Source organism: Avibacterium sp. 20-129 (genome assembly GCF_026226845.1).
Lineage (GTDB): Bacteria > Pseudomonadota > Gammaproteobacteria > Enterobacterales > Pasteurellaceae > Avibacterium.
The window spans coordinates 57672-115083 of record NZ_JAKKOE010000002.1; the positions used below are offsets into that span (position 1 = coordinate 57672).

General features: G+C 40.3%; 60 protein-coding genes (2 of these 60 only partly in view). 35 read left to right on the forward strand and 25 right to left on the reverse strand.

All coding sequences use genetic code 11. The features are described from left to right. The 5 genes from L5B90_RS07790 to L5B90_RS07810 form a co-directional block, all read left to right on the forward strand. Positions 1-58: the end of a putative transporter gene (locus tag L5B90_RS07790; protein ID WP_250349556.1), read on the forward strand. 1601 nt of this gene lie to the left of the window's left edge; 58 of the gene's 1659 nt are visible here — the last part of the coding sequence; its start codon lies beyond the left edge, outside the window; the stop codon is at positions 56-58. 229 nt (positions 59-287) lie between these two features. Next, positions 288-1667 (forward strand): outer membrane protein transport protein, encoded by a 1380-nt coding sequence (locus L5B90_RS07795; RefSeq protein ID WP_250363533.1) that lies wholly within the window; start codon positions 288-290, stop codon positions 1665-1667. Positions 1668-1757: 90 nt separating this feature from the next. After that, positions 1758-2297, forward strand: a complete 540-nt coding sequence (locus L5B90_RS07800) for a methylated-DNA--[protein]-cysteine S-methyltransferase (protein ID WP_250363532.1) — start codon at positions 1758-1760, stop codon at positions 2295-2297. Between the two features lie 31 nt (positions 2298-2328). After that, complete coding sequence (gene mutH / locus L5B90_RS07805; RefSeq protein WP_250363531.1) at positions 2329-2997, forward strand: DNA mismatch repair endonuclease MutH; 669 nt, start codon at positions 2329-2331, stop codon at positions 2995-2997. A gap of 72 nt (positions 2998-3069) precedes the next feature. Beyond that, positions 3070-3792 (forward strand): TerC family protein, encoded by a 723-nt coding sequence (locus L5B90_RS07810; RefSeq protein WP_250363530.1) that lies wholly within the window; start codon positions 3070-3072, stop codon positions 3790-3792. A 94-nt stretch (positions 3793-3886) separates the two neighbouring features. Here the strand turns inward: L5B90_RS07810 and L5B90_RS07815 are convergent, their stop codons facing one another. After that, on the reverse strand, positions 3887-4354 hold the full coding sequence (locus L5B90_RS07815; protein WP_250363529.1) for a surface-adhesin E family protein: 468 nt from the start codon (positions 4352-4354) through the stop codon (positions 3887-3889). A gap of 233 nt (positions 4355-4587) precedes the next feature. On the opposite strand from L5B90_RS07815, the gene purM reads away from it, so the two are divergent. From purM to holA, 10 genes are all read left to right on the forward strand, one after another. Then, positions 4588-5625, forward strand: a complete 1038-nt coding sequence (purM, locus tag L5B90_RS07820; RefSeq protein WP_250349563.1) for a phosphoribosylformylglycinamidine cyclo-ligase — start codon at positions 4588-4590, stop codon at positions 5623-5625. After that, the gene (purN, locus tag L5B90_RS07825; protein WP_250363528.1) at positions 5625-6263 is read left to right on the forward strand and encodes a phosphoribosylglycinamide formyltransferase; all 639 of its coding nucleotides are present in this window, start codon (positions 5625-5627) and stop codon (positions 6261-6263) included. Before purM ends, purN begins: the two co-directional genes overlap by 1 nt. Positions 6264-6396: 133 nt before the next feature. Further along, positions 6397-6939, forward strand: coding sequence for a bifunctional pyr operon transcriptional regulator/uracil phosphoribosyltransferase PyrR (gene pyrR, locus L5B90_RS07830; protein ID WP_250363527.1), 543 nt, complete (start codon positions 6397-6399; stop codon positions 6937-6939). Positions 6940-7034: 95 nt separating this feature from the next. Then, positions 7035-7979 carry a peptidylprolyl isomerase gene (locus L5B90_RS07835; protein ID WP_265762593.1) on the forward strand — a complete coding sequence of 315 codons (945 nt, stop codon included), beginning with the start codon at positions 7035-7037 and terminating at the stop codon, positions 7977-7979. An 83-nt stretch (positions 7980-8062) separates the two neighbouring features. Continuing rightward, a complete protein-coding gene (rsmA, locus tag L5B90_RS07840) occupies positions 8063-8914 on the forward strand; it encodes a 16S rRNA (adenine(1518)-N(6)/adenine(1519)-N(6))-dimethyltransferase RsmA (RefSeq protein WP_265762594.1) in 852 nt (283 codons plus the stop codon). A gap of 3 nt (positions 8915-8917) precedes the next feature. Next, on the forward strand, positions 8918-9739 hold the full coding sequence (apaH, locus tag L5B90_RS07845; RefSeq protein ID WP_265762595.1) for a bis(5'-nucleosyl)-tetraphosphatase (symmetrical) ApaH: 822 nt from the start codon (positions 8918-8920) through the stop codon (positions 9737-9739). Between the two features lie 15 nt (positions 9740-9754). Beyond that, positions 9755-10375 (forward strand): HI_0552 family protein, encoded by a 621-nt coding sequence (locus L5B90_RS07850; protein WP_265762752.1) that lies wholly within the window; start codon positions 9755-9757, stop codon positions 10373-10375. Positions 10376-10524: 149 nt separating this feature from the next. After that, a complete protein-coding gene (gene leuS / locus L5B90_RS07855; RefSeq protein ID WP_265762596.1) occupies positions 10525-13107 on the forward strand; it encodes a leucine--tRNA ligase in 2583 nt (860 codons plus the stop codon). Between the two features lie 48 nt (positions 13108-13155). Then, the gene (locus L5B90_RS07860) at positions 13156-13656 is read left to right on the forward strand and encodes an LPS-assembly lipoprotein LptE (RefSeq protein WP_250363520.1); all 501 of its coding nucleotides are present in this window, start codon (positions 13156-13158) and stop codon (positions 13654-13656) included. Then, the gene (holA, locus tag L5B90_RS07865; protein WP_250349574.1) at positions 13656-14693 is read left to right on the forward strand and encodes a DNA polymerase III subunit delta; all 1038 of its coding nucleotides are present in this window, start codon (positions 13656-13658) and stop codon (positions 14691-14693) included. Before L5B90_RS07860 ends, holA begins: the two co-directional genes overlap by 1 nt. A 70-nt stretch (positions 14694-14763) precedes the next feature. Here the strand turns inward: holA and menH are convergent, their stop codons facing one another. The 3 genes from menH to L5B90_RS07880 are packed head-to-tail and all read right to left on the reverse strand — an operon-like array spanning position 14764 to position 18547. Next, positions 14764-15513, reverse strand: coding sequence for a 2-succinyl-6-hydroxy-2,4-cyclohexadiene-1-carboxylate synthase (gene menH / locus L5B90_RS07870; protein WP_265762597.1), 750 nt, complete (start codon positions 15511-15513; stop codon positions 14764-14766). A 16-nt stretch (positions 15514-15529) separates the two neighbouring features. Then, a complete protein-coding gene (menD, locus tag L5B90_RS07875) occupies positions 15530-17236 on the reverse strand; it encodes a 2-succinyl-5-enolpyruvyl-6-hydroxy-3-cyclohexene-1-carboxylic-acid synthase (RefSeq protein WP_265762598.1) in 1707 nt (568 codons plus the stop codon). 36 nt (positions 17237-17272) lie between these two features. Next, positions 17273-18547, reverse strand: coding sequence for an isochorismate synthase (locus L5B90_RS07880; protein WP_265762599.1), 1275 nt, complete (start codon positions 18545-18547; stop codon positions 17273-17275). A 209-nt stretch (positions 18548-18756) separates the two neighbouring features. Between L5B90_RS07880 and L5B90_RS07885 the strand changes: the two genes are divergently transcribed. Beyond that, entirely contained in the window at positions 18757-19971 is a 1215-nt protein-coding gene (locus tag L5B90_RS07885; protein ID WP_265762600.1) for a pyridoxal phosphate-dependent aminotransferase, read from the forward strand. Between the two features lie 51 nt (positions 19972-20022). Here L5B90_RS07885 and fadR read toward each other — a convergent pair whose 3' ends face one another. Then, positions 20023-20748 carry a fatty acid metabolism transcriptional regulator FadR gene (gene fadR, locus L5B90_RS07890; protein WP_265762601.1) on the reverse strand — a complete coding sequence of 242 codons (726 nt, stop codon included), beginning with the start codon at positions 20746-20748 and terminating at the stop codon, positions 20023-20025. Positions 20749-20880: 132 nt separating this feature from the next. On the opposite strand from fadR, the gene nhaB reads away from it, so the two are divergent. The 6 genes from nhaB to L5B90_RS07920 all read left to right on the forward strand — a co-directional run bounded on the left by nhaB (position 20881) and on the right by L5B90_RS07920 (position 25613). Beyond that, positions 20881-22422, forward strand: a complete 1542-nt coding sequence (gene nhaB / locus L5B90_RS07895) for a Na(+)/H(+) antiporter NhaB (RefSeq protein ID WP_250349580.1) — start codon at positions 20881-20883, stop codon at positions 22420-22422. 12 nt (positions 22423-22434) lie between these two features. Further along, on the forward strand, positions 22435-22968 hold the full coding sequence (gene dsbB, locus L5B90_RS07900) for a disulfide bond formation protein DsbB (RefSeq protein ID WP_265762602.1): 534 nt from the start codon (positions 22435-22437) through the stop codon (positions 22966-22968). 217 nt (positions 22969-23185) lie between these two features. Continuing rightward, a complete protein-coding gene (locus L5B90_RS07905) occupies positions 23186-23695 on the forward strand; it encodes a SprT family zinc-dependent metalloprotease (protein WP_265762603.1) in 510 nt (169 codons plus the stop codon). A gap of 167 nt (positions 23696-23862) precedes the next feature. After that, positions 23863-24273: a DNA polymerase III subunit psi gene (locus L5B90_RS07910; RefSeq protein ID WP_250349584.1), complete on the forward strand. Its 411-nt coding sequence runs from the start codon at positions 23863-23865 to the stop codon at positions 24271-24273. After that, a complete protein-coding gene (rimI, locus tag L5B90_RS07915) occupies positions 24273-24716 on the forward strand; it encodes a ribosomal protein S18-alanine N-acetyltransferase (protein WP_265762604.1) in 444 nt (147 codons plus the stop codon). The genes L5B90_RS07910 and rimI overlap by 1 nt, the downstream gene beginning before the upstream one ends. Before the next feature lie 9 nt (positions 24717-24725). Continuing rightward, the gene (locus L5B90_RS07920) at positions 24726-25613 is read left to right on the forward strand and encodes a DMT family transporter (protein ID WP_265762605.1); all 888 of its coding nucleotides are present in this window, start codon (positions 24726-24728) and stop codon (positions 25611-25613) included. A 181-nt stretch (positions 25614-25794) separates the two neighbouring features. Here L5B90_RS07920 and L5B90_RS07925 read toward each other — a convergent pair whose 3' ends face one another. From L5B90_RS07925 to focA, 6 genes are all read right to left on the reverse strand, one after another. Beyond that, the gene (locus tag L5B90_RS07925) at positions 25795-26025 is read right to left on the reverse strand and encodes a methyltransferase (RefSeq protein WP_250363511.1); all 231 of its coding nucleotides are present in this window, start codon (positions 26023-26025) and stop codon (positions 25795-25797) included. A gap of 53 nt (positions 26026-26078) precedes the next feature. Beyond that, entirely contained in the window at positions 26079-26819 is a 741-nt protein-coding gene (gene pflA / locus L5B90_RS07930; protein ID WP_250363510.1) for a pyruvate formate lyase 1-activating protein, read from the reverse strand. A 130-nt stretch (positions 26820-26949) separates the two neighbouring features. After that, positions 26950-27765: a 5'-nucleotidase, lipoprotein e(P4) family gene (locus L5B90_RS07935; protein WP_326938216.1), complete on the reverse strand. Its 816-nt coding sequence runs from the start codon at positions 27763-27765 to the stop codon at positions 26950-26952. Positions 27766-27868: 103 nt separating this feature from the next. Beyond that, positions 27869-28240, reverse strand: coding sequence for a hypothetical protein (locus L5B90_RS07940; RefSeq protein WP_250363509.1), 372 nt, complete (start codon positions 28238-28240; stop codon positions 27869-27871). 527 nt (positions 28241-28767) lie between these two features. Further along, on the reverse strand, positions 28768-31080 hold the full coding sequence (pflB, locus tag L5B90_RS07945) for a formate C-acetyltransferase (RefSeq protein ID WP_250349589.1): 2313 nt from the start codon (positions 31078-31080) through the stop codon (positions 28768-28770). Positions 31081-31154: 74 nt separating this feature from the next. Next, on the reverse strand, positions 31155-32009 hold the full coding sequence (gene focA, locus L5B90_RS07950; RefSeq protein WP_265762606.1) for a formate transporter FocA: 855 nt from the start codon (positions 32007-32009) through the stop codon (positions 31155-31157). Positions 32010-32323: 314 nt separating this feature from the next. Here focA and hinT point away from each other — a divergent pair, with 314 nt between their 5' ends. The 4 genes from hinT to rlmC are packed head-to-tail and all read left to right on the forward strand — an operon-like array spanning position 32324 to position 35273. Further along, positions 32324-32674, forward strand: coding sequence for a purine nucleoside phosphoramidase (gene hinT, locus L5B90_RS07955; protein ID WP_250363507.1), 351 nt, complete (start codon positions 32324-32326; stop codon positions 32672-32674). Then, positions 32674-33042, forward strand: coding sequence for a YcfL family protein (locus tag L5B90_RS07960; protein WP_250363506.1), 369 nt, complete (start codon positions 32674-32676; stop codon positions 33040-33042). Before hinT ends, L5B90_RS07960 begins: the two co-directional genes overlap by 1 nt. A gap of 8 nt (positions 33043-33050) precedes the next feature. Next, positions 33051-34094 carry a beta-N-acetylhexosaminidase gene (gene nagZ / locus L5B90_RS07965; protein ID WP_265762607.1) on the forward strand — a complete coding sequence of 348 codons (1044 nt, stop codon included), beginning with the start codon at positions 33051-33053 and terminating at the stop codon, positions 34092-34094. 9 nt (positions 34095-34103) lie between these two features. After that, positions 34104-35273: a 23S rRNA (uracil(747)-C(5))-methyltransferase RlmC gene (gene rlmC / locus L5B90_RS07970; protein WP_265762753.1), complete on the forward strand. Its 1170-nt coding sequence runs from the start codon at positions 34104-34106 to the stop codon at positions 35271-35273. 164 nt (positions 35274-35437) lie between these two features. Here rlmC and argE read toward each other — a convergent pair whose 3' ends face one another. Beyond that, the gene (gene argE, locus L5B90_RS07975; protein ID WP_265762608.1) at positions 35438-36580 is read right to left on the reverse strand and encodes an acetylornithine deacetylase; all 1143 of its coding nucleotides are present in this window, start codon (positions 36578-36580) and stop codon (positions 35438-35440) included. Between the two features lie 111 nt (positions 36581-36691). On the opposite strand from argE, the gene argC reads away from it, so the two are divergent. From argC to argH, 3 genes are all read left to right on the forward strand, one after another. Beyond that, on the forward strand, positions 36692-37699 hold the full coding sequence (gene argC / locus L5B90_RS07980) for an N-acetyl-gamma-glutamyl-phosphate reductase (protein ID WP_250351649.1): 1008 nt from the start codon (positions 36692-36694) through the stop codon (positions 37697-37699). A gap of 11 nt (positions 37700-37710) precedes the next feature. Further along, positions 37711-38484, forward strand: coding sequence for an acetylglutamate kinase (gene argB, locus L5B90_RS07985; RefSeq protein ID WP_265762609.1), 774 nt, complete (start codon positions 37711-37713; stop codon positions 38482-38484). Positions 38485-38567: 83 nt separating this feature from the next. After that, the gene (gene argH / locus L5B90_RS07990; protein WP_250363502.1) at positions 38568-39941 is read left to right on the forward strand and encodes an argininosuccinate lyase; all 1374 of its coding nucleotides are present in this window, start codon (positions 38568-38570) and stop codon (positions 39939-39941) included. 56 nt (positions 39942-39997) lie between these two features. Here the strand turns inward: argH and ispD are convergent, their stop codons facing one another. The 5 genes from ispD to L5B90_RS08015 form a co-directional block, all read right to left on the reverse strand. Continuing rightward, positions 39998-40699, reverse strand: coding sequence for a 2-C-methyl-D-erythritol 4-phosphate cytidylyltransferase (gene ispD, locus L5B90_RS07995; RefSeq protein ID WP_442778773.1), 702 nt, complete (start codon positions 40697-40699; stop codon positions 39998-40000). Further along, positions 40699-40977 carry a cell division protein FtsB gene (gene ftsB / locus L5B90_RS08000; RefSeq protein ID WP_250363500.1) on the reverse strand — a complete coding sequence of 93 codons (279 nt, stop codon included), beginning with the start codon at positions 40975-40977 and terminating at the stop codon, positions 40699-40701. Before ftsB ends, ispD begins: the two co-directional genes overlap by 1 nt. A gap of 150 nt (positions 40978-41127) precedes the next feature. Next, the gene (locus tag L5B90_RS08005) at positions 41128-42273 is read right to left on the reverse strand and encodes an N-acetylneuraminate epimerase (RefSeq protein WP_265762610.1); all 1146 of its coding nucleotides are present in this window, start codon (positions 42271-42273) and stop codon (positions 41128-41130) included. 50 nt (positions 42274-42323) lie between these two features. After that, positions 42324-43307, reverse strand: a complete 984-nt coding sequence (locus L5B90_RS08010; protein WP_250363498.1) for a sialic acid TRAP transporter substrate-binding protein SiaP — start codon at positions 43305-43307, stop codon at positions 42324-42326. A gap of 369 nt (positions 43308-43676) precedes the next feature. Next, positions 43677-45524 (reverse strand): TRAP transporter large permease subunit, encoded by a 1848-nt coding sequence (locus tag L5B90_RS08015; RefSeq protein WP_250363497.1) that lies wholly within the window; start codon positions 45522-45524, stop codon positions 43677-43679. 346 nt (positions 45525-45870) lie between these two features. Here L5B90_RS08015 and L5B90_RS08020 point away from each other — a divergent pair, with 346 nt between their 5' ends. Genes L5B90_RS08020 through nanA form a run of 5 tightly spaced genes read left to right on the forward strand, consistent with a single transcriptional unit; the run spans position 45871 to position 49747 of the window. Continuing rightward, entirely contained in the window at positions 45871-46560 is a 690-nt protein-coding gene (locus L5B90_RS08020; protein ID WP_250363496.1) for an N-acetylmannosamine-6-phosphate 2-epimerase, read from the forward strand. An 18-nt stretch (positions 46561-46578) separates the two neighbouring features. Further along, on the forward strand, positions 46579-47469 hold the full coding sequence (locus L5B90_RS08025) for an N-acetylmannosamine kinase (protein WP_250363495.1): 891 nt from the start codon (positions 46579-46581) through the stop codon (positions 47467-47469). A gap of 15 nt (positions 47470-47484) precedes the next feature. Next, positions 47485-47955 carry an N-acetylneuraminate anomerase gene (gene nanQ, locus L5B90_RS08030; protein ID WP_250363494.1) on the forward strand — a complete coding sequence of 157 codons (471 nt, stop codon included), beginning with the start codon at positions 47485-47487 and terminating at the stop codon, positions 47953-47955. A gap of 21 nt (positions 47956-47976) precedes the next feature. Continuing rightward, positions 47977-48846, forward strand: coding sequence for a MurR/RpiR family transcriptional regulator (locus tag L5B90_RS08035; RefSeq protein ID WP_250349607.1), 870 nt, complete (start codon positions 47977-47979; stop codon positions 48844-48846). Positions 48847-48865: 19 nt separating this feature from the next. Then, the gene (nanA, locus tag L5B90_RS08040) at positions 48866-49747 is read left to right on the forward strand and encodes an N-acetylneuraminate lyase (protein WP_265762611.1); all 882 of its coding nucleotides are present in this window, start codon (positions 48866-48868) and stop codon (positions 49745-49747) included. Positions 49748-49883: 136 nt separating this feature from the next. On the opposite strand, the gene L5B90_RS08045 is transcribed toward nanA, so the two are convergent. The 8 genes from L5B90_RS08045 to lexA form a co-directional block, all read right to left on the reverse strand. Next, positions 49884-50399 (reverse strand): DUF5358 domain-containing protein, encoded by a 516-nt coding sequence (locus tag L5B90_RS08045; protein ID WP_250351650.1) that lies wholly within the window; start codon positions 50397-50399, stop codon positions 49884-49886. Between the two features lie 38 nt (positions 50400-50437). Beyond that, entirely contained in the window at positions 50438-51178 is a 741-nt protein-coding gene (gene rlmB, locus L5B90_RS08050; protein WP_265762612.1) for a 23S rRNA (guanosine(2251)-2'-O)-methyltransferase RlmB, read from the reverse strand. Between the two features lie 85 nt (positions 51179-51263). Beyond that, complete coding sequence (gene rnr / locus L5B90_RS08055; protein WP_265762613.1) at positions 51264-53657, reverse strand: ribonuclease R; 2394 nt, start codon at positions 53655-53657, stop codon at positions 51264-51266. Between the two features lie 191 nt (positions 53658-53848). Further along, positions 53849-54298, reverse strand: a complete 450-nt coding sequence (gene rplI, locus L5B90_RS08060; protein WP_126371816.1) for a 50S ribosomal protein L9 — start codon at positions 54296-54298, stop codon at positions 53849-53851. A 17-nt stretch (positions 54299-54315) separates the two neighbouring features. Continuing rightward, complete coding sequence (gene rpsR / locus L5B90_RS08065; protein ID WP_035687245.1) at positions 54316-54540, reverse strand: 30S ribosomal protein S18; 225 nt, start codon at positions 54538-54540, stop codon at positions 54316-54318. Between the two features lie 12 nt (positions 54541-54552). Next, positions 54553-54879, reverse strand: a complete 327-nt coding sequence (gene priB / locus L5B90_RS08070; RefSeq protein ID WP_265762614.1) for a primosomal replication protein N — start codon at positions 54877-54879, stop codon at positions 54553-54555. After that, positions 54866-55243 (reverse strand): 30S ribosomal protein S6, encoded by a 378-nt coding sequence (gene rpsF, locus L5B90_RS08075; RefSeq protein WP_265762615.1) that lies wholly within the window; start codon positions 55241-55243, stop codon positions 54866-54868. Before rpsF ends, priB begins: the two co-directional genes overlap by 14 nt. 370 nt (positions 55244-55613) lie before the next feature. Further along, complete coding sequence (lexA, locus tag L5B90_RS08080; RefSeq protein ID WP_250363490.1) at positions 55614-56249, reverse strand: transcriptional repressor LexA; 636 nt, start codon at positions 56247-56249, stop codon at positions 55614-55616. Positions 56250-56473: 224 nt separating this feature from the next. Between lexA and plsB the strand changes: the two genes are divergently transcribed. Beyond that, on the forward strand, positions 56474-57412 hold the 5' portion of the coding sequence (plsB, locus tag L5B90_RS08085; RefSeq protein WP_250349613.1) for a glycerol-3-phosphate 1-O-acyltransferase PlsB. 1494 nt of this gene lie beyond the right edge of the window; 939 of the gene's 2433 nt are visible here — the first part of the coding sequence; the start codon lies at positions 56474-56476; its stop codon lies off the right edge, out of view.

Genomic DNA, 57412 nt, shown 5'->3' on the forward strand with positions numbered 1-57412 from the left:
GTTCTTGCGAATACTCTCGCCGCAGTTATTAGCCATTTTGTTGTGGTCTTTTTTCTAATAGTCCGAAATTTCGCAATGCCCAGTTAAACTGGGCATTTTTATTTCTGTTTTCTATACACTCTCAACGTTTATTACGATGTTGTCACTTATCATCCCTTTGTTTTCTTTTTAGATTTCTCAACTGGTCTGAACTCTGATTAGTTTGCCCAAATTTGTTTGCACTAGTGGGGGGCTTTCTTTACAATCCAACGGCTTTTTTTATCAATTTAATCGAAAAAAGGTTACAAATGACTAAAACAACAATTTTTTCAAGAACATTACTTTCTTCTGCATTATTGGCTGTTGCAGGCGGCGCACAAGCAGCAGCATTCCAATTAGCAGAAGTGTCAAGTTCTGGCTTAGGGCGAGCTTATGCGGGTGAAGCCGCGATTGCTGATAATGCTTCTGTGGTAGCGACCAACCCTGCGTTAATGACATTATTTAAAACCAACCAATTTAGTGCTGGTGGCGTTTATGTGGATTCTAAAATTCGTGTTGATGGCACAGTAACAGCCACAGCAGGAGGACGTCCAGTTACTCGTCCACAATCTGCGGATAATAACGATGTAGTGCCAGGTTCATTAGTACCGAATATGTATTTCGTCTCACCAATTAATGATAAGTTCGCAATTGGTGCAGGAATGAATGTAAACTTTGGTTTAAGAAGTGAATATGGTAGCGATTATAGTGCGGGTGTTTTTGGTGGAAAAACTGATTTAAGCGCAATTAACTTAAATTTAAGTGGTGCTTACCGTGTTAGCGAAGGATTTAGTATTGGTGCGGGGTTAAATGCTATTTATGCTAAAGCTGAAGTTGAACGCACAGCAGGGATTTTAGATGATGCACTAAATGCTGTTGCAGCAAGTCCTAGCCCTTATGCGCCAATGGCGGCACAAGTTGGTGCAGGCGTTGAGAAAGGTACAGTTCTCACTCACCTTGAAGATAGAAGCGCTTGGGGCTTTGGTTGGAATGCCGGTCTTGTTTATGAATTTAATGAAAGAAACCGTATTGGTGTGGCATATCATTCAAAAATTGATATTGAGTTTAAAGATCGTAATGCGGTAAGTTATATGCCTTATGGGGTTAAGCCTTATGTTGGTGCAGGATCATTAACATTAAATTTACCAGGATATTGGGAAATTTCAGGTTTCCACCAATTAACAGATGCTTTCGCCGTGCATTATAGTTACAAATATACAGAATGGAGCCGTTTAAAGAATTTACACGCCACCTATGACAGTGTGCCAGCAGGCTCTCGTAATGGGGATCTTGCACTTCATAAGGAAGAAAGATACCGCGATAATACACGCGTAGCTTTAGGGGTAAGTTATCTTGTTAATGACCAATTAACTTTACGCGCAGGGATTGCCTATGATGAAGCCGCTGCACCAACAGAACACGCAAGTGCCTCAATTCCTGATACAGATCGCACTTGGTACAGCTTAGGGGCAACCTATAAATTTACCCCAAATCTTTCTGTGGATTTCGGTTTTGCTCACCTACGTGGTAAGAAAGTAAACTTCACCGAAACACAAAGCCTTGGTGGTGGTTTAGTTGAAGTTAAAGCCGACTATCGTTCAAAATCCAGTGCTAACCTTTACGGTTTAAACGTAAATTACAGCTTCTAATTTGAGAAACTAGGCATTTACGCAAATTTCATTATAATAAGCCTATCCAACTGGATAGGCTTATTTATATCATTTTTAGAGAACTCACCAATGCCTGAAATCTACTATTGTTATTATCATTCCCCGATAGGGCGATTATTAATGATTAGCCAAGATAATAAATTGACCAATTTGGATTTTGAAGCCGAGCAAATTGCCCCAAATCCGAAATGGATTTTGCGAGAAAATCATCCGCTCTTTACTCAGGTTTCAGCGGCGTTAACACGTTATTTCAATGGCGAAAAAGAAACCTTTGCGGATATTCCGCTTAATCCACAAGGTACTCCCTTTCAGCAACGCATTTGGCAACAATTGTGCCAAATTCCTTATGGCGAAACCTCAAGTTATGGCGAGTTAGCCCATCACATTAATAACCCTAAAGCGGTGCGGGCGGTAGGCGGTGCAGTAGGGGGCAACCCAATTAGCATTATCATTCCTTGCCATCGTGTGTTAGGTAAAACACGTCAGCTAACAGGGTTTGGTGGTGGATTACCAGCCAAACGCTATTTATTACAGTTAGAAAATATTGCTTATGTGGATAAAGGCGTGGAATACGTCAAACAAAAATTATTGAAAAAGTATCAAAGCTAAGTAAAAACCAGATAAAAAAGCACCGCACTTTATGAATAGTCCGCACTCCGAACAAGCCCTTCTTTCTCTCGCGCAATCTCTCGCTGGTCTCACCTTTGGTGAAGTTGCCAAAGGGCTGAATATTGCTGTGCCACCCAATTTGAAACGGGATAAAGGCTGGGTAGGTATGTTGCTGGAAAGCGCCTTAGGCGCAACCGCAGGAAGCAAAGCAGAACAAGATTTTGCGCACCTTGGCATTGAACTTAAAACCATTCCCATTGACCGTCAAGGCAAACCTTTAGAAACCACCTTTGTCAGCCTTGCCCCACTAGTGCAAAATAGTGGCATTACGTGGCAATCTTCCCACGTTCGGCATAAATTATCTAAAGTGCTGTGGATACCCATTGAAGGTGAACGCAATATTCCTCTTGCCGATCGTCATATCGGACAGCCTATTTTGTGGCAACCTTCTTATGAACAAGAACAACGCTTACAACAAGATTGGGAAGAATTAATGGAATATATCGTATTTGGTCGCCTTGATGAAATTACCGCACGTCTGGGGGAAGTGCTACAACTTCGCCCTAAAGGCGCAAGTCGGAAATCGCTCACGAAAGGCATTGGGCGAAACGGTGAGATGATTGACACCTTGCCACTCGGTTTTTATTTACGCAAAAATTTCACACACGAAATCTTGCAACAATTTCAGCGAAATAGCTGATTTCCCTTTGCATTAAAGTGAGAAATCTATATTATTGCTCGCCTTATCTCTACTTTCTTTAAGGAACGGATTATGTTTGATTGGATTGCCAGCCCAGAGGCGTGGGTGGCCTTATTTACCCTAACCGCATTAGAAATTGTGTTAGGTATTGATAACATCATTTTTATCAGCATTTTAGTTGGGCGCTTACCCGCACAACAACGCCAATCTGGACGCTTGATTGGGTTAGGCTTAGCAATGGCAACGCGTATTTTATTACTGCTTTCCCTTTCTTGGCTGATGAAATTAACCACCCCATTATTTGAGGTATTTTCACAATCAATTTCAGGACGAGATCTCATTTTAATTTTAGGGGGATTGTTCCTTGTCGCCAAAAGTACCCACGAAATTCACCACGCAATGACGCCAGAAGAGGAAGAAGAACAAAGTGCGGTGAAAAAAGTGAATTTTTTCAGCGTACTCATTCAAATTGCCATTTTAGATATTGTGTTTTCCCTTGATTCCGTGATCACCGCAGTGGGAATGGCAAGCCAAGTTGGCGTAATGATTTTAGCGATCATTATTGCTGTTGGGGTGATGATGCTTGCGGCAAAACCGATTGGCGATTTTGTGGAAGCCCACCCAACGCTAAAAGTGCTAGCGCTTTCATTCTTGATTTTAGTGGGCGTAGCATTAATTGGCGAAGGCTTAGATTTCCATATTCCAAAAGGCTATATCTATTTCGCGATGGGCTTTTCTGTTGTGGTTGAAATGATCAATATAAAAATGCGTAAGCGTTTGATTAAACGCCCGTAATGCTTAAATAAGAAGTGCGGTGCAAAAATGCTGAAAATTTGCACCGCACTTTTTTCTTCTCATTTTTTCTATTTTAGTGATCTTGTTTTTTCATTTACCATTTTCGATACATATTGGCGCACATCACTTGACCCAATACATAAAGGGTGGAATTTTTTTGCAATTTTACCGTATGCCTTTGTTGTTTGCGTAGCGCTGCGCGGATACCATCGCCCCAAAATTCACTGTAATAATCTGTTCTAACTTGTGTCAGACGGTAAGTGTCGCAGTTGAGTATTTTATATTGACGCACGGATCGCGCGTAAAGTTCAGGACGGTTTTTATACACGAATAAGCCTTTGTCTGAATTAATCACGACATCAAAATGAATTAAATGTTTGTCTTCGTTATCTACCCAAACTGATTGGGTATCCACATAATATTCGGCATTTGGTGCTAACTTGAAATAGCCCGCTTTGGTTAAGGTTGGTAGCACGAGTTTGACTTCGGGAGGAGGCGAAGTTGGAGTGGTAGAACAAGCAGCGAGCAACATTACACTCAGTGATAAACCTAATTTTCTCATTTTGACCTCCTTACATTCTGAGGAAGAATGCGTGTTGATTAGGTTAAAATTATTCTTGCATATTTGGGGGGCAATTTCTAACAAAAAAAGCCAATTTTGTGAGCTGTTGCACAAATCAAAATGCGTCTAAAGAATGAAAATAATGAGACAAGAGAAAATTTATCGCAAACGATTGCGTAGGCGTGATACAATACGCGCGATTTTTAGTAACTCAAGTCATATAGGAAAAAATCGTGAGCAAACAATCATTAAGTTACAAAGATGCAGGTGTCGATATTAACGCTGGCAATGCGTTAGTGGAAAAAATTAAAGCCGATGTAAAACGCACTACGCGTCCAGAAGTGATGGGGGGATTGGGTGGCTTTGGCGCTCTTTGTGCATTGCCAAGTAAATATAAAGAGCCAATTTTGGTGTCAGGCACAGATGGTGTTGGGACAAAATTACGCCTTGCCATTGATTTGAATAAACACGATACCATTGGCATTGACTTGGTCGCGATGTGCGTGAATGATTTAGTGGTGCAAGGCGCTGAACCACTATTTTTCCTTGATTATTATGCCACAGGTAAATTAGATGTTGATGTGGCAGCGAGTGTGATTAAAGGTATCGCAAATGGTTGTGAGCAAGCAGGTTGTGCCTTAGTCGGCGGTGAAACTGCTGAAATGCCCGGTATGTATCATCAAGGTGATTATGATTTGGCGGGGTTCTGCGTCGGTGTCGTAGAAAAATCTGAAATTATTGACGGTAGTCGGGTGAAAGTGGGCGATGCCTTAATCGCATTAGGCTCAAGTGGGGCGCATTCCAATGGCTATTCATTAATCCGTAAAGTAATCGAACGTTCAGGCATTGAGCCAGCTACAGCACAATTAGACGGAAAACCTTTCGCCGATCAAGTGTTAGCGCCAACAAAAATTTATGTAAAATCCATTTTGCAATTAATCAAACACGTGTCTGTTCACGCCATTTCTCACTTAACAGGCGGTGGTTTTTGGGAAAATATTCCACGCGTGTTACCACATAATGTGAAAGCGGTGATTGATGAATCAAGCTGGCAATGGCCTGCTATTTTCAACTGGCTACAAGAACAGGGCAACATTGAACGTTATGAAATGTACCGCACTTTCAATTGTGGTGTGGGAATGATCATTGCCTTGCCACAAGATCAAGTGGAAACCGCGTTAGCATTATTACACCAAGCGGGCGAAACGGCGTGGCAGATTGGGCATATTGAAAGCCTAAGTGAAGGTGAACAGCAGGTTATTATTCGTTAATGAAAAAGATCGCTGTATTAATTTCTGGTGAGGGGCAAACCTTGCAAAGCATTATTGATGCCTGCAAGGTTGGCGATATCCCCGCACAAATCTGTGCTGTCATTTCTAATAAAGCAACGGCTTATGGATTACAACGGGCAAAAATGGCTGAAATTCCTACCGCACTTTTTGAGCGAAAAGATTATGCAGATAATAAGCAAATGGATCAGGCTATTGGTGATTATATCGCCATATTAGGGGCGGATTTGATTGTTTTAGCGGGGTATATGAAAATTTTGACTGCTGAATTTACCCAACGTTTTGCGGGAAAAATTCTCAATATTCATCCTTCATTGTTACCGAAATACCCCGGCTTACATACTTATCAGCGAGCTTTAGAGGCGGGCGAACAAGAACACGGCACAACGGTGCATTTTGTCAATGAAGAGGTAGATGGCGGGGCAATTGTGCTACAAGCAAAAGTGCCGATTTTTCCTGATGATGACGTGGTTGATATTGAGCAGCGAGTGAAATATCAAGAGCAACAAATTTATCCTTTGGTGATTAAATGGTTTGTTACCGATCGCTTAACGCTTGAGGCTGGCAAGGCTTATTTAGATGGCAAGCGCTTGCCAAATGCAGGGTATGCCATCGATTAACGATACAAAGCACAAACGCAGGTTTGTGCTTTTTCGTTATGTTGAGCGAGAAAGAATTTTATTAAGTGCGGTCATTTTTGGGTGAGTTTTTGGTATAGTAGCGAAAAAATTTATCACAACCTAGGATTTATAAATGGCAGAAAAAATTCTTATTGATGAAGATCGATTTATGCGAACCATTTCGCGGATTTCACACGAGATCATAGAAAAACATCAACATCTTGATGACTTAGTGATCGTCGGCATTAAACGCCGTGGGGCAGAAATCGCAGAATTAATTAAGCGTAAAATTAATGATTTAACGGGGAAAGAAGTCCCTTCCCTTGATTTGGATATTACTTTTTATCGCGATGATTTAGAATATGTTGAGCCACAAAGTCAATCGCCCGTTTATAGCGGTGCATCGAATTATGTCAGCATTCAAAATAAAATTGTGATTTTGGTCGATGATGTATTATTTACAGGGCGAACCATTCGAGCCGCGTTAGATGCGTTAATTGATTTTGGACGTGCAGCAAAAGTGGAATTAGTTATTTTTGTTGATCGCGGACACCGTGAATTACCCATTCGTGCGGATTATGTGGGCAAAAATGTGCCAACCAGTCGCGCAGAAAAAGTGCAAGTGCGCACAATGAAGTTTGACCAATGTTATGAAGTGGCGCTAGTCTCAAAATAAAAGCAATATAAAACCGCGTTTATCAAACCAAAGGGGGAACCTTTTGGCAAATTGATACTCTAACGTAAAATAATTTGAACAGATAAATGGAAAATATGAAAAGAGTGAATTTTAAAGCAATTTTAATCGGTTTAGTGGGATTCTTTGCCGTTTCAGCAAATGTTTTTGCGGTAGAGCGTGTTGTCGCCACGGTAAATGGTAATCCTATTTTAGAAAGCCAAGTCCGCGCGGCGTTAGGTAAAAAAGCTAATACAGAAGCAAATCGTGAAGCGGCATTAAATACTATCATTGATGATATTCTCGTCAATCAAGCCATTAAAGATTCTGGTGTGAGCGTGAGTAATGCTCAAGTTGATCGTGTTATGGAAGATATTGCGGCACGCAATGGCTTGACTTATGGTCAGTTACTTGATGTGCTAGATTATCAAGGCATTAACTATCATCAATATCGCCAACAAATTGCAAATCAATTATTAATGTCGGAAGTGCGTAATCAGGCAATTGGTAAAAGCATTGATGTAACCCGTGAAGAAGTGCAAGAACTCGGGCAAAAATTACTCGATCAAGCGAAAGCACAAGGTAAAGAGAAAAAAGTAACAGGAACAGAATACCAAGTTCGTCATATTTTGCTGAAACTTAATCCATTACTCAATGATGCACAGGCTAAAGCACAATTAACGCAAATTCGTGCGGATATTCTTGCCAAGAAAACCACTTTTGCTGATGCCGCATTAGCCTATTCTAAAGATTATTTATCTGGCGCAAATGGTGGAAATTTAGGCTTTGCGTTCCCTGAAACCTATGTGCCAACGTTTGCCAAAATGGTGCAAAGTACGAAGAAAGGCACAATTTCAGCGCCTTTTAAAACAGAGTTTGGCTGGCATATTTTAGAAGTCACCGATACACGTCAAGGGGATCGTACTCGTGATGCTTATATGCAAAAAGCCTATCAGCAATTAGTTAATCAACAATTGCACGAAGCCTCGCAGGATTGGGTGAAAGCCTTGCGTAAAACAGCCAATATTAAATATTTCAAGTAATTTGCCGCAATCACGAAATCCCAGCCCCAATGCTGGGATTTTTGTTTTATAATAGTGCGTCTTTTTTAACAGTATCAATCATTATGAATTCAAGAAAACATTTAGGTCATACCGCCCGTAAGCGTTTTGGGCAAAACTTTTTATCCGATGATAATATTATTCAAAGTATTGTGGCAGCTATTTATCCACAGCCAGATCAATATTTGGTGGAAATCGGCCCCGGTTTGGGGGCGCTAACAGAACCTGTGGCGGAGCGAGTTGAGCGTTTAACCGTTGTGGAGTTAGACCGAGATTTGGCTGAACGTTTGCGTCATCACCCATTTTTACATCAAAAGTTGAATGTGATTGAAACAGATGCGATGCAGTTTGATTTTGGGCAACTTTACCGTGATGAGCATTTAGCGGAAAAAAATCAGAAATTACGCATTTTCGGCAATCTTCCTTATAACATTTCAACGCCATTAATGTTCCATTTGTTCAACTATTGCGAACAAATTCAAGATATGCACTTTATGCTACAAAAAGAAGTGGTAAAACGTCTTTGCGCTGCACCGAATAGCAAGGCTTACGGACGCTTAACCATTATGGCGCAATATTTTTGCCAAGTAATGCCTGTATTGGAAGTGCCGCCGACAGCTTTCAAACCAGCACCCAAAGTGGATTCTGCGGTGGTGCGCTTAATTCCACACAGCACGCTTCCGCACCCTGTGAAAGATTTATACTGGCTCAATCGCGTGTGTACGCAAGCCTTTAATCAACGTCGTAAAACCTTGCGTAATGCACTTTCTACGTTATTTTCTGCAGAAAATCTCACCGCACTTGGTATTGATTTGAACGCACGAGCGGAAAATCTCTCCATTGCCGATTATGCAAGATTGGCAAACTGGCTGTGTGATAATCCTGTGCTGGAAAATGAACAGAGTGAAGTGGAATAAACAATGGCAACTTATTTAGTCGGTGATCTGCAAGGCTGTTATGATGAACTGCACGCTTTGCTGGAAAAGGTAAAGTTTGATCCAAGCCAAGATGTCCTTTATTTGGTTGGTGATTTGGTGGCGCGAGGGGATAAATCGCTTGAATGTTTGCGTTTAGTCAAATCGCTTGGCGAGTCGGCTCACACTGTGCTAGGCAATCACGATTTGCATTTAATTTCTACCGCACTTGGAATTAAGCAAGTGAAGCCCAAAGATCGTGTGGATGCCATTTTCAACGCCCCTGATTTTCACGAGTTGATTGACTGGCTTCGCCAGCAGCCTTTACTTATTCATAATGAGCAAGCCAATTTCTTGCTCACTCACGCCGGCATTTCACCTGATTGGGATCTTGATACCGCGAAAGCTTGTGCTAGCGAAGTGGAACAAGTGCTACGCCACGGTGATTATTATGCAATGATCGCGCAAATGTATGATAACCAGCCAGATCGCTGGTCGCCTGATTTGCACGGTATCGACCGTTTACGTTACATTATTAATGTGTTTACCCGTATGCGTTTTTGCTATTATGATCACCGCCTTGACTTTGATTGCAAAGCCCCTGTTGATGAAGCCCCCGCTGAACTGACACCTTGGTTTAGGCTTAATAATCCCTTGTTTAAAACACAAAATATCGTCTTTGGTCATTGGGCAAGTTTAGTGGATACGCCTACGCCAGCTAATATTTATGCCCTTGATACCGGCTGTGTGTGGGGCAATCGAATGACAATGCTACGCTGGGAAGATAAGCGTTATTTTACTCAACCAGCAATGAAACAATATACCTAAAAAATGAAAGCAAAACTGATTACCTCTGCCAGTTGCGATCTGTTTAATCTGCCTTTTTTTCAGTTCGCACAAATGAAAAAATTTTGCCCTGAACAAATTCCACAAATTAAAGCGGATTACAAACGGGACTGGAATTTATGGAAGACCGCCATCTTACGAGTGGCACAACAGCTTGGCGCACCTTTTGCTGAACCTCATATTGAAAAATGGTGTAACGGTTGGCAAGTGCGGGCGCATTTTTTTGCTTATTTTAAATATGAATTTAACAAAAATTCCGCGGCGATTTTATCGGTTATCTTAAATCGTCGCCGTTTACAAGTGAGCCTTGATTGGCATTGCTACCGCGCTGATCGCTCGCAAATCAATGTGCAACAATACAACCAATGGGTTGAACAGTTGGATCAAGCACAGTATGCCGATTTTGATTTTTGGCGTGGTGATGAAAGCGAATACGCTGATTTCCGCAAAGTGTGGTCGCTTTCTGCACAGGATTTTTTACTCAACAATGATGAAGATTTTTTCTGTATAGGAAAAAATATTGAAAAAGCTGAATTAGATCACATTGATGCGGTGGAATTTATCGTACAAACTATTCAAGATTTACTGCCGTTGTATGAAAAATGTCATTGTAAATAAGGGCGTGATTTTCGCAATAGTTCTATCAATTTCCCTTATTTTACGCTATCCTATACCACATTTTCTTATTCATCTATACCGCTAAAATCACCTCTGGTAAAGGGGAAAAAGTGCGGTCAATTTTTTGATAATTTTTTAAAGGTAACATTATGCAAGAACAATATCGCCCTGATTTGATTGAGAGTGAAGTGCAGAAATATTGGGCTGAAAATAAGACGTTTAAAGCGGTGCAAGATCCGAGTAAAGAGAAATATTATTGCCTTTCAATGTTCCCTTATCCATCTGGTCGCTTGCATATGGGGCACGTTCGTAACTATACCATTGGTGATGTCATTTCTCGTTACCAGCGAATGAATGGTAAAAATGTGTTACAGCCAATGGGGTGGGATGCATTTGGTTTACCTGCGGAAGGAGCTGCGGTGAAAAATAAAACCGCGCCTGCCAAATGGACCTACGAAAATATTGAATATATGAAAAATCAGCTCAAAATTTTGGGCTTCGGTTTTGACTGGGATCGTGAAATTGCTACTTGTAAACCTGAATATTATAAATGGGAGCAATGGTTCTTCACGGAGCTTTACCGCAAAGGCTTAGTGTATAAAAAAACCTCTAGCGTAAACTGGTGTCCGAATGATGAAACTGTGCTTGCTAATGAGCAAGTTCACGAAGGGCGTTGCTGGCGTTGTGATACCCCTGTGGAACAAAAAGAGATCCCACAATGGTTTATTAAGATTACTGACTATGCTGAGCAATTATTGGGCGGTTTAGATCAACTGCCAGAATGGCCTGATATGGTGAAAACGATGCAGCGTAACTGGATCGGTCGTTCAGAAGGGGTAGAAATTACCTTTAATATTGAAAATTCTGATGAAACCGTAACGGTTTATACGACACGTCCAGATACGTTCTATGGTGTGTCGTATCTGGCTGTTGCCGCAGCACACCCATTAGCGGAAAAAGCAGCACAAAATAACCCCGCACTTGCCCAATTTATTCAAGAAGCCAAAAACACGAAAGTGGCGGAAGCAGAGCTTGCCACAATGGAGAAAAAAGGAATGGCAACGGGCATTCACGCCATTCACCCGATTACAGGAAAATTAGTGCCTGTTTGGGTCGCGAATTTTGTGTTAATGCACTATGGCACAGGGGCGGTAATGGCCGTACCAGCGCACGATGAGCGTGATTATGAATTTGCTAAAAAATATGATTTACCGCTTTATCCTGTTATCACGCCAGAAGACGGCAGCCCGTTAGATTTATCACAGCAGGCTTATACTGAACACGGTATTTTGATTAATTCAGCAGAATTTGATGGTTTAGGTTTTGATGCTGCATTCAAAGGGATTGCGGATAAATTAGAACAAATGGGTGTGGGCAAGCGTCAAGTGAATTATCGCTTACGCGATTGGGGGGTATCACGCCAACGTTATTGGGGCGCACCAATCCCTATGCTTATCCTTGAAAATGGTGAAGTTGTGCCGGCACCACTTGCAGATTTGCCAATTGTATTACCTGAAGATGTGGTGATGGACGGCGTTCGTAGCCCAATCAAAGCTGATCCAAATTGGGCAAAAACCACTTACAATGGGCAACCTGCATTGAAAGAAACCGATACCTTCGACACCTTTATGGAATCTTCGTGGTATTACGCGCGTTACACTTGCCCAGATTTCCACCAAGCAATGTTGAACCCTGAAGAGGCAAATTACTGGCTGCCAGTGGATCAATATATCGGTGGTATTGAACACGCCACAATGCATCTACTTTACTTCCGTTTCTTCCATAAATTATTGCGTGATGCTGGTTTAGTAAACACAGATGAGCCAGCAAATAAATTATTATGTCAAGGAATGGTCTTAGCTGATGCGTTTTATTACACCAGCGACACCAACGAACGCATTTGGGTCTCGCCAACCAAAGTTACGCTTGAGCGTGATGAAAAAGGACGTATTATCCGTGCCATTGATGATGAAGGACGCGAGTTAGTCCATAGCGGAATGACGAAGATGTCAAAATCGAAAAACAATGGTATTGACCCACAAGAAATGGTGGAAAAATACGGTGCGGATACCGTACGCTTATTTATGATGTTTGCTTCCCCTGCTGAAATGACCTTAGAATGGCAAGAATCTGGCGTGGAAGGGGCAAACCGTTTCTTACGCCGTTTATGGAATTTAGTCTTTGAGTATAGTAAAAATCCTGCAAAAACGGCGCTAAATCCAACCGCACTTTCTAACGCTCAAAAAGCCTTACGCCGTGATGTGCATAAAACTATTGCGAAAGTGAGCGATGATATCGGTCGTCGTCAAACCTTTAACACGGCGATTGCTGCGGTGATGGAGCTAATGAACAAATTAACCAAAGCCCCATTAGAAGATGAACAAGATCGCACGGTAATGGCTGAAGCGTTAAATGCGGTCGTTAAAATGCTTTATCCGATCACTCCGCACATTTGTTTCCAATTATGGAAAGAGCTTGGAAATCAAGAGGCGATTGACTTTGCCCCTTGGGTGAAAGCCGATGAGCAAGCAATGATCGATGACGAAAAACTGGTGGTGGTGCAAGTCAATGGTAAAGTACGCGCTAAAATTACTGTGCCTGCGGATATGGCAGAAGAGGCGATTAAAGACATTGCGCTTGCTGATCCGAATGTACAAAAATTCTTAGATGGTCTAAACATTGTGAAAACCATCTATGTACCCGGTAAGTTATTTAGCTTTGTAGCGAAATAATCCTATGCCCCACGCATTGGGTGGGGCGAATTATTAAGAGAAAATCAAATGTTGAACTTACTTAAAAAATTATCTCTCGTCAGTGTTGTCGCATTACTCACGGCTTGTGGTTTTCATTTCCAAAATGGCGAATTGATTCCGCAAGAACTAAGAACATTGCGTCTAGAAAGCCGTGATCCTTATGATGCGATGACGATTGCAATGCGTAAGCAGTTAAGAGCCAATAATATTCAACTTGTTGAGCAAGGCGATGTGGTAGTGTTCCGCTTAAATAATGTGCGTGAGAACAGTGAAGTGGCATCTATTTTCAAGCAAGGACGTGAGGCTGAAAAAGTATTAGTGTTACAAGTGGAGGCGAACATTCAGCTTAAAAACAAGCAACGTTATCCAATTAATACGCAAGTAACCCGCACTTTCTTTGATAACTCACGTGCAGCATTAGCCAAATCGGCGGAAAAAGAGGTAATTTGGAATGATATGCGTGAGCAAGCAGCGCGCCAACTTATCAGCAAAATGGTGGCGTTAAAACAGCAGGTGAAAAGCCAATAATGCAACGTCTGTTTGCCGATCAGCTCAGTGCCTCGCTAGATAAAAAGTTAGCGTCAATTTATTGTTTAGTGGGGCAAGATCCTTTGCTTTTACAAGAAAGCAAGGATCTCATTTGCACAACGGCAAAACAGCAAGACTTTGATGAAAAAAATGAAATGACTATTGATAATAGCACTGATTGGATCGCCTTAAACGAACAAGTGCAATCAATGGGGCTGTTTTTCAGTCGTCAAATTTTAGTGTTAAATTTTCCTGAAAATCTCACCGCACTTTTGCAAAAGCGTATCGCTGAATTAATAAGTTTGTTAAATCAAGATGTGCTACTCATTTTGCAAATGGCAAAACTCACCAAACCAATGGAAAAACAAGATTGGTTTGTGCAAGCTAGTCAGTTTGATCCGCAATTCTCTCTCGTAAATTGTCAAACACCAAGTATTGAACAATTACCTCGTTGGATTGTTGGGCGTAGTAAAACCTTAGAAATCTTTATTGAGCCAGAGGCAATCCAGCTTTTGTGTTATAGCTATGAAAATAATCTTCTTGCCTTAAAACAGACCTTGCAGCTACTGGCATTGCTTTATCCAAAGGATAAAATCACCTTATCTCGCGTGCAAAATGTGGTGGAACAATCCTCCGTGTTTACCGTATTTCAATGGGTTGATGCCTTACTTGAGGGAAAAAGCCAGCGTGCCAGACGAATTTTAGCGGGGTTGCGTGGTGAGGAAATTCAGCCTGTAATTTTATTGCGTACCTTGCAACGTGAGTTAATAACCCTTTTGACACTCACTCAACCACAACAAGGAATGAGCAATATTGATCAAGGGCTTTCTACGGCGAAATTGCGTGAAAAATTTGATCAACTCAAAATTTGGCAAACACGTCGCCCACTTTTCTTACAAGCGATTCAACGCTTAAACTATCGTAAACTGTATGAAATTATTCAACAGCTCGCTGAATTAGAACGTTTGGTAAAACTTGAATTTAGTGATGATGTATGGGAAAAACTGGCGGATTTATCCATACAAATTTGTCATTAGATTTTCGTATTAGTCAGCATTTTTTCAACCTAGTGCTTACTTAACATCTTATAAATATGCGTTTTTTCACTTAAATAGAATAAATTTTAGCGAGAATGTGTGCCAAACATTGTGAAAAAGCCTGTGGATTTTCTTGATGAGCATTATGTCCTGCATTGGGAATGAAATGTAAGTTGAGTTGGGTTTCTGTCGCCATTTGACGGAATTTGACATCCTTTTCACCGCAAAGATAAAAAATTGGTAAGGAATTTGACCGCACTTGTGAGCGAAAATCAGGTTGTTTGGCAAGAGAAGTGGCTTTGAGCATTTGAGCAATATTTTCACCACAATTAGCTTGGCGAAGTTTAATCAAGGCCTGCCGTTGTTCAGCGGTTAAGTGGCTAAACACGGGTTGTTGATACCAATCTTCTAACACCTGATGAGCTGGCTGAGTGGCAAAACGTTCTGCCCAATCACAATCATTTTGCCAGCGTTGTTGGCGTTCTTGTTCGGAGATTAGCCCTAAATTTGCCCCCTCTAAAATCAACCCTTGTAAATCACCTTTCTCCACTTTGGCTTGTAAGGCATAGTAAAGAGCAAGCCGTCCACCTAGTGAATAACCAATTAAAAAATAAGGCTGATTTTGCACCGCACTTTGAATTTGTTGAGCGAGTATTTTTGCTGCGTTGTCAAAATCTGTCACGTTAATATGTTTGTTCTCCCCGTGTAACGGGAGATCAAGAGCGAGACAGGAAAAGTGCGGTAGTTTTTCGATGATTTTTTGCCAATCCGCCTTTGTTCCAAGTAAACCGTGCAGAAAAACTAAATGGGGTTTTGCCATTACTTAAGCTTCTTATTTAAGCGCCAATGACTGCGTGGCTAATTTGTTCAATCAGACGTTTATAAATATTACTGCCATCGCTATTGTTCACCTTAATTTCGATTAAAGTGGCTTCGCGGCGGAAATAAGCCTGTTTAAGCACGGAGCTGAGATCCGCCCAAGTGTAAGGGCGTGCATATTTGAGATCAAACATTGACGCCGCGTGAGAAAATTCTAAATTATGTGGCATACGATAGAATTTATTTTTCATTTCCGCATCTACAGGCAGCATATCGAAAATTGCGCCGCCATTATTATTGATCACAAAAATAATGGTTGGCTGATTCACCTTTTTGAGTAAGGACAAAGAATTGAGATCATAGAGGGCGGAAGTATCTCCAAGCATTGCTACCACAGGCTGGTTTGAACCTAAACTTAAGCCTGTTGCGGTGGCAAGTAAGCCGTCAATACCACTTGCACCACGGTTGGTGTACACCGGGTAGCCTTCTGGCAATTTAGTTAGGGCATCAACCAAGCGTACAAAGAGGCTGTTGCCCAAAAAGAGCAGCCCATTATTGGGTAATAAACGCTCTAAATGGTGAGCTAAAGAGGCCTCATTCAAATTACCGCCCACTTGCTGTTCCACAAAGCTGGCACAGAACTTAGCCAGTGCGATTGGCTCTAATAACCAAGGTTTCTGGCGTAAAGGGGGATGGGCGCGTAGCCAATGATGAATTTTTCCATTAAAACGGGTGTGTGCGTGATGGTTTGGATCAACCGAATTATCTGAAGGTTCAACGATCCAGTATTCCCCTTTAAAGGCCGCCATAAATTGATTTATACGTTTGCTAATAAAGTGCGAGCCAAATTGCAACACAATATCTGCTTCAAGCAATTTTTTCTTAACGGTTTGATTTGCCAGCCAAATATCCGCATAAGGTAGGGTTGGCTCAACGCCAGATTGAATATCTGTGAGCATAATCCAGCCTTGCGTTTCAGCCCAAGTGCGAATGCCCATAGCTTGCTCTGTGGGGAGTTTTCCAACCAAAATAATCCCACGTTTTGTACGCCAATGATCCCAATGTTCGTGCATTACCACTTCTTTTTGTGGTGCTTGATGGTTATGCCACGGTTTGTTTTGGCTTAACCAACGCTGAATTGGCATAAGCCAAGGATGTTGATCAATTTGCTCTGCATTGGCTTCATATAACGGCTCAGCAAATGGCATATTAATATGTACGACACCAGCGTGCTGGCTTTGTCGATAACAAGCCTGTTCCACAAGCGAAATCAGCCAGTTAGGTGAATAATCTTGGCTAGGACGAGGTAAATTTATTGTTGCGACAGGATAATCAGCAAAAATGTTGTGCTGTAAAATGGCTTGATTTGCTCCGCACTCCAATAATTCAGGCGGGCGATCAGCACTCAATACAATGAGATTTACCCCACTTTGGCGCGCTTCAATCACCGCGGGATAAAGATTTGCCACTGCTGTGCCAGAAGTTACAATAATCGCCACAGGCTTTTTATTTGCTTTAGCTAAACCAAGGGCGAGAAAACCCAAACCACGCTCATCAAAATGGGTATGGCATTTGGCTTTGCCACCTTGTTCAAGGCGAGCGGCTTCTAACGTGAGTGGGGTAGAACGAGAACCGGGCGCAATGCAAAAATGGCTAACCCCTTGACGAATCAGGGTTTCCAAGATCACTTTTGACCAACAACGATTAAATACACTCACTGACATAGGGTTCTCCATTGATTTTGTTCGTTCTTTCTATGTTTATTCTTGTAATAAAGAAATTAATCCTAAGGCTTTACGCTCAATTTCTTGCCATTCTAACAAGGGAATAGAGCCTTCAACAATCCCCGCACCGGCAAAAACGCGAATTTGTTCTTGCTCAATGAACGCTGAGCGAATTGCCACACAGAATTCCGCCCATTCTTTTTGCATTACGCCTAATGTTCCGGCATACCAACGGCGGTCAAAGGTTTCCGTTTGACGTAAAAATGCGATGGCTTCATTTCGTCCCAAGCCTGCTACCGCCGCGGTGGGGTGAATGGCATTTAAGAAAAGGTTATCACCATATTCGGGGGAAATCTGTGCAGAAATTTTACGTCTTAAATGCTGAACTTGGCGCAAGGTCTTCAGACCTAAGGGCGAAACCTCAATATGTTGGCTATAAGGTGCAAGGTGTTGCTTAATGTCATCAACAACGAGTTGATTTTCATAAATATTTTTTTTATCTTGCAGAAGCCATTGGGCTTGTTGTGCGGTTTCTTGTGCATTTTCGCCCACTAAGGCTGTCCCCGCCAATGCTTCGGTTTGCAGTTGTGTGCCTTGCCGTTGATACAGGCGTTCAGGGCTTGAGCCAATAAAAATACATTCTTCTGTTTCAGCAAATAGAAAATGATAGCAACCGAAATTATAGCGTTCACTTTCAGCCAAAAAATCATAGGCGTTCAGTTTTCCTTCTGAGTGGAAAAGTGTTTCATTCGCCAATACAATTTTATTTAGTAAGCCTTGCTTAATCTGCTGTAAACCTTGTTCTACCCATTCACACCATTGTGCTTGTGCTGCCTGTTTTTGCCCAAAATGAATGGATTGTTGAATTGGACAAAGTGCGGTGCTTTTTTCAAAAGTTTCTAATGCGTTTAAGCAGGCTTGGTATTCTTGTGCAAAATCTTTTGTTTGAACGATGAATAGTTGAATTTTTAGCTTATTTTCTTGCTGTTGCAAATACAAACGTGGTAAGAAAAATTGGCTTTCACCATAAAATTGCACACCGCCCACTAAGGGATAATGGTTTTCTTGCATAAAAGCTTGTGCCAGATTTAATTCCAAAAAGCACCGCACTTGTCCGATAGCGGCGACAACTTGCTTGCTATCACGGAAATTAAGGTAAAACTGCGGATAGGTTTTTTGCGCTTTTAGCCAGCTTAATAAATTGAGGTTCGTAACCATTTCTGCCTGCACACAAGCGATCTTCTTATGTTCAAGCAGAGAAGGGCGGAGTTGCGCCAAAAGCTGTTGTTTTATTGTGCGTAAATTATCCATTTAAAAAGCGTTGTTTTTGGCAAAAAAATCAGTTAAAAATAAGGGCTAATTCTACCGCACTTTATGAAAATTTTTTATAAAATCTTTTCATCTTTGTAAAATAAGCGTAAAGTGCGGTAAGAAATAAGCCGATTTTTATCGGCAATTTTTTACCCCAAATGATAACCGCACGCAACATTATTGATATTGCAACCAAAAGGATAATAACAATGACAACCTTTCCTAAATCAAGCAAGTTAGAACACGTTTGTTACGATATTCGTGGGCCAGTTCATAAAGAGGCGCTACGTTTAGAAGAAGATGGACATAAAATCTTAAAATTAAATATCGGCAATCCTGCGCCTTTTGGTTTTGAAGCCCCAGATGAAATTTTGGTGGATATTTTGCGTAATCTGACCTCAGCACAAGGTTATTGTGATTCCAAAGGGTTATATTCTGCACGTAAAGCCATTGTGCAATATTACCAATCAAAAGGCATTCAGGGCGCAAATGTGAATGATGTTTATATCGGTAATGGCGTGTCTGAGCTGATTATGATGTCAATGCAAGCCTTATTGAATAATGATGATGAAGTGTTAATCCCAATGCCTGATTACCCATTATGGACAGCTGCTGCTACGTTAGCGGGCGGAAAAGCGGTGCATTATTTATGTGATGAACAGGCAGATTGGTTTCCTGATTTAGAGGATATTAAAAGCAAAATTACCTCTCGAACTAAGGCTATTGTGATTATCAACCCGAATAATCCAACGGGGGCGGTGTATAGCAAAGACTTATTGCAAGGTATTGTGGATATTGCCCGTGAACATAAATTGATTATTTTTGCCGATGAAATTTATGACAAAATTTTGTATGACGATGCGGTTCATCATCATATTGCCGCACTTGCACCGGATTTATTAACCATTACCTTTAATGGGTTGTCTAAATCTTATCGCGTTGCAGGTTTCCGTCAAGGCTGGATGATTTTAAATGGCCCGAAACAGCACGCAAAAGGTTATATTGAAGGGCTAGATATGCTCGCTTCAATGCGTTTATGTGCAAATCACCCAATGCAACACGCCATTCAAACCGCATTAGGGGGCTATCAAAGCATTAATGAATTTATTCTGCCCGGTGGGCGCTTATTAGAACAACGCAATAAAGCTTATGAACTGATTAATCAAATTCCGGGAGTGAGTTGCGTGAAACCAATGGGCGCGCTTTATATGTTCCCCAAAATTGATGTGAAAAAATTCAATATTTACGATGATGAAAAAATGGTGCTGGATTTGTTGCGTCAAGAGAAAGTGCTATTAGTACACGGCCGCGGTTTTAACTGGCATTCCCCCGATCACTTCCGCATTGTTACCTTGCCTTATGTAAATCAAATTGAAGATGCACTTGGGCGATTAGGACGTTTTTTAGCTAATTATCGTCAGTAATCCATCAATTTAAACGCCAGTTAGTGGCTGGCGTTTTCCCCTTAAATTGTTTTATTCGCCAAAATCCTCGGGTAAGTGGTGTAGCATTGCTTTCCAAATGCTGCTACTACGTTCGCGGTTTTCAGCGAGGCATTGAATAGCCAGTTCAACATTGCCTTGCTCACAACTTTTGCGCAGTGCTTGGTAAAATTGCATCGTGAATTGACGCGATTTTGCTTCAGAAAAGAATAAAGAGGCCACTTGGTGGTAGAGATCTTTAAAGCTATTTAAAATTAAACCATAGACGGGTTTGTTTGCGACAAAGGTAAACGCGCGGTATAAATGATAGTCAAATTCAGCGTACGCCTGTGGCGTGTCTGCCAAGTGCGGTAGATTTTCAAATAATTTTAATGAAGCCACGGGATCGGTCTGAATGGCTTCAGGGATATACTGTTCGCCCATTTTTGTACGTAATGAAACAACATTGGTAATAATCACAGGAATAGTGGATTTATCCAGTTGAATGAGTGTGCTGATGATATTTGGTCCGGCGGTTTCCCATACGTTATTCACGCGGGTTGGTTTGCCGTGCTGAATACTTAGCCAACCATCACGGGCAAGGCGTTGCAACACTTCTCGCAATGTCGTTCTGGTTACCCCGATTTTTTCTGCTAATTCCCGTTCTGCGGGTAGATCAGAACCCGGCGGAAAATGGTTATTCCAAATGCTTTTTACAATATATTCCTCAGCTAATCCCGCTGGGCTTTGGGCTTTAAGAAGCGACTGATGATTATTCATACTTTTGCGCAATTATTTTTTGAAAAATTTGTGACATAGATAACAAAATAGAGATTTGTTATTATCCTTGAAAGGTGGATATATTACAATTGGCACAGTTGTATTTTTTCATTTTAAGGTAAAGGTCGTAATATGAACTATTATCAAGCATTTCTAAAAAATTTTCTTGGTTCAAGTCCTGACTGGTACAAATTAGCCATCGTTGGATTTTTAGTTTTAAATCCAATTTTGTTTTTTTGTGTTAGCCCATTTATTGCAGGCTGGGTGTTAGTGGCTGAATTTATTTTAACCCTTGCAATGGCGTTAAAATGTTATCCGTTACAACCCGGCGGGCTATTAGCCATTGAAGCGGTAATGATTGGAATGACTCGCCCTGAACACGTTAAGGCAGAAATTATGGCAAATTTTGAAGTGATTTTGCTCTTAATGTTTATGGTGGCTGGCATTTATTTTATGAAGCAACTGCTACTTTTTATTTTTACTAAGTTGCTACTCAATATTCGCTCTAAATTGGTTTTGTCTCTTTCATTTAGCTTAAGTGCGGCATTTCTTTCTGCATTTTTGGATGCCTTAACAGTGGTGGCAGTGATTATTAGTGTGGGAATGGGGTTTTATGGTGTTTATCATAAAGTGGCTTCAGGGAAACACTTTGATGATTCTGATGATATTAATGATGATAAACATATTGGTAATCGTAAAGACACGTTGGAAGAATTTCGTGCCTTTTTACGTAGCTTAATGATGCACGCTGCGGTGGGAACGGCGTTAGGCGGTGTAATGACAATGGTGGGAGAACCACAAAATTTAATTATTGCCGAACAAGCGAAATGGGGCTTTGGTGAATTCTTCTTCAGAATGACGCCAGTTACGATCCCAATCTTAATTTGTGGTGTATTAACTTGTATTGCTGTCGAAAAATTTCACTTATTTGGTTACGGTGCAAAACTTCCACGCAAAGTTTGGGGCGTGTTGGCAAAATTTGATCGTAATCGCCAACGTAAAATGAATAATCAAGAACGTATTAAACTTATTATTCAGGCTCTTGTGGGAATTTGGCTTGTCGTTGGGCTGGCTTTCCATCTTGCTGCAGTAGGATTAATAGGCTTAAGTGTCATCATTTTATGTACTTCCGCTTGTGGTATTACGAGTGAACACGCATTGGGTAAGGCATTCCAAGAATCGTTACCTTTTACAGCCTTGCTTGTGGTATTTTTCTCGGTGGTGGCTGTTATTGTTGATCAACACCTTTTCGCACCGATTATTCATTTTGTACTGTCTGCCTCCGAAAATGTTCAGTTAATGCTGTTCTATATTTTTAATGGGGTATTGTCTGCGATTTCAGATAATGTCTTTGTCGCAACGGTCTATATTAATGAAGCAAAAGCTGCGTTGGAACAACATATTATTTCACCACAACAATTTGAATTACTTGCTGTGGCGATTAACACGGGGACAAACTTGCCATCTGTCGCAACACCAAACGGACAAGCCGCATTTTTATTCTTGCTCACTTCCTCGCTTGCGCCGTTAATTCGTTTGTCTTACGGAAGAATGGTTTATATGGCGCTACCTTATACAATTGTGCTATCTTTAGTTGGATTAGCTGCAGTAGAATTTTTATTGCCTACATTAACACAGTTTTTAACTCAATTAGGATTAGTTACTCCAGTATAAGAAGGATTTAAAATGCTGAAATATTTCAAACAGTTATCGCTAAATCGTGGCGGTTGGTTGCTCTTATTGATCTCAACAATCGCCTTAGAAAGCACCGCACTTTATTTTCAACACGGAATGGGATTAGCCCCTTGCGTGATGTGTATTTATGAGCGTGTTGCATTGCTTGGCATTACATTTTCAGCATTAATTGGCTTGCTTTACCCTCGCTCACTCATTTTGCGCGTATTGGCATTATTAGTGGGCTTGGGGAGTGCGGTAAAAGGCTTATTACTGGCAATCAAACACGTTGATTATCAACTTCATCCTGCGCCTTGGAATCAATGTTCTTATATGGCGGAGTTTCCACAGACATTGCCTTTAGATCGCTGGTTGCCTTATATATTTAACCCAACCGGATCTTGTGCAGATATTACATGGTCATTTTTAGGTTTTTCAATGGCGCAATGGATTATCGTAATTTTTTCATTTTATAGTTTATTACTAGCGGTGTTATTAATCAGTCAATTTAAACGTTTAGAGCAAACAAGAAATATCTTTAGATAATTGAATTATAATGAAGATCTCATTTAAAAATTAAATGATTGTAATAAGTCACAGCTAAAAGTTTCAGGTGATTTGGAATAACTGATAGAAAGTAGTTTTAATTAGTATTCATAAAATAAGCTTGCCTAGTCATTACTAGGCATATGAATGAATTACCTAATATAAAAAATATGTCAGTTTAATCTTCTGAATAAGTATAGAATTAGATTTTTGATTTATGTCAGAGACAGATCCTTCATTACGCATACTTAATATGCAAATATTGCGTCAATTACGCCATTATCTATTACTTGCAGAAAGGTATTTTCAACGTGCTTTCCCAATGCCTGAAATAAACTATCAGTTACGAGGTGTGAAAGCAGGCGTGGCATATTTGCAGAAAAACGAAATCCGTTTTAACCGCACGTTACTACTGGAAAATCCCGAATATTTTTTGCAGCAAATTGTCCCTCACGAATTGGCACATTTGATTGTTTATCACGTTTTTGGGCGAGTAGCACCACACGGTAAAGAATGGAAAGCTGTGATGGAAACGGTTTTTCAGCAACCTGCTGAAATTTATCATCATTTAGATATTAAAAACGTGCAAGGTAAAACCTTTGCTTATCACTGCGGTTGCCGCACTCACAATCTCAGCGTACGTCGTCATAACAAAGTGCAAAAGCAAAGTGCGGTGTATTTTTGCCGCGAATGTAAACAGCCCTTAATTTACTTAAAAATCTCTTAGAAGCTTCATTGTCAATTCTTATCCGATATAAATTATTGTAACAATGTATTGCTTTTAAGAGCGTGGTTTTCCACCGCATTTTTTTATGCTGAAATCGTTTAGCTTTATTTGATGAAGCCTTTCTAAATGTTTACAATACAGCAATTTTCTTAATGAACGGTAACATAATGAAACGGCATCAACTTCTGTTACAAGAAATGGGGCTTTCCCAATGGCAACTGGTTCGCCCTGAAAGCTTGCAAGGTGTAGTTAATATTCCTATTGATGAGCGGGTACGGTTGGTGATCATTAGTGAGGCTGAAAATCCCCCTATTGCGTTATTACAGGATATTTTGCGTAGCTTAGATGTGAAGCAAAATGAATATTTAACGATTCATTTTGATTTTATCCCGCATTTGCACGTCAGCCACGAAGTACATTATTGGTTATTAAGCGAAAATTCAGAAAAAATCCACCGCACTTTGCCGTATTGTCAAAAAGCCTTGAGCCAATGGCTATCGCCAAATTGGGAAACCTTGATGGCAAGCCCGCAAGAAAAGCGTCAATTATGGCAGCAAATTCAAGGAATTAATCCATAATGATAAAGATCTCACCGATTCAATCACAAGATTTTGAACGATTATTTTCGATCGAACAGCAAGCGCATCTTATGCCTTGGTCTTTAGGGACATTAAAAAATAATCAAGGTGAACGCTATTTCAATTTAAAATTAGAGAAAGAGCAGCATATTATCGGTTTTGCCATTTGTCAGAATGTGCTTGATGAAGCTACCTTGTTCAACCTTGCCATTGATCCTGCTTATCAAGGGCAAGGCTTAGGAAAGCAATTATTGCATTCTTTAATCGATGAATTGCGCGGGCAGGGAATTTTGACATTATGGTTGGAAGTGCGTCAATCCAATGAAATCGCGCAAAGGCTTTATCGGCAATGCGGCTTTAACGAAGTGGATATTCGCAAAAATTATTATCCGACGTTAGACGGCAGACGAGAAAATGCTGTGGTAATGGCGTGCTATTTATAAGGAACAACAATGCTAGAACGTTATCGTGGGGAAATTATCCTTTTATTTGTAACCATTTCTGCTGCCATTGGCTGGTTCTTTTCAAAATATGCTATTGATGCCTTGCCCTCGGTGGGATTTATCGGCTTGCGATTTTTTCTTGCTGCGTTGGTTTTCTTACCTTTTGCTTATCCTCATTTACGCCGTTTGAGTCATCGGCAGGTGCTTAATGCCTTGCTAATTGGGGGCGTTTTTGCGGTTTTTCTTGGTGTTTGGATTTTGGCAATCACCAATAATACCAATTTTGGTGAAGGGGCGTTTCTCACCAGTTTATCAATGTTAATTGCGCCGTTGCTCGCTTGGCTACTGTTCAAACAAAAGCCGCAATCTCGTTTTTGGCTCAGCTTGCCCATTGCGATTTCAGGCTTGTATTTTCTTGCTTTAGGTGATAATGGGTTTAATCTTTCTTCAGAGAATAGCTTGTATTTACTCACTTCACTGTTAGCTGCGACTTATTTTGTGCTTAATCATCATTATGTTCGCCATATTCCTGTGCTGCCTCTCACCACCATTCAGCTAGCAATGGTTGGTATTTTATGTGGTTTGTATTCGATTTTTATGGAAACTTGGCCAGAGGATATTCCGAATGAAACTTGGGGCTGGCTGGCAGCCAGTGTGCTGATCGCAACCAATTTTCGTTTTTTATTGCAAACCCTTGGTCAGAAGTATTCCAGTGTAGGAAATGCGGCATTAATTATGTTGCTTGAGCCTGTGTGGACACTTTTTTTAAGTATGATGATTTTTCACGAACCGCTTACATCACATAAGGCATTAGGTTGTGGGTTAATTTTTCTGGCGTTAATGTTCTACCGCTTGCCGAAAGAAAAGCTGAAACAATTTTTGCGTAGAAAAAAATAGTAAAAAAACACCGCACTTTCTTTAGTTATATCGAGAGCCTAACTCGTTGGCAATATTGTTGATATGGCTTGCCAAAAAGTGGTAATAATGTTTGTTCTTCTTGCTTAATTTGGAACTGATTTATAATCATAATAAAGCAAATCGGTTCTAAAATTGCTAATTCTTTTCCTAGCCACAAAAACTAGCTTAGCAAGACCAGCCATAAGCTAAGGTGCATTGGGTTAGGGCTGTACGCATAAATGCCTTTTGTGATAAGACGGGAGGTTTTCTCTGTTGCTAGTATGCTTATGGTTGTTTTAGCTTGATGAAATTGCCAAAGGCTACAAATGGCAATAAGGCTTGCCAATATCCTTATGGGGAGAAGAAAGAGAGGCGGGAAAGAGAATAATCCAGCGGGAGGAACAAAATACATTCCGCCCGCATAGGCAAGAAATACAAGGGGAGGAGGAAGGATAATCTTCCCTATTAATAATTCACTTTATGCCCATAACCTTCTAAGATTTGCTTGATGTGTTCAAGCGATTCTTTTGTTGGTGGTTTTACCTCTTCCAGTTCGTATTTTTCCCCCATTGCTTCCCATTTATGCGCTCCTAATCGGTGGTAAGGCAGAAGTTCCACTTTTTCAATATTATCCATATCTTTGATAAAGTTGCCGAGTAGATGGACATCTTCATCGCTATCCGTCCAACCGGGGACAACCACGTAGCGTATCCAAACTTTTTGATTGCGTTTTTGCAAATATTTCGCAAACTCAAGGGTACGTTTATTGGGAACACCGATAAGATTTTGGTGAATGCGATCATTGAGTTCTTTGAGATCTAACAACACTAAATCCGTCACATCAAGTAATTCATCAATAATATGATCATAATGACGAACAAACCCGTTGGTGTCTAAACAAGTGTGAATACCTTCTTTTTTACAGGCGCGAAACCAATCCCGTACAAATTCCGCTTGCAATACAGCTTCTCCTCCTGAGGCAGTAACACCACCACCAGAAGCATTCATAAAATGGCGATAAGTGACCACTTCTTTCATCAGTTCTTCTACGGAAATTTCTTTACCACCGTGTAGATCCCAAGTGTCACGGTTGTGGCAATATTTGCAACGCATTAAGCACCCTTGCAAAAACAGGATGAAACGAATCCCCGGGCCATCAACGGTTCCGCAAGATTCATAAGAATGATAGCGAGCTAAAACTGACATAATGTTCCTTTGTTAGAGAATGTAAAATCGTTAATTTCTATTTAAGGCTTTGAGAAAAGGATTAAATAGAAATTAATCTGCCTCACGATGAGGCAGATTGGGTATTATAGCGTAATATTAAGGAAAAAAGTTATTTTCCGCTCCAAGCTTTTATCGCATCGTGGCGAATTTTTACACGGCTTTGATTATCACCTTTGTAATAATCTTTGGCTAAACCGCCTTCCCAATCACCATAGTTTGGATTTGGTAGCATAATAAATTTTTTACCAAATTGTTTGCTATGTTGTTGTACAAATGCACGGCGTTCTGCATTAGATTTGTGATAAGTGGCATCACCAAAATCATTTAAATTATCACCAACATAAAGTACGATGTCATAACCTAATTTTTCAATTTCAGCAAAGCGTGCTGATTTGCTAGATTTATCTTTTTTCAAATAGAGAACCTCTTCACTCGCACCGATGAAGCCAAGCGTTTTAAGGTCATCTAATGTTGCCGCTTTTTCTGTAGCATCTTTGCGGTTAGAAACGTAGAATACTTTACCGTTGTGGCTATTAACATAGTTATTAAATTCTACCGCTCCCGGTACAGCAGCGGTTTCTCGTGCATTTACCCAACGAGTCCAATCATCACCATTGAAGCCTGTACCTGTTTGTACCTGCCAGCCTGCGTAGGCACTGTTATCCATCATTGTTTCATCAAGATCAACGACAACCGCTTTTTTCTTACCTTTTGCAGCCTTAGCTTGATCAAAGGCAAGTTTCGCCATATTGAAAGCTTGATGAGTCAGTGCTTGATATTCACCTGATTGTTGCACCCAATTCAAGCCTAATACGGCTTGCTCTTGTAGTTGTTGTTCTGCATTTTGTTGCGATGAAGAACAAGCTGTGAGCGCAAGTATGGATGAAAGCGTAAGCATAGAGAGTGTCAATTTCATTGTTTTCATAAGATCTCCTAATGAGTGAGGGATAAATTTTTGCCAAAAAACTACCGCACTTATTATCGCAAATAAATTTTATCTCACAACTATTTTTAGCCATTTAGCCTCATTAGTTATAAGATTTCACTCTTTCACAAAAATCTGTTTTAAATTCATATCGTCCGTTGTTATTGGGGATTGCAACAGAAATAATATGGCTATCAATAATAGCAAACCGAATGTTGTTACCATATTTATGGTATAAGTCTGCATTATTTAAGCAATGTTTATTAAGTATTGCGTTAAAACTGGTTTTTACCAACGCTTGCTCAAAGGTTAAATAATAAAATTGACCGATAATGGGTTTATAGTTGCAAGATACGGCAAAAATAAATTTTATTGCAATCAAACTCATTAGTAACTGGTAGCATAATTTTTGTTTTTTCTGCGCACTTTTATCTAGCCAAATCAGATTTCGCCATAAAGAAATTTGATAGTACACCGCAAGTATCCCCATTAATGCCGATACAATAAATAAAAATAAGATAATGCCACTGATCAGGATAAATAACACCTGAGTAGAGGTGTGAAAGAAGCTAATTGTGAAGCCAGTTCTAACACAAACCTCTTCTGAGACGACACAGTTAATATAAATGAGGTAAGGCGTTGAAATAATAAAAACAAGCGGTTTATTATTAAACGTTGTTTTACATTTATCAACGAATTGCTTATTGTCTAAATAGCAATAAGATAGACAGATCACAATTGCTAGCAGTAATAAACTAAGATCAATAGGCTTTTTAGGTTTGGCGGTTATTAGAAAAATGAATATGCCAAATAAAATAGCTATTCTGAGATAATATTGATATTTAATAGTGAGCCAATTTAGTTCTCTTGGCAGTTCTTTTATTGCAATGCATAAATCGTTATATAAAGAATATAAGTATTGACGCATAGTTTTTGATGAAATAAAACATAAAAATGGTCGGTATATATTGATACCGACCATTTACCCTAGAAAGATTTAAATTACATTGATTGTGTAAATGTACGTGTAATTACATCTTGTTGTTGTTCTTTAGTTAAAGAGTTAAAACGCACAGCATAACCAGAAACACGAATGGTTAATTGCGGATATTTTTCTGGATTTTCCATTGCGTCTAACAACATTTCACGGTTCATTACGTTCACATTTAAATGTTGCCCCCCTTCAACAGTGGCTTCGTGGTGGAAGTAACCATCCATTAAGCCTGCAAGATTACGTTTTTGTGCTTCGTAATCTTTACCTAATGCATTTGGTACGATTGAGAAGGTGTAAGAAATACCATCTTTCGCATAAGCAAATGGAAGTTTCGCCACAGAAGTTAATGATGCTACCGCACCTTTTTGATCGCGTCCGTGCATTGGGTTTGCACCCGGTCCAAATGGCGCACCTGCACGACGACCATCAGGTGTATTACCTGTTTTCTTACCATAAACCACGTTAGACGTAATGGTAAGCACGGATTGTGTTGGAGTTGCATTGCGGTAAGTATGATGCGTTTGAATTTTTTTCATAAAGCGCTCAACAAGATCAACCGCTAAGTCATCAACGCGACTATCGTTGTTACCGAATTGTGGATATTCGCCTTCAATTTCAAAATCAATCGCCACATTAGAGGCAACCACATTACCGTCTTTATCTTTAATATCCCCACGCACAGGTTTCACTTTAGCATATTTAATTGCGGCTAAAGAGTCTGCAGCAACAGAAAGCCCTGCAATACCACAAGCCATTGTACGGAATACATCACGATCGTGGAACGCCATTAAGGCTGCTTCATAAGCATATTTATCGTGCATAAAGTGAATAATGTTCAATGCGGTAACGTATTGCGTTGCTAACCAATCCATAAAGCTGTCCATACGCGCCATTACGGTATCGAAATCTAACACTTCATCTGTAATTGGTGCTGTTTTAGGACCAACTTGCATACCTGATTTTTCGTCAATACCTCCATTGATTGCGTATAATAAAGTTTTTGCAAGATTTGCACGCGCACCAAAGAATTGCATTTGTTTACCAACGACCATTGGGCTTACACAACAAGCAATCGCATAATCATCACTATTGAAGTCTGGACGCATCAGATCATCATTTTCGTATTGGACAGAAGAAGTATCAATAGACACTTTAGCACAATAGCGTTTGAATGCTTCTGGTAATTGTTCAGACCAAAGAATAGTTAAGTTTGGTTCTGGTGAAGGTCCCATTGTGTAAAGTGTGTGCAAGATACGGAAGCTGTTTTTGGTTACTAATGTACGACCATCTAAGCCCATACCAGCCAATGTTTCGGTTGCCCACATTGGGTCGCCAGAGAATAATTGATCGTATTCAGGTGTACGTAAGAAACGCACCATACGTAATTTCATAACAAGATGATCAATTAATTCTTGTGCTTCTTGTTCAGTAATTTTTCCTGCTTTTAGATCACGTTCAATATAAATATCTAAGAAGCTTGATACACGACCAAAAGACATCGCAGCACCATTTTGTGATTTTACTGCAGCAAGGTAGGCAAAATAGGTCCATTGTACGGCTTCTTGTGCATTCGTTGCTGGGTTAGATACATCAAAACCGTAAGACGCCGCCATTTCTTTAATTTTACCTAATGCACGGTGTTGTTCTGCAATTTCTTCACGTAATTGAATAGTAGCTTGAATATCTTCACCACGTTCTAATTTTTCTTGTAATGAATTAAATTGTTTAAATTTATCTTTCATCAAGAAATCAGCACCATAAAGGGCTAAACGACGATAATCCCCGATAATACGACCACGACCATAAGCATCTGGTAATCCAGTGATAACACCTGATTTACGGCAACGTAAAATATCTGGTGTATAAACATCAAATACCCCTTGGTTATGGGTTTTACGATATTCCGTAAAGATATGTTCAATTTCAGGTTTTAATTCGCGACGGTAAACTTGGCAAGAGCCTTTTACCATTTTAATTCCGCCATAAGGCATAATGGCACGTTTTAATGGGGCATCTGTTTGTAAACCCACAATTTTTTCTAAATTTTGATCGATATAACCCGGTTTATGTGAAGTAATTGTTGATGGAGTATCTGTATCAATGTCATAAGGTTCGTGAGTTTTGTTCTCAACCTTAATTTTTTCCATTACTTCATTCCATAATTTGGTTGTTGCTTCAGTTGCACCAGCAAGGAATGATTCATCACCTTCATAAGGGGTATAGTTTTTTTGGATAAAGTCACGTACATTGACTTCTGTTTGCCAATCGCCTGGGGTAAATCCTTCCCACGCTTTTTGTTGCGCTTCAGTTAATTGAGTCATTACTATTTTCCTTTAACGTAAATAAAATTTAATTATGTAAAAACGATGAAAAAAACAACCGCTCTTACGCCAAACTAATGTGAATGTGGTTTATTAGTAAACCACTGCATTAATGCAATACATACCCCGCCACCAACAATATTACCAAGCGTAACAGGGATAAGATTTTTTACGACAAAATGATATACATCTAAATCAGCAAATTGCTCGGCATTCAACCCGATAGCTTGCCAAAATTCCGCAGAACTGCAATGCGCTGTAATGATACCAAGTGGAATCATAAACATATTTGCTACACTATGTTCAAAACCAGAAGAAACAAATAAACCAATTGGCAAAATCATAATAAATGCTTTATCAGTCAAGGTCTTTCCGGCATAGCTCATCCAAACTGCAATACATACCATAATGTTACATAAAATACCTAAACTAAAGGCTTCAAACCAACTATGATGAATCTTATGCTGTGCGGTTTTTAGAATGGTTAACCCCCATTGTCCATTCACAGCCATTGTTTGCCCAGCAAACCAAATGAGTCCAGCGATGACGATAGCACCTAAAAAATTACCGGTATAAACGGCAATCCAGTTGCGTAACATTTGAATCGTATTAATGCGTTGCCCTGCACGTGCAACCAGCGTCATCGTTGATGAAGTAAACAATTCCGAGCCACAGACAACCACCATAATCACCCCAACAGAGAAAACTAAACCACCTACGAGCTTGGCTAAGCCCCAAGACACGTTGGAGAGACCAGTTTGTGTTGTTGTATAAAAAACAAAAGCAAGAGCAATAAATGCGCCTGCAGAAATTGCGGAAAGAAAAGAATAGAATTGATTTTTAGTCGCTTTATAGGTCGCGATATTTTCGGCTAATTGCGCCATTTCTGTTGGCGTTGCCATAAAGCTGACGGAGTTTTCTGTTTTCATCACACACCCTACAAAAATTAACTGTCCCTATTCTAAGGTATAAACCTGTAACTTAAAACTAAAAAAAAGTTTATTTTTTATAAAATTTGTTCAAGATCAAATTTATTTACATTTGTGTAACATATTGAAATAAAAAACAAGTTTGGCATTAACATAAATTTAACAAATGGATTGCAAATTGCTATTTTAGAACTTTTCTGATAAAAATAACCGCACTTTATATACCGCAAAATATCAATCAATATGCGGATAAAAAGCGTACAATAAGGATTGTATTTATCTCTCAATATCCCTTTAAAATATAAGGAATTGCTATGGCAGAAGAAACCATTTTCAGCAAAATTATTCGTAAAGAAATTCCAGCAAATATCCTCTATCAAGATGAGCGAGTAACGGCATTTCGTGATATTTCCCCCCAAGCGCCTACGCATATTTTGATTATTCCAAATAAATTAATTCCAACAGTGAACGAAGTAACTGAGCAAGATGAGCTGATATTAGGGCGTTTATTTACCGTGGCAGCTAAATTGGCGCAGCAAGAAGGCATTGCGGAAGATGGGTATCGCCTTATCGTCAATTGTAACAAACACGGTGGACAAGAAGTGTATCATTTACATATGCACTTACTTGGTGGTGAATCTTTAGGAAAAATGTTGGCAAAATAATGAAAAAACTATTTGTTCTATGCGGATTAAGCCTACTGCTTGCGGCTTGTGGCTCAACACCCTCGCAAAATATTGTAAGCGAGAATGAGCCTATTTTAAATGTAGAAGCAAATTTAGCGCCGTTGATTGAGACAAAGTTGCGCGATAATAATGTTTGGCTAAAGAATACTAGCCCACATCAGCTTGATGTCGCTTATTATTTCTTTTGGTATGACAAAAATGGCGTAACCCAAGGGGAAGAACCGAATTTACATTCGCCTTCTAGCTTGCTTCTACAACCAAGCCAACAAACCAATTTAACCCCTGTTCCACCAACAAAACAAAGCGTTAATTACCGCTTATACCTTCGTTTGAATAAATTGCAATAAGGATTTCAATGTCAGCTTTACTTATCGATCTTACTGGACAAGAAGTTAGCCAAGAAGAATTAGAATTACTTGCACATCCATTGGTTGCTGGCGTGATTTTGTTTACGCGTAATTTTTATGATCGTGAACAAATTCAACATCTTGTCGCCACCTTACGGCAAAAAGTGAAGAAACCCTTATTGATTACGGTAGATCAAGAAGGCGGACGGGTACAACGATTTCGTGAAGGCTTTACCCAACTTCCCGCAATGCAAGCGTTTGCCGAACTTATCAGCCATACCGCACAACAACAAGAATTCGCGCACCAAGCGGGTTGGCAAATGGCAGCAGAAATGACCGCACTGGATATTGACTTAAGTTTTGCCCCAGTGCTGGATTTAGGTCATCAATGCCGTGCTATTGGTGATCGTAGTTTTCACGCTGAAATCGATCCAACACTTCGCCTAGCTACAGCGTTTATTCAAGGTATGAAACAAGCGGGTATGGCAAGCACAGGCAAACATTTCCCCGGTCATGGACACGTGATCGCTGATAGCCATTTAGAAACCCCTTATGATGAACGTCCACAAGCGCAAATTTTTGCGCAAGATATTCAACCCTTTAAACAGCTTATTGCACAAAATTTGCTTGATGCCGTAATGCCAGCACACGTGATTTATAGCCAATGCGATAGTCAGCCTGCAAGTGGTTCAGCTTATTGGTTGCAAACAATTTTACGTCATCAGCTTGGTTTTAACGGTGCGATTTTTTCTGATGATTTAGGTATGAAAGGCGCAGGTTTTATGGGTGATTTTGTTGCACGTTGTCAGCAATCATTGAATGCGGGTTGTGATTTATTACTACTATGTAATGAACGTGAAGGTGTAATCCAAGTTCTTGATCATTTCCAACCGCAAGAAACCACGGAACAATATGCACTTCGCCAACAACGTTTACAAAGTTTATTTAAACGTAGTCAATTAGATTGGAAAACCCTTGAAAACTCAACGCGTTGGAAAGAAAATCAGCAAAAATTGACCGCACTTCAACAAGATTGGTTAGCGAGAGCTTAAATGTCAGTAATGCCTGTTTGTCCGCACTTTATCGCGGGGCAATGCCGTTCTTGCCAATGGCTTGAAATGCCCTATTCAAAGCAGCTTGATGAAAAAAAAGCCCATTTAGTTCAACAACTTGTTGGGCTTGATCTTTCACAGCTTGAATGGCTACCAACTTATCCCTCTGCACAGCAAGGTTTTCGTAATAAAGCCAAAATGGTGGTAAGTGGCTCAGTAGAACGCCCGATTTTAGGCATTCTTAGCAATCCTAATGATCCACAAAGTGCGGTAGATTTATCAGACTGTTTACTCTATCCTTCCCATTTTGCACATATTTTTCATCAATTAAAAATCTTTATCGGACGAGCTGGTTTAGTGCCTTATCACATTACGAAACGTAAAGGGGAGCTAAAATACATCTTACTCACTGAAAGCCAAATTAACGGCACATTAATGTTGCGTTTTGTGTTACGTTCAACGGCAAAACTTGCGTTAATTCAACGAGAATTACCACAGTTATTAGCAAATTTACCGCAAATAAAAGTGGTGAGTTTAAATATTCAACCCAAACACGCGGCAATTTTAGAGGGTGAGGAAGAAATTTTTCTCACAGAACAAAAACAATTAGAAGAAAATTTTAACCAAATTCCCTTATTTATTCGTCCACAAGGCTTTTTCCAAACCAATCCTAAGGTAGCAGAAAGCTTATACGGCACGGCACAGCAATGGATTAAAGATCTTCCCATTAGCAACATCTGGGATCTGTTTTGTGGCGTAGGTGGCTTTGGCTTACATTGTGCGGCGATCTTGCAAGAAAAAGGGCGAAATGTGCAATTAACGGGCATTGAAATCTCTCCATCAGCCATTGCAAGCGCCAGCTCATCAGCAGAAAAATTGGGCTTAACGCAAGTGAAGTTTCAATCCTTAGACGCAGCAAATTTTGCCTTAGTACAAAATGAAAGACCAGATTTGCTGATCGTCAATCCGCCACGCCGTGGCATCGGCAAAGAACTAGCGCAATTTCTCAACAAATTACAACCGCACTTTATTTTGTATTCCAGTTGCAATGCCGTTTCAATGGGCAAAGATTTACATGAATTATCTCGCTATCAAGCTCAAAAAATTCAACTTTTTGATATGTTTCCTCATACTGCGCATTATGAGGTATTGATGTTGTTAGAGCGGTCAAAGGTATGATGGGCGGTCTTTCTCTAGCTATTAATGAAATTGAAGATTACTTTGAATAATGTTGATGATAACCCCATAAAAATCCTTAAACAGAAAAGGAGGAATTTTAATATAATGATGTAAAAAATACGGTGAAAAATCACCGCACTTTTTATTTTAGGGAAATCACTGTTTTAGCAAAAATGCTTAATCAACTTACTCAATAATTCATTCGTTGGTTTAATAAATTCTGCACATAGATATTCATCTGGCTGGTGGGCTTGTTCGATTGAACCCGGTCCAAGCACCAAGGTTGGGCAGAGTTGTTGAATAAAAGGGGCTTCGGTGCAGTAGTTCACCGCTTCGCATTTTTCGCCAAGTAATTTTTCCACCACTTGGACAATTTGGGCGCTGTGTTCGCATTCATAACCTGGGGTGGGTTCATGCAAGGCGCGGAGTGAAATCAGATCGCCCCATTTTTCAAACATTGGGCGAAGTTTTTCTTGTAACATTGCATTGAGATCTTCTAGACGCATTTGTGGTAAGGGGCGGATGTCGAAATGCAATTCGCAGCACGCACAAATACGATTTACTGCATCCCCCCCGTGGATTGCGCCAAAATTCATTGTCGGATAAGGAATGGCAAAGGCGGAATGATGATATTTTTCCTTTAACTCGTTACGCATTTCCATTAAATAGCCTGTTGCTTCGTGCATTAATTCAATGGCGTTAATGCCCTTGTCTGGATCGCTAGAATGCCCTGTTTTACCTGTAATTCTGACTGCTTGTCCAATATGTCCTTTGTGCGCGCGAACGGGTTTTAATGATGTTGGTTCGCCAATAATCGCACAATCTGGGCGGATATTACTGTGTTGGCTGAAGGTTCTTGCCCCAAGTAGGGTAGTTTCTTCATCGGCGGTGGCGAGAATGCGTAATGGTTTGTTTAATTTAGAGAGATCAATATGGCGTAAGGTTTCTAACACGAAAGCGAAGAATCCTTTCATATCAGCTGTGCCTAAGCCGTAAAATTTACCGTCTTTTTCGGTGAGTTTGAAAGGATCAAAATGCCAGCGTCCTTCATCGAAAGGCACGGTGTCTGTATGTCCTGCAAGTAGCAGTCCCCCTTCTCCTTCGCCATAAGTGGCTAGTAAATTGAATTTTTCTCGGCTGCCCTGCACGGGGATAATGTTCGTTTTAAAACCTAACTCATTAAGCCAAGTGGCAAGAAGTTCAATTAACGTTTTATTTGATTGGTCAAATTCTGCTTCTACGCTACTGATGGTAGGCAAGGCAATAAGCTGAGAATACATTTCAAGAAAAGTAGGCAATTTTTTCATTAAGTTTATCCTGTATTAAATTAAAGATTGATTTTTGATTAATTATGCATAACAATAGCATAATTAATCAAGGGTTATCTTTTTCTATGAGGCAAATTTTCTATGTGTTCTATGCAAAAAGCCATCATTATTGGTGCAAGTGGCTACACTGGGGCTGAACTGGCTCGTATTTTAACGTTGCACCCCGCATTTCAACTTAATGGATTATATGTTTCTGCGCAAAGCCAAGATGCACATAAAGCCATTTCCGATATTTATCCACAGCTTAAGCATATTGTGGATTTACCGTTACAACCTTTGGGGGAAAATTTAACCGCACTTGCCCAAGAAAATGATCTGGTATTTTTAGCCACCGCACACGAAGTGAGCCACGATCTTGCGCCAATTTTCTTGCAAAATCAATGTAAAGTCTTTGATTTATCCGGCGCATTTCGCGTAAACAACGCAGAATTTTATCCACAATATTATGGCTTTGAACATCGCCATCCTGAATTATTAGAAAAAGCGGTTTATGGGTTAGCGGAATGGAATGATCGCGCCATTGCACAAACCGATTTAGTGGCGGTGGCAGGTTGTTATCCAACGGTTTCACAACTGAGCTTAAAACCGTTGATTGAAAATAATTTATTAGATCTCAATCAATTGCCAATTATCAATGCGGTGAGTGGGGTAAGCGGAGCGGGGCGTAAAGCTTCACTGACGAACAGTTTTTGTGAGGTGAGCTTAAATGCTTATGGCGTATTTAACCATCGGCATCAGCCTGAAATTGCCACGCATTTAGGCACAAATGTCATTTTTACGCCACATCTCGGCAATTTTAAACGCGGTATTTTGGCGACAATCACCGCAAAATTAAACGCAAATGTAACAGACGCTCAAATTCACGACGCTTATCAGCAATATTATGCGAATCGACCACTGGTGCGTGTTTATAAACAAGGATTACCAAGTATTAAGTCCGTAGAATTTACGCCTTATTGTGATATTGGATTTGCCACTCAAAACGGTTATATCATCATTGTTGGCGCAGAAGATAACTTACTCAAAGGTGCAGCAGCACAAGCGGTACAATGTGCTAATATTCGTTATGGTTTAACAGAAACCTTAGGCTTGATTTAGTGGAAAAAAGAATGAAACCTTTAGTGATTAAATTAGGTGGTGTGCTGTTAGATACGCCACAAGCAATGGAAAATTTATTCACCGCATTAGCAAATTATCAGCAAAATTTTGCTCGTCCTTTGCTTATTGTACACGGTGGTGGTTGTATCGTTGATGAATTAATGCAACGTCTTGCATTGCCAGTCAAGAAGAAAAATGGGTTAAGGGTTACCCCTTCTGATCAAATTGAAATTATTGTGGGCGCACTGGCGGGGATTGCAAATAAAACATTGTTGGCGCAAGCGACGAAATTTAATCTTAATCCTGTTGGGCTTTGTTTAGCGGATGGGCAATTAACAAGCGCGAAACAAATTGATGTTGAATTAGGACACGTTGCGAACGTATTTCCCAATAATCCGCAATTATTACATACATTATTAAGTGAGGCATTTTTACCTATTATTAGTTCTATTGCGGTAGATGCGCAAGGGCGTTTAATGAACGTGAATGCGGATCAAGCAGCAACGGCGATTGCAGCATTAATGGGAGGCGATCTGGTGATGCTTTCTGATGTGGATGGGGTTTTAGATGCCAATAAACAACGCCTACCACAGCTTAATAGCGAGCAAATTCAACAGCTTATTCAGCAAGGTGTGATTACAGACGGAATGATCGTTAAGGTCAATGCCGCATTGGAGGCAGCAAAAATACTTAACACGGGAGTGGATATTGCCAACTGGAAATATCCAGAAAAATTGACCGCACTTTTTGCAGGTGAGATAATCGGCACCAGAATTTTACCTTAAGCGTAAAGCAATTTGGTATGGGCGAACATTTACGTTCGCCTCTACATTTTTAATGATAAAAATCAAAAAGATAAGGATAAACTATGGCACTTTGGGGTGGACGTTTTACACAAGCCGCGGATAAACGTTTTAAAGATTTTAATGATTCATTACGTTTTGACTATCGCCTTGCCGAACAAGATATTGAAGGTTCAATTGGTTGGTCAAAAGCCTTGGTCAGTGTTGGCGTATTAAGCCAGCAAGAGCAACAACAATTAGAACAAGCATTAAATGCGCTTTTAATTGAAGTGCGGTCAAATTTACAGGGTATTTTGCAAGATGATGCGGAAGATATCCACAGTTGGGTAGAAAGTAAGCTGATCAATAAAGTTGGGAATTTAGGTAAAAAATTACACACTGGGCGTAGCCGTAATGATCAAGTGGCATTAGATATAAAAATGTGGTGTAAGCAACGTGTTACGGAGCTGCAATATTCTATTCGTGCCTTGCAAACTAAATTAGTGGATACCGCAGAAAACAATCAACACGCAGTAATGCCGGGTTATACCCATTTACAACGCGCTCAACCGATTACCTTTGCACATTGGTGTATGGCTTATGTGGAAATGTTAGAACGTGATTATTCTCGCTTATCTGATGCTTACCAACGAATGAATACTTGCCCACTTGGTAGTGGCGCATTGGCGGGAACAGCCTATGCCATAGATCGTGAAAAATTAGCACAGGATCTTGGCTTTGCAAGTGCTACTCGTAATAGCCTAGACAGTGTGTCTGATCGTGATCATATTATCGAATTACTTTCGACTGCTTCGTTAAGTATGGCTCATCTTTCTCGTTTTGCCGAAGATATGATTATCTTCAATAGCGGTGAAGCAGATTTTGTTGAACTTTCTGATCGCGTTACTTCAGGTTCTTCATTAATGCCGCAAAAGAAAAACCCCGACGCCTGTGAATTAATCCGTGGAAAAGCAGGGCGCGTGATGGGATCTTTAACAGGAATGTTAATGACCCTAAAAGGCTTGCCGCTTGCCTATAACAAAGATATGCAAGAAGACAAAGAAGGCATTTTTGATGCGTTAGATACTTGGCAAGATTGCTTAGATATGGCGACCTTTGTATTAGATGACATTAAAGTCAATGTTGAACGTACACGTGAGGCGGCATTGAAAGGCTATTCTAATGCCACAGAATTAGCGGATTATCTGGTTGCTAAAGGCGTACCATTCCGTGATTCTCACCATATTGTTGGAGAAACCGTGGTTTATGCAATTAGTGCTCACAAAGGTTTAGAAGATCTGAGCTTGGCAGAATTCCGTCAATTCAGTGATGTGATCAGCGATGATGTGTATGACATCCTCTCGTTACAATCTTGCCTTGATAAACGTTGTGCTAAAGGTGGGGTATCCCCATTGCGTGTTGCCGAAGCCATTGCAGAGGCAAAAGCGCGGTTGAAATAATCGGGATTTTTAGTAAAAGGGCAAAGCAAACGTTGCCCTTTATTTTTGGCGATAATTTAAGAAATGGGTTTTCTTCTGCTTAAATAAAATTCCGCCAGTGCTAAATCTTCTGGGCGAGTGATTTTGAGATTATCACTTCTGCCTGCTACAAGATGAGGCTGAAAGCCCATTAATTCCATCGCAGAGGCTTCATCAGTAATAGAGAGATGATTGGCTAAAGCTTGTTGCAAGGCGTGTTTAAGGGTTTGAGCTGGAAAAAATTGAGGCGTTTGCGCAAGCCAAAGTTGTGAGCGATCTTCCGTTTGTTGAATTTGTAAGGTTGAATTTGTGCGTTTGATCGTATCCACGGCAGGAATCGCTAAAATTGCCCCATTGTTATCATTGATTTGTAATAATTTATCCAGATCTTGATGGGTAAGACAAGGACGTGCCGCATCGTGTACCATAACCCAAGTGTTTGCTTTGCTTTCAATGTGTTGCAAACCATTTAGTACCGACTCTGCGCGTGTTTTTCCTCCCTCAACAAGCTGAATTTTTGAATGATTGAGTAAATCAATTTCCGCTAAATACGGATCACTTGGGGTTACCGCAACGATAATGTGGTTAATTGCAGGGTAGTGAATTAATACATCAAGCGTATGCTCGAGAATCGTTTTTCCCTGAATGGTTAAATATTGCTTTGGTTTATCTGCCTGCATACGGCTGCCGATCCCTGCAGCAGGGACAACAGCGATAATTTCACGTGGTAATGATTTCATCATTTATGCTCTTTTACTATACGATAAAAGGTTTCATTATGTTTTACCATTTCGTGTTGTAATCTGGCACGCTCTTCAATGGCATCCACGCCTTCTTTGAGATCTTTAATTTCGGCCGCAATCGCTTGGTTACGTTGGGATAGTTTTTCATTTTCTTGTTGGCGCAAGGTAATTTCTTTTTCTGTATTTTTATAATCTACATAGCCGTTTTTTCCAAACCAAAAATCGTATTGAAAAAGTAAGGCAAACCCCGCCAAAATAAAAATTAATAAACGCATAATTTTTCTCGTTAAGTAAAAATAGCCATAGTTTACCTTGAAATGCGTAAAATTTGTAGAAATGCATAGGATTAAGTGCGGTGTAATTTTTTCAAATTTTATGAAAAAAGCCCCGCAAGTGGGGCCTTGTCTTACATTTATCGGTCTGTGTTATTCAACAACCAGTTTTTTTCCATCATAACTCATTGTTTGAACTGAGGTGAGGGCTTTTCCTCCTTGACCTTCACCACCGATTAATAGCACTTTGTTGTCATAGCTTACACTCACGCCATAACCAATTGGTTCTGGCAAGTTACCAATGATTTTCCAAGTCCCTTTTTTGGCATTGAGTGCATAAACATCACTATGCCACGTTTTTTTCAACCCACCAGTGCGGTGTGCATCGTTGATACCATTTTGATAATTTGCACGTGCGCCCGGGAAGTTTGCCCCACCTGTTACAATATAGTTACCGTAACTGTAGCCCCCCATTGCGCCCGCAATCCCTTCTTGTTGTTTTTGCCCTTTCGGTGTTGGTAAATCACCCAATTTTTTCCAAGTCACTCCATTTTTACCGATCGTACCAAGCTCCGTGGTTTGGGTTCGCAATCCTGCTTTTACTTCTCCGTTTACAACAAGAAGTTTGTTATCCTTAATTGCCACCGCAGCTCCTGCTCGTCCTGAGTAGGGGAAAATGCCTTCATTACGCCACGTGTTAGTAGCTGGCTCATAGCTGACAATTTCTGGTGAGAAGAAGAAATCTTGTACGCGTAAATTGAAATAAGGATCAAAAATGGCTTTTTCTTTGTCTTTATCGCCACCTGCGGCAGCAATATCTTGGAAAAGCCCATTCCAAATTTCTTGGTTAATGCCACCGACAAAATAAATTTTACCGTTAGTTTCAGCAACACTTGCCCCTACGGCAGAGCGTGGGGAACGGGTTTGCAATTTTGTCCACGAGTTTGTTTCTGGATCATAGCGATAAGCATCATTAATCACTTGATTTTTTGCTACATCCGTATCTTGAAAACCGCCAAATACATAGAGCTTGCCCTCTACGCCCGCAGAAACGGGTTGATTACGTTTTCCACCGGGGAAAGCAGGTAATTCTTGCCATTTAGCATCTTTCTCTTTTAGGTTAAGAGAATAAAATTTATCTCCCCCTGTTCCTAAACCAACATAAACGGTATCGCCAATTAATGCCCCTGTTCCGCTTTTAATCCCGACTGGCAAATCAGGATATTGGCTTGCTTGTGCAGCAAAAGCTGTCATTGCAATTGCTGCAAATAATGCACTGTGTAATGCTGTTTTTTTCATATTGACCTCTTGTCGTTAAGGTTATTGCTTAAAGTGAGCAAGCAAACCGCTTATTTAGCTAACTCAGAGATTTCTTTTACAGCTTGTTTTCCAACTTCACCATTCTTTTTCAAATATTCATCATAGTACGGTTGTAATGCCGCTTTGAAGGGGGCAAGATCGGGTTGTGTGACCGTTACGCCTTTTTCTTTGAAGAAAGCAATTAATTCATTTTCACCGTCCACAAATAATTTAGTGTGATAATCGGCTGCTTTAAGTGCGGCTTCTTTTACTACCGCTTTTAAATCATCAGGTAATTCATCAAGGGTTTCATTACTGATAACGTAAAGTTGATCGTTTAAAATGTGGTTAGTTAATGCTAAGTATTTTTGCACTTCATAGAATTTTTGCGCTTGAATGGTTGGTAATGGGTTTTCTTGCCCATCTACCGCATTAGTTTGTAACGCAAGATACACCTCAGAGAACGCCATTGGTGTTGGCGTTGCACCGACATATTTAGCGAAAGCAAGGTTCGTTGCGGCATTTGGCACGCGCAGTTTTAAGCCTTTCATATCTGCAATGCTATTAATTGGGCGGTTTGACGTGGTTTGACGCGTACCGTTATAACCGATAGAAAGTACACTTACGCCTAATTCTTTATTAATTTTAGCGAATAAGTTTTTACCAAAGTTGGTTTCTAACACCGCTTTTTTCGCCACATCAAAGTTTTTCAACATATAAGGCAGTGCGAATACCTCTGCTTCTGGGTAGAAAATTTGGAAACGTGCAGATTCTGCGAGCGTGAAGTCTAATGCGCCATCTTTAAGTTGCTTAAGCATCACACGGTCATCACCAAGTTGAGCGCTTGGGAAAATTGCTACTTCAATTTTACCTTGAGATTTGTCTTTTACTTCTTTCGCAAAGAACTCAACCGCTTTGTATTCATTGGAGCTTGTACCAGCAACCATACCAAATTTTAGGTTATAGTCTGCGGCAAACACCGAAGTAGATAGACCTAAACATAATGTAGCAAGAGCAAGTTTATTTAATTTCATTGCAATTCTCCTTTCATTGATTTGCAGAGTAGAACATTTCAATCTAAATGGTTAGGGCGTATTCTCTTTGGGGATACGACGAGACCAAATAACGGAGGGAACGACCTAATGGCTATATAATAAATGAAGTAATATTTCATTACTGAGAGCTATATCACAAAATTGAAAAAAGATTAAAAAAACTTTTTAACCGCTTTTATCTTGAATTCACTTAAGTTTAAATGTGTTGGAATATGTTGGGGTATGAAATGATACTCCATTTTTTTGCAAAAAGATTTTTTAGAAATTAATGTGCGGTGGTTTTTTAAGACATTTTTTGTGATAAAAAAGCGGGTGAATTTTCACCCGCACTTTGCTTTTTCCTTTCTGTTATGGCATTAACAGATTTGGAATAAAGGTGATAATTTGTGGGAAGATGGTGATAAGCACCAAGGTGGTAAACACGGGGATTAAGAATGGTAATACCCCTTTGGTTACCGTACTCACTGGCATATTACCCACACGAGCGACCACGAATAATGCCATTCCCATTGGCGGCGTTAAAATCCCCACCATCATATTTAATGTGGTCATTACCCCAAAGAACACGAGATCAATACCAAAATGTACGGCAATTGGAATGAGCATTGGTAGCACTAAGAATTGCAGTGCAAGGGCATCAATAAACATTCCCAAGAATAATAGTAGCAAGTTGATCATAATTAGCACCATTGTTGGTGTGTCTGCCACTGCCATAAAGAGATCGGCAATACGCATTGCCACTTGTTCACGGGCGATCATATCGCCAAAGAAAGTTACCGTCATTACCATTAAGGCAGTCACCCCTGTGATTGCCATTGCTTCAACGCAACTTTTGAACACCATTTTTAATGTGAGTTCACGGTAAACAAACATTCCAATAATAATGGAGTAGGCAGCGGCGATCACCGCAGCTTCTGTTGGTGTGAATAAGCCAGAGAAAATACCGCCAATAATGAGAATGGGGGTTAAGATCGCCCAAATCGCTTTTTTGAATGCTTCACAACGTTGTTGCAATGAGGCTTTTGGCGTTCTCGGATAATGGCGTTTTTTCGCAATGGCATAGTTCATCGCCATTAATGCAATGGTTAGTAACACACCGGGTACGAAGCCTGCTACAAAGAGTTTAGCAATAGATTCATTGGCGATGACGCCATAAATAATCATCGCAATACTTGGTGGCACGAGAGGCCCAATAATACAAGATGCTGCGGTGATCCCACCACAAATATCATCGTCATAACCTGCATCACGCATTGCTTTAATTTCAAGCTGACCTAATCCCCCAGCATCGGCAAGTGCTGAACCTGACATTCCAGAGAAAATTAAACTTGCGCCGATATTTACGTGTCCCATACCGCCAGAATAATGCCCTAGCAAGGCTTTCGCAAAGTTAAAAATTCGCTCGGTAATTCCCCCTGTATTCATCAAAATTCCCGTTAGGATAAAGAAGGGGACAGAAAGCAGTGGGAAGCTGTTTAGGCTATCGACTAATTTTGAGGAGGCAGAATTAACGACATTCCAGCGCGTCATTGCAAAATATAAAATGGTAACAATAAACAACGACCAACCCACAGGTGTACCAAGAAACATAATGACAAGCCACACAATCAAGCAGACATACACGGCATTGCTGCCTAGCTTGATATAGTTACTAATGCGTAAGGCTTTAAACCATTCTGGGTGGGTCATTAGAATGACAAACAGGATCAAAGCAAGAATAATATACAAAGTGGCAGGCAAATAGCTAAGTTGATTTTTGTAATTCTCGCTTTGCGCTTGCAGAAAGCGGATAAACACTAACATTGAAATGAATGGCAAGGGCGCATAAAGCCATTTTTCCGAAATCTGCAAGGAAACAATTTCAAAACTGGCATCTAAAAAGACTTTAAAACCTAAATAGATAAATAAGAAAATACAAGCAAAAATAATTAGTTGAACAAATGAGTTTATTGCTTTTCGTGCTTTCTCTGGCATTAAATTGGTGAGAAAGTCGATATAAACGTGCTGTTGCGCACGCGTTGCCATACTAATGCCAAACATAGCAACATAAACAAAGAGTAAACGCGCCAGTTCCTCACTCCAAATAAATGGAGAATCAAACACTTGGCGGGCGATGATTTGGGCAAGAAGAATGATAAAAATGGTGAGGAATAAAACACCCCCCACCCATTCTTCTAATTTATTGAAATATTTCATAGGAACTCCAAAGATGTCCAACTAAACATTGTGATATTTGTCTATAATGAAATGTGAAACGGATTTGCTTTGTAATGCTTTCGTTCTCAAGTTTTAATGAAGTAATATTTCAAGATAATCCTGATTTTTGTTTAAGATGAGAACAACATCATTTTTAGCAAAAACTGTCTTTCCCTTTTAAAATACAAGGCTAATGGCTTTTTTTCAAATTGTTTTATGAAATTTTACTCCAGTTTGAGATCTAGATCTCACTTTTGAACTATTTTTCTTGTATTTTATTTTCAGAGGTCTATCCTAGCACCCAGCGAAAATTAACTTCCTTTCTTAAAAATATCTTGGAGTTTCTATGTCAAAATTATCACATCAAGATGTGCTAGATCAGATTCGCTACGGGCTTATTGCCTCTTGTCAACCCGTTGATGATGGTCCTATGGATAAGCCTGAAATTGTGGCTGCAATGGCACAAGCTTCTGTACAAGGCGGTGCAGCGGGATTGCGAATTGAAGGAATCGAAAATCTAAAAGCAACTCGTCCCGTGGTGGATAAGCCCATTATCGGGATTGTAAAACGCGATTTGCCTGATAGCCCTGTGCGAATCACCCCGTTTTTGCAAGATATTGAAGATCTGGCTCTGGCGGGCGCTGACATTATTGCGGTGGATGGCACATTGCGTTCTCGTCCCGTAGCGCTTGAAAGTGCGGTGAAAAAAATTAAAGAATTAGGCTGTTTGGCGATGGCGGATTGCTCGAACTTGGAAGAAGGATTATATTGCCAGCGATTAGGCTTTGATATTGTGGGCAGCACAATGTCGGGTTATACCGGTGGCGAAGTCCCTGATGAGCCAGATTATCAACTGGTGAAAGATCTCAAGGCAGCAGGTTGTTATGTGATGGCAGAAGGGCGTTATAACAGCCCCGAATTGGCGAAAAAAGCCATTGAAATAGGGGCGGATGTGGTAACCGTAGGATCGGCGCTCACGCGTTTAGAACATATTGTGAGTTGGTTTGCCAGTGCGGTGAAATCAGCAAAACCCTAACCAGAACAAGGACGGTATATGCGTTGTTTGGCATTAGACATTGGTGGCACAAAAATTGCGGCCGCATTGGTGGAAAATGGCGTCATTTCCCAGCGCCAGCAAATTAGCACCCCGCAAGATCAGTCTGCACAAGGAATGACACAGGCGTTAAAAACATTAGTTACCCAGTATGCTGGGCAGTTTGATGTGGTGGCAGTGGCATCCACAGGGATTATTAATCGTGGTGTACTGACCGCACTTAACCCGAAAAATTTAGGGGGATTAGCGAATTTTCCATTGAAAGATTGCATTGCGCGTTATACTGACAAGCCGATCGGATTACTGAACGATGTACAAGCGGCGGTATGTGCTGAATACCAATTACAAGATCAGGCTCAAAATAAAAGTGCGGTGCAAAATTTCTTATTTATTACCGTCTCCACTGGTGTCGGCGGTGGAATTATTCTAAATGGCGAATTAACCACTGGTGTGAATGGCATTGCAGGGCATATTGGGCATAGCCTTGCTGATCCTAATGGGCCAATGTGCGGTTGTGGGCGTCAAGGCTGCGTGGAGGCCATTGCTTCTGGACGAGCCATTGAAGCAGTTGCCTCTCAATGGACGGAACCTTGTTCTCCCAAAGAAGTGTTTGAACGCTTTAGAAAAAATGACGAAAAAGCCACCGCACTTGTGCAGCGTTCCGCACAAGCGATTGCCAATTTAATTGCCGATATGGTGATTAGCCTAGACATTCAAAAAGTGGTGTTGGGGGGGAGTGTCGGCTTGGCGGAAGGCTATTTACCCTTAGTTCAACAATATTTACAGGCAATGCCCGCTTTTTATCAATGCCCTGTCGAACCCGCGAGATCGGGAGCTGATGCTGGTTTATTAGGGGCGGCTTATTGGCTTACTCAACAATATAAAGAATAAAATGAGGAGAATACAATGATTTTAGGTGATTTAACCCGTGATGACTTTGCCAGAGGTTTACCAATGGTGCTGGCAGAAATTTGTCATCAATTAAGACGAATGGATCTGGCAAAATTAACGATTGGACGCCACGATCTTACAGATCAAATTTATATGAATGTGATGGAATTTGACACCACACCAAGCGACAGTAAACAAGCAGAACTTCATCATAAATACATTGATATTCAACTGCTAATCAGCGGTAATGAAGTGATTGAATATGGCGTCAATGAGCCTGATCTGAGTACTTATAATGAGTATAACGAGGCAGATGATTATCAACTCACGCCTGATATTCCAAATAAAAGTGCGGTGCATTTATTGCCAAAAATGTTTGCCGTATTTTTCCCTTATGAACCTCATAAACCCGGGTGTATTGCAGGGGAGAATGCGCAATTTATTAAAAAATTAGTGGTAAAAGTACCAGTGGCGTTAGTGAGTTAAACAAACACAGGGAGAAGTTTTATGGTTGCAACAAGTGGGAATATTCTGGATACCATTGGGGCGTTGTATAACAGCCTGACAAAAACGGAGAAGAAAATTGCGACTACGATCTTATCTTCTCCACATTTGTTAAGCCAATTTTCATTAGCAGAAATTTCACAACAGTTTGATGTGGGCGAGGCGACCTTTATTCGTTTTTGTCGAACTCTCGGCTTCAAAGGGTTTACAGACTTCAAATTACAGCTTTCTATTGAATTGGCAACTAAAGAAAAACAGCCAAATTCGTTGTTAGAAAGCGATATTAGCAAAAATGATGATACGCAAAGCATCGCCGAAAAATTGCATAATTCTATTAATAATGTGATTAAAGAAACCATTAATTTACTTGATGTTAAGCAACTAGAACAAGTAGTGTTGGCAATGCGACAAGCAAAACGCGTGTTTCTATTTGGTGTTGGCTCTTCAGGACTTACTGCGGAAGATACAAAACATAAGTTAATGCGTATTGGTTTACAGGTTGATGCCATTAGTAATAATCATTTTATGTATATGCAAGCGGCTTTAATGAATAAAGAGGATGTAGTCATTGGCATTAGCCATTCAGGTTATTCCAAAGAAACCACACAATCATTGAGTATTGCGAAAAAAAATGGGGCAACCACCGTCGCATTAACCCACAATTTACGCTCACCGATTACGCAAGTTGCCGATTATGTCCTCATTAACGGGCATAGACAGGGGCAGCTACAAGGAGATTCTATCGGAACAAAAATTGCACAACTCTTTGTGTTAGATTTAATTTATGCCTTGATCGTGCAAGCCGAAGAAGAAAATGCAACAGAAATGAAGCAAAAAACCGTGAATGTGATTTTAGAACAGCGGATCAAATAAATCAGTTTAGGAGAAACCAATGAAAAATTTAAAAGGCATTTTTAGCGCGTTGCTTGTGTCTTATAACGAAGACGGCTCAATCAATGAAAAAGGGTTGCGTGAAATTATTCGCCATAACATTGATAAAATGAAAGTCGATGGCTTGTATGTGGGCGGTAGCACAGGGGAAAACTTTATGATTTCCACCGCTGAGAAAAAGGAAATTTTCCGCATTGCCAAAGATGAGGCAAAAGACCAAGTGGCATTGATTGCTCAAGTAGGCAGCGTGAATTTACACGAAGCCGTAGAATTAGGTAAATATGCCACCGAACTTGGTTATGACTGTTTATCTGCGGTAACCCCGTTCTATTACAAATTTAGCTTTGCGGAAATCAAACATTATTACGATACCATTATTGCGGAAACGGGCAATAATATGATCGTTTATTCTATTCCATTCTTGACGGGGGTAAACATTGGCGTGGAACAATTTGGGGAACTTTACAAAAATCCAAAAGTATTAGGGGTGAAATTCACCGCAGGTGATTTCTATCTCTTAGAACGCTTGAAAAAAGCCTATCCTGATCATCTTATCTGGGCAGGCTTTGATGAAATGATGTTACCTGCCGCTGCTCTTGGCGTGGATGGTGCAATTGGTAGTACATTTAATGTAAACGGTATCCGAGCAAGACAAATTTTTGAATTAACTCAAGCTGGCAAACTTGCCGAAGCACGTGAAATTCAACAAATTACCAATGATCTGATTGAAGGTATTTTAGCAAATGGCTTATACCTCACCATTAAAGAATTACTTAAATTGGAAGGCGTGGATGCAGGTTATTGTCGCGAACCAATGACAGCCAAAGCCACTGAACAACAAATTGCTGTGGCAAAAGCATTGAAAGCGAAGTTTTTATCATAATTTTCTATTCAAGAAAAAAGAGCGGAAAATCTCCGCTCTTTTTAGTCATCAATGATTTTGGCTAGCATTTCTCGCCTTTTTTCTTTGTGTTTAGCGTATTACCCAAAATAAAGTGCGGTGTAAATTTTACGCATTTTTATAGCAGTAGCGTCGCGCCCCACTTAATAATATCAAAGAAGAATTTATTATCATTAGTGGCAACGCCGTTGCTTGCTTTGCTATCTTCTTCTTTGTTGACTTCTGCCATACCGCTTTTATATTGCCCTTTTACAACCGCTAAATCATCGTGTGCTTTAAGACGTAACACATTGCATTCAGCTTGAGTTAAAGGTTCAAACTCAGTTTGTTTGAATTTTTTGAACTGATATTGCGCATAACCCATTGCTTTTTCATCATCTTGAATGATTTTAAGATAATCTTCACCGATGATATTTTCTAACGGATAGAAGAACACATATTGCGCGTGGATATAAGCATCTTCTTTACTAAAATGGGTTTGTTGAATGCGAGTTAAATTCGGGTAAATACATTGTTCTGCTTGGCGACTTGCGGCAACCCAGCGTTGTGCATCTTTATCCGATAATACATAATCTGCCCCAGCAAATTGGGCTGGAATAGGCGTTGTGGCGGTATGCCAAGTGCAAGCCGTCATCAAGCTGATAAAAAGGGTGAAGACTGATTTTTTCATTGTTAGCCTGCTAAACGTTGTCGTGCAATTTCAAATAAACAAACGCCCGTCGCAACGGAAACATTCAAGGACGAAACCGATCCCGCCATTGGAATACTCACCAATTGATCGCAGGTTTCACGGGTTAAGCGACGCATTCCGTCCCCCTCTGCGCCCATCACCAAAGCCAGTGACCCCGTCAGTTTTGTTTGATACAAGGTTTCCGTTGCCTCACCTGCCGTGCCAATCACCCACATATTATAATTTTGTTGTAATTCTCTTAGTGTACGAGCGAGATTAGTAACACGAATAAGGGGAACAACTTCCGCAGCACCACAAGCCACTTTGCGTGCCGTAGCATTAAGCTGGGCAGATTTATCTTTTGGTACGATCACGGCACATACACCAGCCGCATCGGCTGTTCGCAAGCAGGCGCCGAGATTATGCGGATCGGTAACCCCATCTAACACCAAGACAAGCGGCGTTCGTTGATCACGTAAAATGCGATCGAGATCATTTTCATTTAATTCTTTTGTAGGTTGTACACGCGCGATGATCCCTTGATGCACTTCACCATTCGCTTTTTTATCAAGGGTTTCACGGTTAAGAAATTGAACAGAAATACCAAGCTCATAAAGCGCATTGAGAACGGGCTGCAAGCGTTTATCTTCACGTCCTTTTAGCACATAAACTTCAATAAGTCGTTCAGGAGCATTTGCCAAAAAAGCATTAACTGCGTGGATTCCATAAATATTTTCAGACATTGTTATCCTTTACATTGATAGATAAAATAAGGCGGAATTATACGCTTGTTTGTCTTCCTTCCGCCAGTTTTTCGCAAACTCATTTTTACTGAGTGCGGGGCGATTTACGTTTATTTTTCTTGGCAGAAATGGCTGATTTTTTCACCGCACTTTGATTTTTCGATTTTTTCGCCGATTTCTCTTTTTGCTTTTTCGCACTTTCTGCATAACGAAAGCCTTTTTTCGCTTTATCTTTGGCTGTTTTTCCTTCTCGTCGAGGTTTACGTTCAGTGCTAATGAGTGAGAAATCCACCTGTCGTTGTTCAAGGCTAACCGCCTCTACACGAATATTAACCTTATCGCCTAGGCGGTAAATTCGCCCACTGTTTTCGCCGATTAATTGCTGGCGATTTACATCAAATTGGTAATAATCATTATCTAAGGTTGAAATATGCACAAGCCCATCAATGAATAACTCATCTAAACGCACAAATAAGCCAAAGCCGGTTACCGCAGAAATCACGCCACTAAATGCTTCGCCAACGTGATCTTGCATATATTCACATTTGAGCCAATCTGCCACTTCTCTGGTTGCATCATCGGCACGGCGTTCAGTCATTGAACAATGTTCACCTAGGTTATCCATTTCATCAAGTGCATAATGATAACCACCAGAATCCGTGGTTTTACGTTTTGAACCTTGTAATTTAGCCAGTAAATATTTGATTCCACGATGTAAGGTTAAATCCGGATAGCGGCGAATTGGCGAGGTGAAATGCGCATATTGCGTCAAGGCTAAGCCAAAATGCCCAATATTATCAGGGGAATAAATGGCTTGGCTCAAGGATCGTAGTAACATAGTTTGGATAAGTTCGTGGTCGGGGCGTTCTTTCACTTGCACGAGCAATTTGGCATAATCTTCTGTTGTCGGTTTTGCTCCACCACCCAAACTTAATCCTTGTTCGGCTAGATAAGCACGGAAAGCACTCAGCTTTTCTTCACTCGGACCAGCATGAATACGATATAATGCGGGTTCATTATGCGTTTCCATAAAATTTGCTGCGGCGATATTAGCTAAAATCATACATTCTTCGATGATTTTATGGGCATCATTACGTACTACGGGTTCAATGCGCTCAATGCGTCCCATTTCATTGAAAATAAATTTACTTTCTATCGTGTCAAAATCAATCGCACCGCGTTGCTGACGGGCTTTTACTAAGGCTTGATACAAATGGTGCAATTCTTGCAAATGAGGAACAAGAGGTTCATAACGCTGTTGTAATTCTTCATCACCGTCTAAAATACGCGCAACTTTAGTGTAGGTTAAACGAGCGTGAGAATTCATCACCGCTTCGTAAAAACGATAATCGGTCATTTTTCCTTTAGCAGAAATAGACAGTTCACACACCATACATAGACGATCAACTTGTGGATTGAGCGAACATAAGCCATTAGATAGGACTTCTGGCAACATTGGCACAACACGATTTGGGAAATACACGGAATTGCCTCGATTATAGGCTTCATTATCTAATGCAGTACGCAGGCGAACATAGTAGCTCACATCCGCAATCGCAACCCAAAGTTTCCAACCGCCTTTTACGTTGCGTTGGCAATACACGGCATCATCAAAATCTCGCGCATCCTCCCCATCAATCGTAACCAAAGGAAGTTGGCGTAAATCAACCCGTCCTTTTTTGGCGGCTTCTGGCACTTCTTCAGTGAATTTTTTGACTTGTTTTTGCACCGCACTTGGGAAAACGTGGGGAATATCGTGATTGCGAATAGCAATTTCGGTTTCCATTCCTTTTGCCATATTTTCGCCTAGTACTTCGATAATCATCCCCACTGGACGGGTGAACATTGCAGTACGTGGTTTGAGTTCAACCACTACAACTTGCCCCATTCGCGCACCGTGGCGATATTCATTAGGGACTAAAATATCATAATTAATACGGCTATCATCGGGGACAACATAGCCAATGCCTTCTTCTAAAAAGAAGCGTCCGACAATATGTTTTTTACGCCCTTCCAATAAACGCACAATACGCACTTCTTGACGTCCTTTACGATCAAAACCGCTTGGCTGGGCAAGAACATAATCGCCGTGCATTACCTGTTTCATCTGTCCATTTGGAATGAATAAATCTTGCTTTACTCCTTCCACTTGTAAAAAACCATAACCTTCTTTATGCCCAATCACCATTCCTTTGATTAAGTCTAATTTTTCTGGCAAGGCATAGCGCTTACGCTTAGTAAAAACAAGTTGCCCTTCGTTTTCCATTGCTCGTAAACGGCGACGCATTGCCTCTTGGCGTTCTTCATCGCGAATAGATAAAACGGAAAATAATTCCTCTTTTGACATTGGCGCATTATGTTCACGAATGATGTTGAGAATAAATTCACGACTTGGTATAGGATTACTGTATTTTTTTAATTCTTGTTGATAATTCGGATCGGAAAGTGCGGTGGTTTTTTTTGTTATTTTTTTAGCCATAATGATTTCCTTATGTGGCATAGATTGCTGTAAGTTTGACATTGCAGGAAAGGGAAAGCAAGGAAAGAATTGGAGATATTTTAGGCAAAGCGATTTTTATTATTTGTATCTATAAGCGAATAACGCGATAACTGACTTTTAAAAACAAAACCCAGCATTAGCTGGGTTTTTTATCTTATAAAAAGCGGTGATTATTCAGCAACTACGATAAGACGTAAGTTTGCGAATACTTCACCGTGAAGTTGGAAGCGTACTTCGTGTTCACCTGTAGTACGGATTAATCCGTTTGGTAAACGAACTTCACTTTTCGCAACTTCAACACCACGAGCTGTGATAGCATCAGCAATATCACGAGTACCGATAGAACCGAATAAACGACCTTCATCACCCGCTTTACTTGCGATAGTTACAGACTCAAGGGCTTCAAGACGCTCTGCGCGATCCATTGCTGCCACAAGTGCTTTTGCTGCTTTTTCTTCTAATTCTGCACGACGTGCTTCAAAATATTCAACGTTAGCTTTGGTTGCCATAACCGCTTTCCCTTGTGGGATTAAGAAGTTACGAGCATAACCAGATTTAACATTAACTTGATCACCAACATTACCAAGGTGAACAACTTTATCTAAAAGAATTACTTGCATTACCGTATTCTCCTTAATTACTGATTATCAGTGTACGGAAGTAACGCTAAGAAACGCGCGCGTTTAATTGCACGAGCTAATTGACGTTGATACTTCGCACGAGTACCGGTAATACGGCTTGGAACAATTTTGCCGCTCTCTGAAATATAGTTCTTTAACGTTGCGATATCTTTGTAATCGATTTCTTGAACGTTTTCCGCTGTAAAGCGGCAGAACTTACGACGACGGAAATAACGTGCCATTTGGCTAGTCTCCTAATCTATAAATTCGATTTGCTCGGCGTGTAATACTAATTGACTTAAACCATTTGATGATCTATGTGAAGTAATAAACCCCACTATCAATAAGTTACTGCCGACCGTAATGCTTTGAGTTTTTGCAATTAATTGATGACCACTAACTTGAACGGCGATTTTACACCAAGCTTGGCGAGGTAATCCTGCTTCTTGCTGTTCGGAACGGTGTTCCAAATAAAAACGACAATGTTCAATTCCGTTAGGGCTTTTGCTTCGCTTAGGAAAGTCGCTGACTTGCCCTATTAATGAGAAGCGATTATCAATTTTTGAATTACTCTTCAGCATCCTCAAAATCGTTGTTTTCAACTTCAGCTAAAGGTTTACGCTCTTCGCGTGCTTTAACCATTGGGGACGCTTCTGTTACGGCGTGCTTAGTACGAATAATTGCGTTACGAAGAACTGCATCATTGTAACGGAATGTTGTTTCTAGCTCGTCGATGACTTCTTGAGGCGCTTCTACATTCATTAGCACATAATGTGCTTTGTGTAATTTGTTAATTGGGTAAGCTAATTGACGGCGACCCCAATCTTCTAAACGATAGATTTGACCGCCCGCTTCTTTAATAGAATTGGTATAGCGCTCAATCATCGCTGGTACTTGTTCGCTTTGGTCCGGATGAACCATAAACACGATTTCGTAGTGACGCATTACTGCTCCTTACGGGTTAATCAGCCTCCGACTGTAAGACCAGCTACCAATCTTGCGGAAGCAAGGAACGAAAATGATGATGTAGCTGTAAGGCGTGCGATTATACAGGATTAATGAAAAAGCACAAGGGAAAATGAAGTTATTTTATGAGGAAATATTAGGCACAAACGGTAAATTTTTTAATGTGGATGAAAATGGTGAATTATCCCAAACAAATTTAGAAAAAAACAACCGCACTTTTTAAAAGCGTAACAGAGATTAACCGTAAAGCTTAAAGATAGCTTATGCAGTGAACGCTATCGTGAACCGAGATGGGTAAATCAAAGTGCGGTGTAATTTTTTAATGTTTAATGGCTAGAACGTAAATAAGTTACATCCACGCATTATTACGAATAATCCCCACGGCAATACCTTCAATCTCAAAACTTTCGGTTTGTGTGAGATCGACAACAATCGGGTCAAATTCTTCATTTTCGGCGTGAAGATAAACCATTGAACCTTTGCGTTCAAGGCGTTTTACAGTAACTTCATCTTCAATTCTTGCGACGATCACTTGCCCATTTCGCACATCTTTGGTGCTATGTACCGCGAGGAGATCGCCGTCTAAAATACCGATATCTTTCATTGATTGACCATACACTTTTAGTAAGAAATCTGCTTGCGGTTTGAACATATTGGCATCAACTTTATAAGTGCCTTCAATATGTTGTTCGGCTAAAATCGGTTCGCCTGCGGCTACGCGTCCGATGAGTGGTAAGCCTTCAGGCTCTTCTTCCGCATTTTCTTCAAGCAGTAACCGAATACCGCGTGACGCACCGGGAATAATTTCAATTACTCCTTTTCTTGCAAGGGCTTTTAGATGCTCTTCCGCCGCATTCGGTGAGCGAAACCCCAATTCACGAGAAATTTCCGCACGGGTGGGCGGCATTCCGGTGGTTTCCAAATGCCGTTTTAATAGGTCATAAACTTCTTGCTGACGGGCTGTGAGGGCTTTCATCATTGTCATATATCTCCCCTGTTTTTATATCCATATTTACTGGTATTATATACAGAAAGAGAATTGTTGCAATCTTCTTTTGTTTTCTCTGTGATATTTGTTTGATTTTTGTTAGATTTGTGCGAAATTTTCGCTTTAATTAATTTATATCAGGCTAAATTGAAAAAAAATGCCAAAAATTTGTGGTAAGATGGCGTAACTTTTTATCTGGATAAATAAATTACGGAATTTATATGGCAAGTATGCTTAATTTATATAGAAAATTATTAGAATTCCCCCTTTCTGTATTAGTTAAAAATAATCCGATTCCTCATCATCCTATTGAAGAATTAGCTTTAAATGTGCAGCAACCTATTGTGTATGTGTTGCCTTACACCTCGCAAACGGATTTAGTGATTTTCCGCAAAAATTGCTTAAATGTTGGCTTGCCTGATCCTTTCGAGAAAAATGAAATTGGCGGTATTTCATTACCTCGTTTTGTATTTTTAGATGAAGGGCGTCGCATTTTTAAATCTAAAGGGGCAAAAAAGGAAACCATCACAATTTTTAATAAATACCTAGAATTACACCGCACTTTTTTGGATCTTGATGTGCAGCTTATTCCTGTTTCGGTATTATGGGGACGTTCACCGGGACACGAAAATAAATCAGGGTTGCCAAATTTACGTTTATTAAATGGTCTTCAAAAATTTGCAGCGGCAATTTGGTTTGGGCGTGATACGTTTGTGCGTTTTTCACAAGCGGTTTCGCTACGTTATATGGTGAATGAACACGGTTCAGATGAAAAAATTGCGGCGAAATTAGCGCGCGTTGCTAAAATTCATTTTTCTAAACAACGTATTTCTGCTACGGGCCCTCGTTTGCCAAATCGCCAAGCGATGTTTAATAAATTGCTACAATCTCCGGCGATTCTCAAAGCTATTGAAGATGAAGCAAAAAGTAAGAAAATGCCCATTGAAAAAGCACAAAAAGAGGCGTATAAAATTTTAGATGAAATTGCTGCAAATGTGAGCTATGAAGGGTTACGTGTAGCAGATCGTTTCTTACGTTGGCTATGGAATAAACTTTACCAAGGGATTGATGTGCAACACGCGGATCGGGTACGCAAGCTGGCACTTGAAGGCCACGAAATTGTTTATGTACCTTGCCACCGTAGCCATATTGACTATTTG

Excerpts from the sequence above, each read along its gene's own strand:
- L5B90_RS07795 (WP_250363533.1), top strand. The coding sequence starts at position 288 with ATGACTAAAACAACAATTTTTTCAAGAACATTACTTTCTTCTGCATTA.
- L5B90_RS07800 (WP_250363532.1), top strand. The coding sequence starts at position 1,758 with ATGCCTGAAATCTACTATTGTTATTATCATTCCCCGATAGGGCGATTA.
- mutH (WP_250363531.1), top strand. The coding sequence starts at position 2,329 with ATGAATAGTCCGCACTCCGAACAAGCCCTTCTTTCTCTCGCGCAATCT.
- L5B90_RS07810 (WP_250363530.1), top strand. The coding sequence starts at position 3,070 with ATGTTTGATTGGATTGCCAGCCCAGAGGCGTGGGTGGCCTTATTTACC.
- L5B90_RS07815 (WP_250363529.1), bottom strand. The coding sequence starts at position 4,354 with ATGAGAAAATTAGGTTTATCACTGAGTGTAATGTTGCTCGCTGCTTGT.
- purN (WP_250363528.1), top strand. The coding sequence starts at position 5,625 with ATGAAAAAGATCGCTGTATTAATTTCTGGTGAGGGGCAAACCTTGCAA.
- pyrR (WP_250363527.1), top strand. The coding sequence starts at position 6,397 with ATGGCAGAAAAAATTCTTATTGATGAAGATCGATTTATGCGAACCATT.
- L5B90_RS07835 (WP_265762593.1), top strand. The coding sequence starts at position 7,035 with ATGAAAAGAGTGAATTTTAAAGCAATTTTAATCGGTTTAGTGGGATTC.
- rsmA (WP_265762594.1), top strand. The coding sequence starts at position 8,063 with ATGAATTCAAGAAAACATTTAGGTCATACCGCCCGTAAGCGTTTTGGG.
- apaH (WP_265762595.1), top strand. The coding sequence starts at position 8,918 with ATGGCAACTTATTTAGTCGGTGATCTGCAAGGCTGTTATGATGAACTG.
- leuS (WP_265762596.1), top strand. The coding sequence starts at position 10,525 with ATGCAAGAACAATATCGCCCTGATTTGATTGAGAGTGAAGTGCAGAAA.
- L5B90_RS07860 (WP_250363520.1), top strand. The coding sequence starts at position 13,156 with ATGTTGAACTTACTTAAAAAATTATCTCTCGTCAGTGTTGTCGCATTA.
- holA (WP_250349574.1), top strand. The coding sequence starts at position 13,656 with ATGCAACGTCTGTTTGCCGATCAGCTCAGTGCCTCGCTAGATAAAAAG.
- menH (WP_265762597.1), bottom strand. The coding sequence starts at position 15,513 with ATGGCAAAACCCCATTTAGTTTTTCTGCACGGTTTACTTGGAACAAAG.
- menD (WP_265762598.1), bottom strand. The coding sequence starts at position 17,236 with ATGTCAGTGAGTGTATTTAATCGTTGTTGGTCAAAAGTGATCTTGGAA.
- L5B90_RS07880 (WP_265762599.1), bottom strand. The coding sequence starts at position 18,547 with ATGGATAATTTACGCACAATAAAACAACAGCTTTTGGCGCAACTCCGC.
- L5B90_RS07885 (WP_265762600.1), top strand. The coding sequence starts at position 18,757 with ATGACAACCTTTCCTAAATCAAGCAAGTTAGAACACGTTTGTTACGAT.
- fadR (WP_265762601.1), bottom strand. The coding sequence starts at position 20,748 with ATGAATAATCATCAGTCGCTTCTTAAAGCCCAAAGCCCAGCGGGATTA.
- nhaB (WP_250349580.1), top strand. The coding sequence starts at position 20,881 with ATGAACTATTATCAAGCATTTCTAAAAAATTTTCTTGGTTCAAGTCCT.
- dsbB (WP_265762602.1), top strand. The coding sequence starts at position 22,435 with ATGCTGAAATATTTCAAACAGTTATCGCTAAATCGTGGCGGTTGGTTG.
- L5B90_RS07905 (WP_265762603.1), top strand. The coding sequence starts at position 23,186 with ATGTCAGAGACAGATCCTTCATTACGCATACTTAATATGCAAATATTG.
- L5B90_RS07910 (WP_250349584.1), top strand. The coding sequence starts at position 23,863 with ATGAAACGGCATCAACTTCTGTTACAAGAAATGGGGCTTTCCCAATGG.
- rimI (WP_265762604.1), top strand. The coding sequence starts at position 24,273 with ATGATAAAGATCTCACCGATTCAATCACAAGATTTTGAACGATTATTT.
- L5B90_RS07920 (WP_265762605.1), top strand. The coding sequence starts at position 24,726 with ATGCTAGAACGTTATCGTGGGGAAATTATCCTTTTATTTGTAACCATT.
- L5B90_RS07925 (WP_250363511.1), bottom strand. The coding sequence starts at position 26,025 with ATGTATTTTGTTCCTCCCGCTGGATTATTCTCTTTCCCGCCTCTCTTT.
- pflA (WP_250363510.1), bottom strand. The coding sequence starts at position 26,819 with ATGTCAGTTTTAGCTCGCTATCATTCTTATGAATCTTGCGGAACCGTT.
- L5B90_RS07935 (WP_326938216.1), bottom strand. The coding sequence starts at position 27,765 with ATGAAAACAATGAAATTGACACTCTCTATGCTTACGCTTTCATCCATA.
- pflB (WP_250349589.1), bottom strand. The coding sequence starts at position 31,080 with ATGACTCAATTAACTGAAGCGCAACAAAAAGCGTGGGAAGGATTTACC.
- focA (WP_265762606.1), bottom strand. The coding sequence starts at position 32,009 with ATGAAAACAGAAAACTCCGTCAGCTTTATGGCAACGCCAACAGAAATG.
- hinT (WP_250363507.1), top strand. The coding sequence starts at position 32,324 with ATGGCAGAAGAAACCATTTTCAGCAAAATTATTCGTAAAGAAATTCCA.
- L5B90_RS07960 (WP_250363506.1), top strand. The coding sequence starts at position 32,674 with ATGAAAAAACTATTTGTTCTATGCGGATTAAGCCTACTGCTTGCGGCT.
- nagZ (WP_265762607.1), top strand. The coding sequence starts at position 33,051 with ATGTCAGCTTTACTTATCGATCTTACTGGACAAGAAGTTAGCCAAGAA.
- rlmC (WP_265762753.1), top strand. The coding sequence starts at position 34,104 with ATGCCTGTTTGTCCGCACTTTATCGCGGGGCAATGCCGTTCTTGCCAA.
- argE (WP_265762608.1), bottom strand. The coding sequence starts at position 36,580 with ATGAAAAAATTGCCTACTTTTCTTGAAATGTATTCTCAGCTTATTGCC.
- argC (WP_250351649.1), top strand. The coding sequence starts at position 36,692 with ATGCAAAAAGCCATCATTATTGGTGCAAGTGGCTACACTGGGGCTGAA.
- argB (WP_265762609.1), top strand. The coding sequence starts at position 37,711 with ATGAAACCTTTAGTGATTAAATTAGGTGGTGTGCTGTTAGATACGCCA.
- argH (WP_250363502.1), top strand. The coding sequence starts at position 38,568 with ATGGCACTTTGGGGTGGACGTTTTACACAAGCCGCGGATAAACGTTTT.
- ispD (WP_442778773.1), bottom strand. The coding sequence starts at position 40,699 with ATGAAATCATTACCACGTGAAATTATCGCTGTTGTCCCTGCTGCAGGG.
- ftsB (WP_250363500.1), bottom strand. The coding sequence starts at position 40,977 with ATGCGTTTATTAATTTTTATTTTGGCGGGGTTTGCCTTACTTTTTCAA.
- L5B90_RS08005 (WP_265762610.1), bottom strand. The coding sequence starts at position 42,273 with ATGAAAAAAACAGCATTACACAGTGCATTATTTGCAGCAATTGCAATG.
- L5B90_RS08010 (WP_250363498.1), bottom strand. The coding sequence starts at position 43,307 with ATGAAATTAAATAAACTTGCTCTTGCTACATTATGTTTAGGTCTATCT.
- L5B90_RS08015 (WP_250363497.1), bottom strand. The coding sequence starts at position 45,524 with ATGAAATATTTCAATAAATTAGAAGAATGGGTGGGGGGTGTTTTATTC.
- L5B90_RS08020 (WP_250363496.1), top strand. The coding sequence starts at position 45,871 with ATGTCAAAATTATCACATCAAGATGTGCTAGATCAGATTCGCTACGGG.
- L5B90_RS08025 (WP_250363495.1), top strand. The coding sequence starts at position 46,579 with ATGCGTTGTTTGGCATTAGACATTGGTGGCACAAAAATTGCGGCCGCA.
- nanQ (WP_250363494.1), top strand. The coding sequence starts at position 47,485 with ATGATTTTAGGTGATTTAACCCGTGATGACTTTGCCAGAGGTTTACCA.
- L5B90_RS08035 (WP_250349607.1), top strand. The coding sequence starts at position 47,977 with ATGGTTGCAACAAGTGGGAATATTCTGGATACCATTGGGGCGTTGTAT.
- nanA (WP_265762611.1), top strand. The coding sequence starts at position 48,866 with ATGAAAAATTTAAAAGGCATTTTTAGCGCGTTGCTTGTGTCTTATAAC.
- L5B90_RS08045 (WP_250351650.1), bottom strand. The coding sequence starts at position 50,399 with ATGACGGCTTGCACTTGGCATACCGCCACAACGCCTATTCCAGCCCAA.
- rlmB (WP_265762612.1), bottom strand. The coding sequence starts at position 51,178 with ATGTCTGAAAATATTTATGGAATCCACGCAGTTAATGCTTTTTTGGCA.
- rnr (WP_265762613.1), bottom strand. The coding sequence starts at position 53,657 with ATGGCTAAAAAAATAACAAAAAAAACCACCGCACTTTCCGATCCGAAT.
- rplI (WP_126371816.1), bottom strand. The coding sequence starts at position 54,298 with ATGCAAGTAATTCTTTTAGATAAAGTTGTTCACCTTGGTAATGTTGGT.
- rpsR (WP_035687245.1), bottom strand. The coding sequence starts at position 54,540 with ATGGCACGTTATTTCCGTCGTCGTAAGTTCTGCCGCTTTACAGCGGAA.
- priB (WP_265762614.1), bottom strand. The coding sequence starts at position 54,879 with ATGCTGAAGAGTAATTCAAAAATTGATAATCGCTTCTCATTAATAGGG.
- rpsF (WP_265762615.1), bottom strand. The coding sequence starts at position 55,243 with ATGCGTCACTACGAAATCGTGTTTATGGTTCATCCGGACCAAAGCGAA.
- lexA (WP_250363490.1), bottom strand. The coding sequence starts at position 56,249 with ATGACAATGATGAAAGCCCTCACAGCCCGTCAGCAAGAAGTTTATGAC.